This window comes from Burkholderia seminalis DSM 23518 (genome assembly GCF_902832885.1).
GTDB lineage: Bacteria > Pseudomonadota > Gammaproteobacteria > Burkholderiales > Burkholderiaceae > Burkholderia > Burkholderia seminalis.
In genome coordinates this window covers 55,785-113,455 of record NZ_CADFDK010000008.1, presented here as the reverse complement: position 1 = coordinate 113,455, position 57,671 = coordinate 55,785, and the positions used below count along the sequence as shown (strand labels likewise).

The following is a 57,671-nucleotide window of genomic DNA, read 5'->3' as shown; positions in this document are numbered from 1 at the left end:
ATACCGGTTGCGCGGCCACAAGTGGTTCTTCTCCGCGCCGATGTGCGACGCGCACCTCGTCGTCGCACGCACCGAGGCCGGCAGCCCGTCGTGCTTCTACGTGCCGCGCTGGCGGCCGGACGGCACGAAGAACGCGGTCGAGATCCAGCGGCTGAAGAACAAGGTCGGCAACCGCAGCAACGCCAGCAGCGAGATCGAGCTGAACGACGCGTGGGGCATCATGCTCGGCGACGAAGGCCGCGGCATTCCGACCATCATCGAGATGGCCACCTACACGCGGCTGAACTGCGTGCTCGGCAGCGCGGCGATGCTGCGTCAGGGCGTCGTGCAGGCGATCGCGTACACGCGCCAGCGCCACGCGTTCGGCCGCGCGCTCGCCGAGCAGCCGCTGATGCGCACCGTGCTCGCCGATCTCGCGCTCGAAAGCGAAGCCGCGCTGTCGCTCGCGATGCGTCTGGCCGACGCGTTCGAACGCGACGACTCGCCGCGCGAGCGCGCATGGAAGCGGATCGTCACGCCCGCCGCGAAATTCTGGGTCTGCAAGCGCGCGGTCGAGTTGACCGGCGAGGTGATGGAAGTGTTCGGCGGCAACGGCTACGTCGACGACGGCCCGATCGCGCGGCTGTTCCGCGAGGCGCCCGTCAACTCGATCTGGGAGGGCTCGGGCAACGTGATGTGCCTCGACGTGCTGCGCGCGGTGTCGCGCGAGCCCGACGCGGCCGCCGCGCTGTTCGACGAACTCGCCGACCTAGGCGCGGGCGAACCGCGCATCCGCGCGGCGCTCGACGCGCTGCGCGCGATGCTCGCCGCGCCGGCCGACACGCTCGAAGCATCGGCCCGCGTGTTCGCGCAGGGGCTCGCGCTTGTCGCGCAGGCGTGCCTGCTGCGCCGCGATGCGCCGGCGGCCGTCGCCGACGCGTTCGTCGCGACCCGGCTCGCCGCGCCCGACTGGGGCCGCATCGCGGGCGGCTTCGATCCGCATGCGATCGACGTCGCCGCGCTGCTGCAGCGCGCCTACCCGGCCTGACGCCGGTCCGTTCACCCTTGTTCACCCGCGTTCGCCTTCGTTCGCCCGCCCGGAGCCCCGATGAACCTCGTCGCCGCCCTCGACCGCGCCGCTCGTGCGACGCCCGACAAGCCGTTCCTCGTCAACGAATCCGCGACGATCACCTATGCCGCCGCACACGAGCGCTCGCACCGCGCGGCGGCCGTGCTGAGCGCGCTCGGCGTCGCGGCCGGCGACCGCGTCGCCGCGATGTGCTTCAACACACCGGCCTTCGTCGACTTGATGTTCGGCGCATGGCGGCTCGGCGCGGCGTTCGTGCCGATCAACCACAAGCTGCAGGCACCGGAAGTCGACTACGTGCTCGAGCACAGCCGCTGCAAGGCGCTGCTGTTCGACGTGGCGCTCGCGCCGGTGGTCGAGCGCCTCGCGCATCCCGCGCGGCGGCTCGTGACCGAGGGCGAACTCGACGGCGTGCCGAACTTCGACACGATGTGCATGACGCGTGACGCCCTCGCGGGGATCGAACCGGCCGACGGCGACATCGCGCAGATTCTCTACACGTCCGGCACGACCGGCCGCCCGAAAGGCTGCGTGCACAGCCATCGCACCGTGACGCTCGCGGCGATGCAGGCGGCGCTCGCGACCGGCATCGGCCGCAACGAGCGCACGCTGATGGCGATGCCGATCTGGCATTCGTCGCCGCTGAACAACTGGTTCGGCGGCACGCTGTTCGCGGGCGGCACCGTCGTGCTGATGCGCGAATACCATCCGCTGCGCTTCCTGCAAACCATCGAGCGCGAACGCGTGACACTGTATTTCGGCGCGCCGGTGTCGTACACGCTGCCGCTCGACACGGTCGACGGCTTCGGCGCGTTCGACCTGTCGAGCGTGCGCGCGTGGCTGTACGGCGGCGGCCCGATCGGCGCCACGCAGGCCGAACGGCTCGCGCAGGCGTATCGCAGCCATGCGTTCTTCCAGGTGTACGGGATGACCGAAACGGGCCCGGCCGGCACGACACTGTATCCGGACGAGCAGATCGCGAAGGCCGGCTCGATCGGCCGCCAGGGCGGCCCGGGCGTCGACCTGCGCGTCGTGCGGCTGGACGGCATCGACGCGCGGCCGGGCGAGACCGGCGAGATCTGGCTGAAGGCCGACTGCATGATGCTCGGCTATCTCGACGACGCGGCCGCGACGGACGCGGCGTTCGCGCCGGACGGCTGGTATCGCACCGGCGACATCGCGCGGATCGATCAGGATGGCTACCTGTTCATCGTCGACCGGCTGAAGGACATGATCGTGACCGGCGGCGAGAACGTCTATTCGAAGGAAGTGGAGGACGTGCTCGGCGCGCACCCCGACATCGCCGAGGCGGCCGTCGTCGGGGCCCCGCATCCCGACTGGGGCGAGACGGTCGTCGCGCACGTCGTGCTGCGCGCGAATGCGGCGCCCGACGCGGAGGCGCTGCGCGCGTTCTGCCGCGAGCGGCTGGCCGCGTACAAGATTCCGCGCGAATTCACGTTCGCGCAGGCGCTGCCGCGCACGCCGACCGGCAAGCTGCAGAAGTTCCTGCTGCGCGTGCGCGGGGATTAAGTACCTGAGGTTTGGTCAAGGCACTCGCAACTCGTGCACTCCTATTCCACTTGCCGACAGCTTTCATCCAGGTCGGAAGCGGCGCCATTCCCCCGTCCACGGCATCCGTTGGTTACGGTCTGCGTTTTCCGAATCCCTCCGGCATCCGGTGATCGAAGCGTGCTTCACGCGCTGCAAGAAAGCACCCAACCGCGCCATCGCATCGGCTCATTTCAGCATGCGTGGTCGATCCAAAGGATGATATGAAACGAGTAATAAAACTTTAGGATAACAAATCATACTCGTCCGATTGATCAATGGTTCTTGTCTGAAATAGCGTCTCTAAGCCGGTCATTCCATTTACCGAGACAGGGACGCACGATGAAAAACGAACACAAAGCACCGACCCATCTTTTTGCCACCGTTGGCTCACTCACCGAACGTGGCGGACGCGTCACGACTGCAACCAGCGGCCTGACCCTGGCTGGGCTGGAGGTAGCCCGCGTCGGAGACGTGGTGACCTACGACGACGGTAGCGAGGCCGTGATCATCGATGGGGCGGGAAACAACCATAGCGAGGGCAAGCCCTTCGCGTTGGTCGGCAGCCGATTGAGCAACGGCGATCGCATTACCGAAACGCTGCGCACCTCATTGGGCATTCACGTACGCGAGCGGCAAAGCGTTGCTGGACTGTTCGATCCGACCTACGTGCCGCCGCCCGCAGCGCCCGCCTACAGACTGGCCGTACGTGGTGCGACGACAGCGCACGGCGGTGCGTTGCGCGAGCCGTCCGGTACATGGGAAGTAGCACCGCACTTAGGCAACGCGGCCGTGGTGGGCGACCTGGTCCACTATCCGGACGGCTCAACCGCGTGCGTGATCAGCGGTCTGGGTTTGGCCGACAGGTCCGACTTCGCACCACTCGCCTTCGTCGGCAGTGAACTCGATAACGGCGACACGATCACTGACAGCCCAGAGCGGCGAAGCGCCGCGTCGTCCATTGTATTTAGCGTCGTTACCCAAACGCCCCTGTCCCACTGAGGCGGCTCCTGTGATCCGCTACTTTCTTGCCAAAGGCGACCACGCCGGTGATGCGGTCATTATCGAAGGTCTCGACACCGTGACCTGTTCCGATCCACCACCGCGCGTTCATATCGCCACACTCGATATGAAGACCTACTGTTCGGCCTGCAAGCGTGAAGGGCACATCGCACCGCAAGGGCCGCGCTGGCCTGGTACCGGCCCGAACGGCAAACAATGGGCATTGAGCGGAGACATCAATGTCTGCGAATGCCATCCGCCGCCGGTCTTTTACGCTGAGCGCGGCATGCGGATGATTTTCACTGCGGGCGAGATAGCGACGCTGGATAGGCCTAAACCTGGTGCAGCCGATCGGTCATTTGCTCGATCGAGCGTCATGCACGACGAGCAATTCATCTTGCTCGATGGCAGCCGTCGGCCGCTCGCAAACGTCCGCTATCGAGTGGTGACCGACACCGGGCAGATCTTCACGGGCACCACCGATTCGGACGGGCAAACACGTCGAATCGTTACCGACGCTGCGGCGTTCCTGAAAATCTATACAGCGGGCCATTGAGACAATGAAAAATTTTGCTGCACATGACGATGAGGAATGGTTCCTCGTACACTCGGGCACCGCCACCAATACCAACCCCGGATCGATGGTGGAAGTAACAATCAACACCGAGAAAATATGCCCGAACATGACCAACAAGGAATTTCGAGAAATGGTCTTGAGCATACGGGATCGAGCCGTTTCTCTCGTCGACAAAAGAATCACGGATTTGCAACGCTGGTCCAGCACCGACAAGGCACGCGTACTACAATGGTTTGGCAGAACAGACGAAGGCACGCGCAGGATACTACTAACAGGGCTGACTGCAATCACCGAAGTACTCAAATCGCTTACGGGCCACAACTTTACGCGATGGGATAGCGAGCGATTCAAGCATATCGGATGCGTTCCAAATCCAAATCAGTCAGGCGTCGCCGCATCAGTGTGCTCACCGGATACCGCAACCCATACAATCGCAATACACGTCGACTTTTGCACGATGCGTGACTTCTCATGGGAAAAGGATTCGATGATCTCCACCCTGATTCATGAGGAAAGTCATTTTGACGATACAATGGGAACCAGAGATCACAGATACTTTATGGAAGAGTGCTTGACATTCGGAGCCGAAAATCCGAATCAAGCAATCAACAATGCCGACAGTATTGCAGGATATATTATATATAATGCCTAAACTTATTCTCGGCCTATGCCTCTTCATTTCCAGCCCATCATTTGCGTGCATCGCCAGCGAAAATTTCGACATCTACTTCTCGCCAAATAGCTCACATATATCCAATTCAGAAATCATCCGCATTACAAAATGGGCAATCGATAAAAAAATCGATTACGCCAATCACTTCACCAAAGAAACAACACTGATTAGCGGCCATGCTGAAGAAGGGGAGCAAAGAGCACTGTCCCTTGCACAGTCCCGAATGCAAACCGCGTATGCGCTGCTGGAGCAGCTAGGTTTTCTACGCGGCATCATCAAGACGAGCGTCCACGTCTATTCGCACGGCGACGTGGACAATGGAAGGCGTGTGGAAATCTCCTTCCTGCCTGATTGCCCTAACAAGTGCTGCGACGGCAAGTAACCTAATACTGCCGTCAGTCACTTCGACGAGTCGTTGACCTGCACTGGTGGCACGCCTGGCGGAACCTATCGACCGCGCATGATCCTGCAACGCATCGCCACACCATCGTCGGCAGGATTCATATGCACTACCCGGCCGTGCACCGACAAAGAAAAAGCCACCGGCCCCAAACGATCCGATGGCTTTCGCATGTTCAACGGGGCGACGACGTCGCCGCCCGCGACTCACAGGCTGCTTACTTGCCGCCGATGCTCTTCAGCGGCTTCCACTCGCCCTTCTCGACCTTGTACATCGTGATGCCGCCGTTCTTCAGGTCGCCCTTCGCGTCATACGCGACGTGCGTCGACGTCACGCCGGCCATGTCGGTCTTCGCGAGCACCGGCAGGTATTTCGCCGGATCGGTCGAATCGGCCTTCTTCATCGCGTTCAGCATCGCCATCGCGCCGTCGTACGCGTACGGCGAGTACGTCTGCACTTCTTCGCCGAAACGCTTCTTGTACTTGTCCGCGTAGGTCTTGCCGCCCGGCATCTCTTCCAGCGGGAGGCCGGCCAGCGAAGCGATCGTGCCGTCGGCCGCGTTGCCCGCGATCTTCAGGAACGTCGGCGTCTTCACCATTTCGCCGCTCATCAGCGGTGCGGTGAAGCCCAGCGCCTTCATCTGCTTGACCATCGGCGCTGCCTGCGAATCCGCGCCGCCGTAGTAGACCATGTCCGGCTTCGCAGCCTTCAGCTTGGTCAGGATCGCCTTGAAGTCGACCGCCTTGTCGTTCGTGAATTCACGGTCGACGATCGTCGCGCCGCCGGCCTTCGCCGCCTTCTCGAACTGGTCGGCGAGACCCTGGCCGTAGGCCGTGCGGTCGTCGACGATCGCGATCTTCTTCATGCCGAGATCCTTCGCCGCGAACGTGCCGGCCACCGAGCCCTGCTGCGTGTCGGACGTCATCATGCGGAAGGTCGTCTTGTAGCCCTGCTGCGTGTATTCCGGCGCCGTCGCCATCGCGATTTCCGGAATGCCTGCATTCGCGTAGATGCGCGAGGCTGGAATCGTCGTGCCCGAGTTGAAGTGGCCGAGCATGCCCTTGATGCCGTCGTCGACGAGCTTCTGTGCAACCGTCGTGCCCGTGCGCGGGTCAGCCTGGTCGTCCTGCGTGCTCAGCACGAACTTCACCGGCTTGCCGCCGATCTTCGGGTTCGTCGCGTTGAAGTCTTCCAGCGCGAGCACGATCCCGTTCTGCATGTCCTTGCCGTAGTGCGCCTGCGCGCCCGTCATCGGCCCTGCGTAACCGATCTTCACGTCATCCGCATGGGCCGTCCCCGCCAGCGACATGACGGCGACGAACGTCGCGCCTGCCACCTTTTTCATCGTGTGTTGCATAGCATCTCCTTGGTACCAGGGTAAATGAAGCGGCTTCGGGATCGCCTTGCCGCTTCTTTGTTTGATCCGAACGGCAAGGATGATCAGCCGATCGTCATCAAATTCGCATTGCCGCCCGCCGCGGCCGTATTCACACTCACCGAGCGTTCCGTCAGGAGCCGCTCGAGCGCGTAGTCTTCCGCATCGCCGTTCTCGAACGCGCCCACCGACACGCCCTGCACCGATACGATCGGGCCCGGGCGCTGCGCGACGTCCTTCACGAGCGTCTGCAGTTCGTCGCTGTCGCCTTCGAACAGCACCGCATCGAACGACGCGTCGGCCTGCTTGCGCACGCTCGCATGCGCCTTCAGCGATGCCGGCAGCGCGGCGACCAGCGCCTCGCCGGCCGCGCCCGCGAACAATGCGCGGTTGCCGGTGGCCAGCACCGCCGCGAACTGCGCGCGCGCGCCGCTCGGGGTGGCCGCGACACACAGCACCGTGCCGCGCGGGCCGAGTGTATACGTGTTTCGCTCGCCCGTCGGCCCGGTCAGCACGGCGGTCGCGCCGGCCGGCACCTGTGCCAGATAGCCGTCGCAACGCGCGGCCAGTGCCGGCTCGCGTTGCTCGATCAGCCAGTCGCGCAGCGTCGTGAGCGCCGCCGCCGGGTTGCCGCGCGCATCGCCTTCGACCGCGCCGTCCGCGATCAGCGTCTGCGCGAGCGAGCGCGGCAGGCCCGACGGACGCGTCGCGAGCAGGCGCTGCAGGTACAGCGCGCCGCCGGCCTTCGGGCCCGTGCCCGACAGCCCTTCGCCGCCGAACGGCTGCACGCCGACCACCGCACCGATCACGTTGCGGTTCACGTAGATGTTGCCCACGTGCGCATTCGAGATCACGTGCGCGATCGTCTCGTCGATCCGCGTGTGGATCCCGAGCGTCAGCCCGTAACCGGTCGCGCGGATCTGCTCGAGCAGCTTGTCGAGCTGGCTGCGGCGGTAGCGCACCACGTGCAGCACGGGGCCGAACACTTCGCGCTTGAGCTCGTCGATGCTGCCGATCTCGATCAGCGTCGGCGGCACGAACGTGCCGTGCGCGCAGGCCTCGGGCGTCGGCAGTTGCGTGACCGCATGGCCCTTGTCCTTCATCGTCGCGACGTGCGCGTCGATCGTCTGCTTCGCTTCACCGTCGATCACCGGGCCGACGTCCGTCGACAGCCGGTCGGGGTTGCCGAGCGCCAGCTCGTGCATCGCGCCCTTGAGCATCGTCAGCGTGCGGTCCGCGACGTCGTCCTGCAGACACAGAACGCGCAGCGCCGAGCACCGTTGACCGGCCGAGTCGAACGACGACTGCATCACGTCCGCGACGACCTGCTCCGCGAGCGCCGACGAGTCGACGATCATCGCATTCTGGCCGCCCGTTTCCGCGATCAGCGGAATCGGCTTGCCCTCCGGGTCGAGGCGCGCGGACAGCGTCTTGTTGATCAGGCGCGCGACTTCGGTCGAGCCCGTGAACATCACCGCACGCGTACGCGGATCGGCGACCAGCGCCGCGCCGACGGTCTCGCCGGTGCCCGGCAGCAGCTGTACCGCGCCGGCCGGCACGCCGGCCTCGCGCAGCAGGCGCACGGCCTGCGCGGCGATCAGCGGCGTCTGTTCGGCCGGCTTCGCGAGCACCGTGTTGCCGGCGGCGAGCGCCGCGGCGACCTGACCCATGAAGATCGCGAGCGGGAAGTTCCACGGGCTGATGCAGACCACGGGGCCGAGCGGGCGATGCGTGTCGTTCGAGAACTCGTCGCGGATCTGCGCCGCGTAGTAGCGCAGGAAGTCGACCGCTTCGCGAATCTCGGCGATCGCGTTCGGCAGCGACTTGCCGGCTTCGCGCACGATCAGGCCCATCAGCGTGTGCATCTGCGCTTCGAGCAGGTCGGCTGCGCGCGCCAGGCAGTCGGCGCGGGCGTCGACCGGCGTCGCCTGCCAGATCGGCGCGGCGGCTACCGCGTGCGCGAGCGCCGCGCTCACGTGTTCGGCCGTCGCCTCGCTGACCGTGCCGACCAGGTCGCGCTGGTCGGCCGGGTTGCGCACGTCGCGTGCCGGTGCGTCGGCGAGCGCGTCGTCGGCGAGCATCGGCGCCGCGCGCCACGGATGATGCGCGCTCGCGAGCAGCGCGGACGACAGCGAGGCGAGCCGGTGTTCGTTCGACAAATCGAGGCCCATCGAATTGGGGCGCTCGTCGCCGTACAGGTTGCGCGGCAGCGGGATCTTCGCGTGCGGCGCGCCGAGCGGCACGACTTTCGACGCTTCGTCGACCGGATCGGCGACCAGTTCCTTCACCGACACGGTCTTGTCCGCGATACGGTTCACGAACGACGTGTTCGCGCCGTTCTCGAGCAGGCGGCGCACGAGGTACGCGAGCAGCGTCTCGTGCGTGCCGACCGGTGCGTACACGCGGCACGGACGGTTCAGCTTGTCGCGGCCCGTGACCTCCTCGTACAGCGGCTCGCCCATCCCGTGCAGGCACTGGAATTCGTACTGGCCCGGGTAGTAGTTCTGGCCCGCGAGCTGGTAGATCGCGGCCAGCGTGTACGCGTTGTGCGTCGCGAACTGCGGGTAGACGGCGTCGGGCGCCGCGAGCAGCTTCTTCGCGCACGCGAGGTACGACACGTCGGTGTAGATCTTGCGCGTATAGACCGGATAGCCTTCGAGGCCGTCGACCTGCGCACGCTTGATCTCGGTATCCCAGTACGCGCCCTTCACGAGGCGGATCATCAGGCGGTGACGGCTGCGGCGCGCGAGATCGATCAGGTAGTCGATCACGAACGGGCAGCGCTTCTGGTAGCCCTGCACCACGAAGCCGATGCCGTTCCAGCCTGCGAGATCCGGATCGAAGCACAGCGCCTCGAGCAGGTCGAGCGACAGCTCGAGGCGGTCGGCCTCTTCAGCGTCGATGTTCAGGCCGATGTCGTAGCGGCGCGCGAGCAGCGCGAGTGCGCGCACGCGCGGCAGCAGCTCGCTCATCGTGCGGTCCTGCTGCGAGCGCGAGTAGCGCGCGTGCAGCGCCGACAGCTTGATCGAGATGCCCGGGCCTTCGTAGATGCCGCGGCCGCCGGCCGCCTTGCCGATCGCGTGGATCGCCTGTTCGTACGACGCGTAGTAGCGCTGCGCGTCCTCTTCGGTCGTCGCCGCTTCGCCGAGCATGTCGTACGAGTAGCGGAAGCCGCGCGCTTCGTACTTGCGGCTGTTCGCGAGCGCTTCGGAAATCGTCTCGCCGGTGACGAACTGTTCGCCCATCAGGCGCATCGCCATGTCGACGCCCTTGCGGATCAGCGGCTCGCCGCCGCGGCCGATCAGGCGCGTGAGCGCCGACGACAGGCCCGCTTCGCTGTTGGTCGTCACGAGCTTGCCGGTGATCATCAGCCCCCAGGTCGCCGCGTTCACGAACAGCGACGGCGCGTGGCCGACGTGCGAGCGCCAGTCGCCCTTGCTGATCTTGTCGCGAATCAGCGCATCGCGCGTCGCGCGATCGGGAATGCGCAACAGCGCCTCGGCGAGGCACATCAGCGCGACGCCTTCCTGGCTCGACAGCGAGAACTCGTGGATCAGCCCTTCGACGCCACCGCCCGAGCTTTTCTCGCGCAGCGCCTCGACGAGCTTCGTCGCGAGCGCCTGCACGTCCGCCTGCAGGTTCGCCGGCAGGCGCGCCTGACCGAGCAGGAACGGCACGCATTCCGGCTCCGGGCGGCGGTACGCGGCCGTGATCGCCGCGCGCAGCACCGATTGCGGCTGAACGTTCTGCGCGAACTCGAGGAACGGATGCGGCGAGTTGTCGTCGTCGCCGTCCGCCGCCTGACCGTCGGCGAGCTCCGTCACGCCGCTGTGGCCCGACAGTTCGGGCGGCAACTGGCCGTGCTCGATCCGCTCGAGATACGCGAAGATCGCCTGCTTGATCAGCCAGTGGGGAGTGCGCTCGAGGCGCGCGGCGGCGTCCTTGAGGCGCGAGCGGAGAAGGTCGTCGACTTTGACGCCGAGAGTCGTGCTTGCCATGGTGGGTTCGTGCGCCGGTGCGAGCCCGGCGATGTGGTGTAAGAGGATGCGCGAAATCCTACGGCACGCAATAAAAAGGTGCAACCAAATTACCGAACAGGTTGCACCCACAAGTTAGTCAATATAATCAGCCACTTATGTGGTTGCAACCTAGGGGTTGCCCGTGGTCGGCGGATCGGTGTTTTCCCTGATCGGGCCGGCTGATCGCGCGTGTGCAACCGTCGACGCGCGTGGAAGCGGCCGAAAACGGGTTGCACTGGGTGGGAGAAACGATGCGACGCCCGGTTCGGACGCGCGACGAGAGGCAGGCGGGTGACGCCCGGCGGGCCGGGCTTCTTCATACGGCAGCGCGCCGCTCAGATATCCAGCGGGTCGACTTCGACGCTCCACCGCAGCACGCCCTTCAGCGCCCGCAGTGCCGGCTGCCATGCACGCAGCGCATGCTGCAGCGCCGCCCGCGATGCGCTTTCGAGCAGCAACTGCGCGCGATGGACGTTCGCGACCTTGACGATCGTCATCGGCACCGCGTCGTACACGGTCACGCGATCGGCGCCCGGCAGCCCCGGCAATGCGGCCGCGGCCTGAAGCAGGAACGCGAGCGCCGCGTCGAGCGTGCGCCCTTCGGCGCGCAGCAGCGCCTGGTAGACGAACGGCGGCAGGTGCGCGTCGCGGCGCTCGCCGAGCGTCGAATTCGCGAAGCCGACGTAATCCTGCCGCCCGAGCGCGTGATACAGCGCATGACGCGGGTAACGCGTCTGCACCATCACCTCGCCCGGCAGCCCGGCCCGCCCCGCGCGGCCGCTCACCTGCATCAACTGCGCGAACAGCCGTTCGCTCGCCCGGAAATCGTGCGAAAACAGCGCGGTGTCGGCATTGAGCACGCCGACGAGCGACACGCGCTGAAAGTCGTGCCCCTTCGCAATCATCTGCGTGCCGACCAGGATGTCGACCTCGCCCGCATGCACGTCGGAGAACAGCGCCTGCGCGCTGCCCTTGCGGCGCGTGCTGTCCGCGTCGATCCGCAGCACCCGCGCGCCCGGCACGGCCTCGGCGAGCGCCTCCTCGATACGCTGCGTGCCGCGCCCGAGCGGCGCGATGTCGACGTTCCCGCACTCGGGACACGACCGCGGAATGCGCGCCTCCCAGCCGCAGTGATGGCAGCGCAGCGCATGCTCGGGCTTGTGCAGGACGACGTACGCGCTGCAGCGCGGACAACCGGCGACCCAGCCGCATGCGTCGCACGCGAGCTGCGGCGCGTAACCGCGCCGGTTCAGGAACACGAGGCTCTGCTCGCCGCGTTCGAGCCGCGCCTTCAGCGCCGCGACGAGCGGCCCCGACAGCCCGCCCATCGACGCGCGGCCGCGCCGCCGCTCCTCTTCGAGATCGATCAGCCGCACGGTCGGCAGCGTCGCGTCGGCCACCGCGCGGCGCGACAGCGTGAGCTTCGTATAGCGCCCCTGCTCGGCCTGCCACCAGCTTTCGAGCGACGGCGTGGCCGAGCCGAGCACGACCGTGATGCCGAGCTGCTTGGCGCGCCACACGGCGAGATCGCGCGCCGAATAGCGCAGCCCTTCCTGCTGCTTGTACGCCGGCTCGTGCTCCTCGTCGACGACGATCAGCGCGAGCGTCGGCATCGACGCCAGCACCGCCAGGCGCGTGCCGAGCACGATCCGCGCGCGGCCCGTGTGGGCGGCCAGCCAGTTGCGCGCCCGCTCGCCCTCGGCGAGCCCGCTGTGCAGCGTGACGATCGCGTCGTCGGCGAGCGCCCCCGCGAAGCGCGCGCGAAATGCGGCCTCGAACTGCGGCGTCAGGTTGATTTCGGGCACGAGCACGAGCGCCTGCGCGTCCGGCCGTGCATCGAGCAGCGACGCGAGCGCATGCAGATAGACCTCGGTCTTGCCGCTGCCCGTCACGCCGTGCAGCAGGAACGGCGCGAAGCCCGCTGCCGCGCGGATCGCGTCGAGCGCCTCGGCCTGCTGGTCGGTCAGTGCCGGCGGCACGGTTCGTCCACCGGTTGTCGACAGGTTATCCACAGCTTTGGGCACAGGCGCATCGGCCCAGCCGATCTCCTCCACGTCGACCCAGCCGCGCGCGGCCCAGTCGTCGAGCGTCGCGGCCGCCTTCGGATGCAGCGCCCGCGCGTCGGGCAGCGTCAACGAACCGGTATCGACGAGCGCCTGTGCAAGCCGCCGCAGCGCGGCGCCGCGCGCGGGCAATGCATCGGGCAACGCCGCGCGGCCGGCTTCGGTCGGCTGGTAGCGCACTTCGGGCGCGAGCAGCCGCCCCCAGCGCCCGGCGTCGCGCAGCGCCTGCGGCAGCGCCGGCAGCGCAACCTCGCCGCGCCCGCGCTGATAGTAGTCGGCGGCGAACGACACCAGGGCGAGCCAGTCCGCCGACAGCGGGGGCAGGTCGGCGCAGATCGCGTCGACCGCGCGCAGCCGTGACGGCGGCACATCGGTGTGAGTCGTCACTTCGCAAACGAGCCCGACGGCCTGCCGCTTGCCGAACGGCACCTGCACGAGCGTGCCGGGCACGGGTGCCGGCTGCGCGTCGCAGCGGTAGTCGAACAGGGTCGCGAGCGGATGGTCGAGCGCGACGCGCAGGTAGGTGCCGCTCATTGCGGCGCCCCACCGGCAGCGGCACGCGAAGGACAGGCGGCTTGCATCCGCGTCCGCATCGCGGCAGCGAACTTAAAGTAAAACTTCAGATTCCGCGCTAAGTTTTGGATTCGCATTAGGAATCGCCGTATACCCTGCCCAGTCCTGTGGATAACTTTGTTGAGAACTCGCCCCCGAATGGCCGCAACGCGCGCGGGGCCGTGCTTTCCGCTGTTTTTCGCCGCGCGGGGCGCCGCCCCGCGGAGCCTTATTCCATAAGGCTGCTATTCAAATTACCGAACAATAGCGAGACAAATTGACCGATACAGGGCTCTACCGCGCTGCAACGTGGAAAATGTGTATAAGTCAAGTCTTGACAAGCACCGGATCGGCAGCGGGAGCGGGGTTGCGCCCTGTTTAGTCCCGACAGCGAAACGCTGTCATCCCGCAGTGCAGCATGACAACGCTTGCGTTCAGCCAGCGGCTCGGCTACGGATCGCGCGGCTGTGGTTGTGTACTTCGTCGACGAGTTCGGCGACGTGATCGGGCGACGTGAATTGCGAGATGCCGTGGCCGAGGTTGAACACATGGCCCGGATGGTTGCCGTAGCTGTCGAGCACCGCGCGCGCCTGTTCGCGCACCGCGGCCGGCGGCGCAAACAGGATCGTCGGATCGAGGTTGCCCTGCAGCGCGACACGCCCCGCGACGCGCTCGCGCGCGGCGCCGAGGTTGACCGTCCAGTCGAGCCCGACCGCATCGACGCCGGTCGCCGCGATCTCCTCGAGCCACAGCCCGCCGCCCTTCGTGAACGTGATCACCGGCACGCGCTCGCCGTCGTGCTCGCGCTTGAGCTGGCTCACCACGCGGCGGATGTAGTCGAGCGAGAAGCGCTGGTATGCGCCGTCGGCCAGCGCGCCGCCCCACGTATCGAAGATCATCACGGCCTGCGCGCCCGCTTCGATCTGCGCGTTCAGGTACGCGGCCACCGCCTGCGCATTCACGTCGAGGATCCGGTGCATCAGGTCGGGGCGCGAATACGCCATCGACTTCACCGTGCGGAAATCGTCCGACCCGCCGCCTTCGACCATGTAGCACGCGAGCGTCCACGGGCTGCCCGAGAAGCCGATCAGCGGCACGCGCTGGCGGCCCTGGCCGTCGGTGAGCGCGCGGCGGATCTCGCGCACGGCGCCCGTCACATAACCGAGCGTCTCCTCGATGTCCGGCACCGCGAGCTTCGCGACGTCGGCCTCGGTGCGCACCGGATGCGCGAACTTCGGCCCTTCGCCGACCTGGAAGTCGAGACCGAGCCCCATCGCGTCGGGAATCGTCAGGATGTCCGAGAACAGGATCGCGGCGTCGAGCGGGAAACGCTCGAGCGGCTGCAGCGTCACCTCGGTCGCGTAGTCGGGATTCTTCGCGAGGCCGAGGAAGCTGCCGGCGCGCGCACGCGTCGCATTGTATTCGGGCAGGTAGCGGCCGGCCTGGCGCATCAGCCAGATCGGCGTGTAGTCGGTCGGCTCGCGCAGAAGCGCACGCAGGAAGGTGTCGTTGAGCAGGTTATGGGCCACGGTAGGAGCGACGATGCGAAGGCAAAGCGGCATTTTACCGGACAGCCGCCCTCACGCTGCGCATGCCGACGCGATGGCGGCCATATGACGCGCGCGATGGCTCCGTTATGATCGGACGCTCATATCGAATGAAGGAGGAGACCGATGAAGACATTCGCCACGCTCGCCGCGGCCGCGCTGCTCTGCTGCGCCGCCGCGCACGCGCAGACCACCACCGGCACCACCGCCGCGCCCGGTGCCGGTGCGCGGCTCGACGACGTGCTCGCGCGCGGCACGCTGCGTGTGTGCACGACGGGCGACTACAAGCCGTATTCGTACTACCGCGCGGACGGCCGTTTCGAGGGCATCGACATCGACATGGCCGAATCGCTCGCGAAATCGCTCGGCGTGAAGACCGACTTCGTGAAGACGAGCTGGCCGAACCTGACCGCCGATTTCGTCGCGAAATGCGACATCGCGGTGGGCGGTGTGTCGACGACGCTCGAGCGCCAGAAGCGCGTGTTCTTCACGCAGCCGTACGTCGTCGACGGCAAGACGCCGATCGTGCGCTGCGCGGACGCCGACAAGTACCAGACCGTCGCGCAGATCGACCGGCCCGAGACGCGTGTGATCGTGAATCCGGGCGGTACCAACGAGCGGTTCGCGAAACAGTTCTTCACACATGCGAACCTGACCGTCTATCCGGACAACGTGACGATCTTCAAGCAGATCCTCGCGGGCAAGGCCGACGTGATGGTGACGGATGCGTCCGAGACGCAGTTGCAGCAAAAGCTGAATCCGGGGCTGTGCTCGGTGCATCCGGACAAGCCGTTCCAGTTCGGCGAGAAGGCGTACATGGTGCCGCGCGGCGACGTCGTGTTCCAGCAATACGTCGACCAGTGGCTGCATCTCGCGCTGTCGACCGGCGAATACCAGGCGATTTCGGACAAGTGGCTGAAGTAAGAAGCCCGTCCGCGGCGGCCGATAACGGGCATCGACCCCGTGGCCGCCGCCGGCCGAATGCGCGGCATGGCGGCGGCGAACCTGCCGCCGTTACACATTGCCCTCGCGTCGCCCGACCCGACAATCGGCGCGAAACCACCCGAATCGGCCGATCGGCCGACTTCCGCGCATTCCGATCACGTTTCAAAATCTTTCTGACGAATGAATCGTCATCCGCGGTATCGATCATGCCGCGCACTTTCTGACGTGAAAATCGGCCATTCATCGCGCCCGATACGCATGAAAAACGCATCGTGCGCATCGGCTGAAAACGCAGCGGAAAATATGGGTAAAAATGACCTTTTTCAGGACCCCGAAAACAGCAAAAAATCCCGGGAAGCCTTATCTGGCGGGCGTTACAACCTGAAACACTTTGTTACCGCGACGGGTCATTAATTCGCCCACAATGGCCTCAACGGTTTCAACACGGATGCGGTCTCGTGTGCCAAGTGTGAGCGGACGCGAAGCGCTGCGAGCCAGTCGGTCACGTACCGAAGCCCTTCCGAGGGGCATCCCTGTTGGAGTCGTTTCCGGCCCCCCGCCGGATTCGGTTTCATCTTTGGTCTCCTCGCGCTAACCCCGTAGCGTGTGGTTTTTAGCGGGCTAATAAGCCCGCTTTTTTTCGTCCATCGCAAACGTAACGGCCCGCAGGCCGCCACGTCTTTTCCCGCATTTTTCCCGCGCCGTCCCGCATCAAGCGGTCTTCTGCACGTCGAGCTTCAGCTCCTCGATCATCCGGTCGCGCATCACGAACTTCTGCACCTTGCCCGTCACCGTCATCGGCAGCTCGTCGACGAAGCGGATGTAGCGCGGAATCTTGTAGTGCGCGATCTGCCCGCTGCAGAACGCACGCACGTCGTCCTCCGTCATCTGCTCGTCCGCGCGCAGCACGATCCACGCGCACAGCTCCTCGCCGTACTTCGCATCCGGCACGCCGAACACCTGCGCGCTCTGGATCTTCGGATGCCGAAACAGGAACTCCTCGATCTCGCGCGGATAGACGTTCTCGCCGCCGCGAATCACCATGTCCTTCAGGCGGCCGACGATATTGCAGTAGCCGTCCGCATCGAGCGTCGCGAGGTCGCCCGTGTGCATCCAGCCGTCGACCAGCACCTCGCGCGTCTTCGCGTCGTCGTCCCAGTAGCCGAGCATCACCGAATAGCCCTTCGTGCAGAGCTCGCCCGTCGCGCCGACCGGCACGATGTCGCCGCTCGCATCGACGATCTTCACTTCCAGGTGCGGCTGGATGCGGCCGACCGTCGTCGTGCGCTTCTCGAGCGGATCGTCGGTCGAACTCTGGAACGATACGGGGCTCGTCTCCGTCATCCCGTACGCGATCGTGATCTCCGACAGGTGCATCTGCGACACGACGCGCTTCATCGTCTCGATCGGGCACGGCGAGCCGGCCATGATCCCGGTGCGCAGCGTCGAAAGATCGAAGGTCGAGAACGCCGGATGATCGAGCTCGGCGATGAACATCGTCGGCACGCCGTGCAGCGCGGTGCAGCGCTCGCCGGCCACGGCCGCGAGCGTCGCAACCGGATCGAACGCCTCGCCGGGGAACACCATCGCCGCGCCCTTCGACACGCACGCAAGCACTGCCAGCACCATCCCGAAGCAGTGATAGAGCGGCACCGGGATGCATAGCGTGTCGTGCTCGGTGAAGCGCATCGCGGTCGCGATCGAGCGCCCGTTGTTGACGACGTTGCGGTGCGTGAGCGTCGCGCCCTTCGGGCTGCCGGTCGTGCCGCTCGTGAACTGGATGTTGATCGGTTCGTTGGCCGTGAGCGTCGCGCCGATTGCATCGAGCAATCCCGGATCGACGGCCTGGCGGCCGCGTGTCATCACGTCCGCGAAGCGGAACATGCCGGCCGGCGCGACGTCGCCCATCGACACGACCGTGCGCAGGCTCGGCACGCGTGCCGCGTGCAGGTCGCCCGGCGTCGTGGTCGCGAGCTCCGGCGCGATGGCCTGCAGCATCTCGACGTAGGCCGACGACTTGAAGCGCTCGGCCGTGATCACGGCCTTGCAGCCGACCTTGTTCAGCGCGTATTCGAGCTCGGCGAGCCGGTAGGCCGGATTCAGGTTGACGAGCACCGCACCGATGCGCGCGGTCGCGAACTGCGTGAGCAGCCATTCGCTGCGGTTCGGCGACCAGATGCCGACGCGGTCGCCCTTCACGATACCGAGCGCGGCCAGCCCCGCCGCGAGCACGTCGACCTCGTTCGCGAACTCGCGCCAGGTCCAGCGCACCTGCTGCTCGCGGAACACGACGGCCGGACGGTCGGGAAAGCGGCCGGCGGTGTCGCGCAGGAACCGGCCGATCGTCGCTTCGGACAGCGGCACGTCGGTCGCGCCACGCACGTACGACAAGCCGTTCTCGGGCGCGATCAGCGCGCCCACGCCAAGGTCTGCTGCCATGAATGTCTCCGTCTTTTTGGTCTGATCGGCCCGCGCGCGCCTGCCGCGCCCGCCTCCATCGCCTCCATCGCCTCGATCGCCTCGATCGCGACGGACAGCCTCACTGCGGATGATGCCGCGCTCCGCTGACGACACTCTGACATCAATTCGCGGCGGACGGATGAAATAGCACGACCGGACGGAATGATCTGGCCCGCAATCCGCAGACGAAAAAAAGCAGCCCGAAGGCTGCTTTCTTTCGCGGGATACGCGGCGCGGCTTAGTGCCGGCTGCGGATCTTCGCCAGACGCTGGATCGCTTCGAGCTGCGCCATCGCGGTCGCGAGCTCGGATTGCGCCTTCGCGAGGTCGAGATCCGACTTCGCGTTCTGCAGCGTTTCCTCGGCACGCTTGCGCGCTTCCTCGGCTTTCGCCGCGTCGAGGTCCTTGCCGCGGATCGCGGTATCGGCGAGCACCGTCACGGCGCCCGGCTGCACTTCGAGAATGCCGCCCGCGACGAACACGAATTCGTCGTTGCCGCCCTCGACTTCGATGCGCACCGCACCCGGACGAATCCGCGTGATCAGCGGCGTGTGACCCGGCAGAATGCCCAGCTCACCCGTTTCGCCCGGCAGCGCGACGAATTTCGCCTCGCCCGAGAAGATCTGCTCTTCCGCGCTGACGACGTCTACTTTGATGGTTGCCATATCGACTCCTGGTTGAGCGTATTACGTGGGCACCGTGTCTCCTGTCCCCGGGGGTACAGGAGAATCAACGACCTCAACGGCGCCCGCTGCGTTACACCCGACCCTTACTGGATCTTCTTGGCCTTTTCGAAGGCTTCGTCGATCGTGCCGACCATGTAGAACGCCTGTTCCGGCAGGTGGTCGCACTCGCCGTCGACGATCATCTTGAAGCCGCGGATCGTTTCCTTCAGCGGCACGTACTTGCCCGGCGAGCCCGTGAACACTTCAGCAACGTGGAACGGCTGCGACAGGAAACGCTGGATCTTACGTGCACGTGCGACCGACAGCTTGTCTTCCGGCGACAGTTCGTCCATGCCCAGAATCGCGATGATGTCGCGCAGTTCCTTGTAGCGCTGCAGCGTCTGCTGAACGCGACGGGTGATCGAGTAGTGCTCTTCACCGATCACGTTCGGGTCGATCTGGCGCGACGTCGAGTCGAGCGGGTCGACCGCCGGGTAGATACCCAGCGAAGCGATGTCACGCGACAGAACGACGGTTGCGTCCAGGTGGCCGAAGGTCGTCGCCGGCGACGGGTCGGTCAAGTCGTCCGCAGGGACGTACACGGCCTGGACCGACGTAATCGAGCCCTTCTTGGTCGACGTGATGCGCTCTTGCAGCTTGCCCATTTCTTCAGCCAGCGTCGGCTGATAGCCCACTGCCGACGGCATACGGCCGAGCAGTGCCGACACTTCGGTACCGGCCAGCGTGAAACGGTAGATGTTGTCGACGAAGAACAGCACGTCGAGGCCTTCGTCACGGAAGTGCTCGGCCATCGTCAGGCCGGTCAGCGCGACGCGCAGACGGTTGCCCGGCGGCTCGTTCATCTGGCCGTACACCAGCGCGACCTTGTCGAGAACGTTCGAGTCCTTCATTTCGTGGTAGAAGTCGTTCCCTTCACGGGTACGCTCGCCCACGCCCGCGAACACGGAGTAACCGCCGTGTTCCTTCGCGATGTTGTTGATGAGCTCCATCATGTTGACGGTCTTGCCCACGCCGGCACCGCCGAACAGGCCGACCTTGCCGCCCTTGGCGAACGGGCAGATCAGGTCGATGACCTTGATACCCGTTTCGAGCAGTTCGGTCGACGGCGACAGTTCGTCGAACGCCGGAGCCTTCTGGTGGATCGAACGCGTATGTTCGCTTTCGATCGGGCCGGCTTCGTCGATCGGACGGCCGAGCACGTCCATGATCCGGCCGAGGGTCGGCTTGCCGACCGGCACCGAGATCGGCTTTGCCGTGTTCTTCACGGTCAGGCCGCGGCGCAGGCCGTCGGATGCACCCAGACAAATGGTACGGACCACGCCGTCGCCCAGCTGCTGCTGGACTTCGAGCGTCAGTTCCGAGCCATCGAGAATAAGCGCGTCGTAGATCTTCGGCATGCTGTCGCGCGGGAATTCCACGTCGATAACGGCGCCGATGCACTGTACGATCTTGCCTTCTACCAAAGCAGCAGTACTCATCGCTTTTCCTTTAAATACCTGATTCTTTACTCGCGCAAAGGCGCAGTTGTCGTCCCGGGCGCGCGCTTAAACAGCGGCTGCGCCGCCGACGATCTCCGACAGTTCTTTCGTGATCGCGGCCTGACGGCTCTTGTTGTATACGAGCTGCAGTTCGCTGATCACCGTCTTCGCGTTGTCGGACGCGGCCTTCATCGCGACCATGCGCGCCGATTGCTCGGACGCCATGTTTTCCGCGACGGCCTGGTACACCAGCGCCTCGACGTAACGCACGAGCAGTTCGTCGACGACTGCCTGCGCGTCCGGCTCGTAGATGTAGTCCCACGACGTGGCCGGCGTACCGTCATCGGCTTCGAAGTGTTCCGACGACAGCGGCAGCAGCTGCTCGATCACGGCTTCCTGCTTCATCGTGTTGACGAAGCGCGTGTAAGCGATATAAACCGCCGACAGCTTGCCTTCCGAATACAGATCGAGCTGCGTCTTCACGGCGCCGATCAGCTTGTCCAGATGCGGGGTGTCGCCGAGGTGCACGACCTGCGACATCACCTTCGCGCCGAAGCGGTTCAGGAACCCGAGGCCCTTGCCGCCGATCGCGGTGGCTTCGACCTTCTGGCCCTTCTCTTCCAGCTCCTTGAACTTCTGCACCGTCGCACGCAGCACGTTGGTGTTCAAACCGCCGCACAACCCCTTGTCCGTCGTGACGAGGATGATGCCGGCCGTCTTCGCGCCGTCGTTTGCCACCATGAACGGGTGGCGGTACTCCGGGTTCGCACGGCTCATGTGCGCGGCGATGGCACGGACCTTGTCCGCATACGGACGAGCGGCGCGCATGCGTTCCTGCGCGCGGCGCATCTTCGATGCGGCCACCATCTCCATCGCCTTCGTGATCTTGCGCGTGTTCTGCACGCTCTTGATCTTGCCGCGAATTTCCTTCATTCCAGCCATAGCTTGCTCCTTTGCGCCCCGGGTTAGCGCTTTAGCGCTTTACTCGGGGCTCATGCATCGCTCACCGAAGCGGCGCGGGCGCATCAGCACCCGCGCGGCCTCAATGTGTCACTCGCGGATCAATAGGCACCGGACTTCTTGAAGGATTCGATCGCCGAGCGCAGTGCGCCTTCGTCGTCCTTCGAGAGATCCTTGGTGTCTTCGATGCGCTTGATGAGGTCAGCGTGGCTGGTCTTCAGGTTTTCGCGCAGGCCCTTCTCGAACGACAGCACTTGCTTGACGTCGAGATCGTCGAGGTAGCCGTTGTTCGCGGCGTACAGCGACACGGCCAGTTCCCAGACCTGCAGCGGCTGGTACTGCGGCTGCTTCAGCAGTTCCGTCACGCGGCGGCCGCGCTCGAGCTGCTTGCGGGTCGCTTCGTCGAGGTCCGATGCGAACTGCGCGAATGCAGCCAGTTCACGGTACTGCGCGAGGTCGGTACGGATACCGCCCGACAGCTTCTTCACGACCTTCGTCTGAGCGGCGCCACCGACTCGCGACACCGACACGCCGGCGTTGATTGCCGGGCGGATGCCTGCGTTGAACAGGTCGGTTTCCAGGAAGATCTGGCCGTCGGTGATCGAGATCACGTTCGTCGGAACGAACGCGGTCACGTCGCCCGCCTGCGTTTCGATGACCGGCAGTGCCGTCAGCGAACCGCTCTTGCCCTTCACTTCGCCGTTCGTGAACTTCTCGACGTACTCTTCCGACACGCGAGCGGCACGCTCCAGCAGGCGCGAGTGCAGATAGAACACGTCGCCCGGGTACGCTTCACGGCCCGGCGGGCGGCGCAGCAGCAGCGAGATCTGACGGTATGCCCAGGCTTGCTTGGTCAAGTCGTCATAGATGATCAGCGCGTCCTGGCCACGGTCGCGGAAGTATTCGCCCATCGTGCAGCCGGCGTACGGTGCGAGGTACTGCATCGCGGCCGAATCCGACGCCGAAGCGGCGACGACGATCGTGTATTCCATCGCGCCCGTTTCTTCGAGCTTGCGAACCACGTTCATGATCGACGAAGCCTTCTGGCCGATCGCGACGTAGATACAGATCAGGTCCTTGCCCTTCTGGTTGATGATCGCGTCGAGCGCCACCGCGGTCTTGCCGCACTGACGGTCGCCGATGATCAGCTCACGCTGGCCACGGCCGATCGGCACCATCGCGTCGATCGACTTGATGCCCGTCTGCACCGGCTGCGACACCGACTTGCGCCAGATCACGCCCGGGGCGATCTTTTCGATCGCGTCGGTCAGCTTCGCGTTGACCGGGCCCTTGCCGTCGATCGGGTTGCCGAGCGCATCGACCACGCGGCCGACGAGTTCCGGACCCACCGGCACTTCGAGAATGCGGCCCGTCGTCTTGACGACGTCGCCTTCCGAGATGTGTTCGTATTCGCCGAGAATCACCGCGCCGACCGAGTCGCGCTCGAGGTTCAGCGCGAGACCGAACGTGTTGCCCGGAAACTCGAGCATTTCGCCCTGCATCACGTCCGACAGGCCGTGGATACGCACGATACCGTCGGTCACGGAGATCACGGTGCCCTGGTTGCGAACGTCTGCGCTCGCTTCAAGGCCCTGGATCCGGCTCTTGATCAGCTCGCTGATCTCAGAGGGATTGAGTTGCATTATTCGCTCCTGATAGTCAATTCTGTTGCGTGCCGGCGTGGCGCTCAGGCGGTCAAGGCAGCCTGCATCGATGCGAGGCGCGCGCGAACCGAGGTGTCGAGCACTTCGTCGCCGACCGTCACGCGCACGCCGCCGATCAGCGACGAATCGACTTCGACCGTCGGTTTCAGCTTGCGCTTGAACTTGCGTTCGAGGCCCGAGACGAGACTGTCGAGATCCGCGCCGTTCAGCGGGAACGCGCTCACGATCTCGGCGTCGGCTGCGCCTTCACGTTCGTTCTTGAGCGCCTCGAACTGCTCGGCAATTTCCGGCAGCAGCGCGATGCGATGATTGTCGACCAGCATCTGCACGAAGTTCTTCGCTTCGGCGCCGGCCGCGAGCGGCGACTTCACCGCAGCAAGCAGCAACTCGGCTACTTGCGTGCGCGTCACCTTCGGGCTCGACGCGACCGACAGTACTTCCGGCAGACGCGCAACCTGGGCCAGCTCTTGCACGAGCGTGGACCAGGCGGCGATGTCACCGCCCTCGGCCACGCGGAACAGCGCTTCTGCGTAAGGGCGGGCGATGGTTGCAAGTTCGGCCATGATCAGAGCTCGGCTTTCAGTTGATTCAGCAGTTGGGCGTGGGCCGTTTGATCGACTTCGCGCTTCAGGATCTGCTCGGCGCCCTTCACGGCCAGCGCGGCGACTTCGCCACGCAGCGCTTCGCGCGCCTTCACGATTTGCTGTTCTGCTTCCGCCTTCGCCTGAGCGACGATGCGGGCGGCTTCAGCCTGGGCGTTGGCCTTGATTTCCTCGGCGACCGCCTGGGCACGCTTTTCGGCGTCGGCGATGCGCTGCTGGCCGTCGTTGCGGGCCTGCGCGAGTTCCTGGTCCACGCGCTTGTGCGCTGCGTCGAGTTCCGCCTTGCCCTTCTCCGCGGCGGCGAGGCCGTCGGCGATCTTCTTCGAACGTTCGTCGAGGGCGTTGATCAACGGCGGCCACACGAATTTCATCGTGAACCACGCGAGGACCAGGAACACGACCATTTGCGCAAACAGAGTTGCGTTGAGATTCACGGTGTTTCCTTATCTGCTATTCCGGAAAAATGAAACGGTAAGGCGCTCATCGAGTTGCATTCGATCAGCGCCCCAAGTCTCCGTTCCGCCCTGCGCCGGCTCACGCCGGACGCATATTTCCGAGGAACCTTAGCCTGCGAGCTTCGACAGGAGCGGGTTCGCGAACGCGAACAGCATTGCGACACCAACGCCGATCAGGAATGCAGCGTCGATCAGGCCAGCCAGCAGGAACATCTTCGTTTGCAGCGGGTTGATGAGTTCCGGCTGACGCGCGCAGGCTTCGATGTACTTGCCACCCATCAGCGCGATACCGATACAGGCGCCGATTGCACCCAGGCCGATGATGATGCCGATACCGATGGCGGTCAGACCCTGGATGTTGGCGATGTAAGCTTGCATGATCACTCCTTTGTGAAAAGACTTGGAACTGAGATTTAAAAAACTAAAACGAAGACTCTTTCTTGCACGCCGCGCTTAGTGCTTGTCGTGCGCCTGGCCGAGATACACCAGCGTCAGCATCATGAAAATGAATGCCTGCAACAGAACAATCAGGATGTGGAAGATTGCCCAGACGCTACCCGCGATCACATGACCAACGAAGCCGAGGAACGTTGCGTCGCCACCGAAGCTCCACATGCTGCCGAGCAGGGCGATCAACAGGAACAACAGCTCACCCGCGTACATGTTGCCGAACAGCCGCATACCGAGAGAAACGGTCTTCGCGAGATATTCGACAATGTTGAGCGCGAGGTTCGGGATCCACAGCAGCGGGTGTGCGCCGAACGGTGCCGACAGCAGCTCGTGCACGAAGCCGCCCGCGCCCTTGATCTTGATGCTGTAGTAGATCATCAGGACGAACACGCCGAGCGCGATGCCGAGCGTGCCGTTCAGGTCGGCCGTCGGGACGATGCGATGGTGGGAAATCACGTCCGACAGACCGAGCAGGCCGATCACGCGGCCCGGCAGGTCGACCGGGAGGAAGTCGAGGGAGTTCATCAGCGCGACCCACACGAACACCGTGAGGGCGAGCGGAGCGATGAAGGTACGATTGCCGTGGACGATGGCCTTCGACTGGTCTTCGACCATTTCGACGAGCATCTCGATCGCGCACTGGAAGCGGCCCGGCACGCCCGACGTCGCCTTGCGGGCGGCCAGACGCAGCAGGACGATCGTCACGATGCCGCACACGATCGACCAGAACAGCGTGTCGAGATTCCAGACGTGGATGTCGAAAATCGACGTCTGATGCGAGGTGGAGAAATTCTGCAAGTGGTGCGCAATGTACTCGGACGGATCCGGACCGCGCGTGCCTTCGCTAGCTGCCATATCGTTAATGCCACCCAAATTGTCGAAAATCGTTTTGCCTGTTCCGCAACACGCTATTGCGGGAACGGGCCGGTGCGGTTCGCTGTCGAAACCGCACGCTGCTTGTTCCTTACCGCCAGGCCAGCGCGATCCAGTAGGTCTTCAGCACGACGAGGTACGTGACGAGGAACGGCACCCAGTGCACGCCGGCCCAGCCGAACGCCACTGCGGTGAACATCCCGATCGTCAGAGCGAGCTTCAGGGCTTCGCCCATCACCCAGCTCATCACGGTGGCCGAGCCACCTGCCTTCAGTCGTGCCACGAATACCGCACTTGGCACCCAGCCAATCGCTCCGCCCAGAAACGCGGATTGCGCAGCGGCGCCCGGCGACTTCGAAAACAGCCACCACGCCAGCGTTGCAACCAGGGACAGGACCACTTGCGCGAACACCACCTTGTAGGGGGTCACGCGCGAGGGCTTGCTCACGTTCGGACCGAACAGCCTCTCGGCTTCCGTCCGTGTAAGCGGAACGATGTTGTTATCTTGCTGCTCGACATCCCAGTCGTCGGATTCGCGCCACTCACCGGCCGCCGAAGCGGGGCGTTGCGTGCGCTGATCATCGTGCCTGTCGTCCGGCGCCTGACCCGCCATCGCAATCTTCCGCAAAGTCCTTGAACCCGACCCCAAGCTTTCTGAAAGCTTTCAGGGGTGCCTAGCTAACAAATCCGGGCGATTGTAAGCGATAGTTGCAAGTGATTCAAGGCTTTAGACGCGACAAAAACCTGCATAAAACGACGCCTCATCATGTGAAAAAACACCCGATTCGACGACGTACGATGACAGTTGTAAGGTCGGTTTCTTGCACCGGTATTTCTTGCGCGTAAAACGCCGGCGGCAGGGGGAATGACGGGGAAACGATGCCCGGTACGGGTCCGGGCGGAGCGGCACGATCGCCGCGGGAAATGCGCGGTGAAACACTCGCCCGGAATGACTTGGCACGACGGCCCGGAACACGCGAAGCGCCCTGGCCGATCGGTCGTGCGCGACGGGTGAAATTCGACCGGACGCTCGCGCATCGATACGTCCAATCAGTTGTCGCGCCACCACAGGTGTTCGACTGTGGGTTGCGGCACTTATCAACAGCCTATAACCACCGCGAACACTGCACCCTTCCCCGCCCCTCGAATCGCACACCTGTGCCGCGCACCCGCCTTGCTCAACCGTGAACGAGCAACCACGCGCCAAGTGCCGCGCTCACGAGCGCGAACGGAATCGACACCAGATGAAACGGCAGCCACATGCGCGGCTCCTTCGCGAGACGCACCGCGATCAGGTTCGCGAGCGAACCGATGGCAAAACCGAAACCGCCGACCGATACGCCGAACGCCAGCGCACGCCAGTCGTGCGTGAATTCCGACAGCAGGATCGCCGCCGGCACATTGCTGATCACCTGTGACAGCACGGCGCCCGCGGCATAGACGCGCAGCGGCGAATCGAGCCGCGCATTCGCGATCGTGTCGTGCACGACGGGCAGCGCGGCCGCGCTGCGCAGCACGACGAACATCAGCACGAAGATCAGCAGCAGCAGCCAGTCGATCTTCAGGACCGCGTTGCGTTTGACGGCGAGCAGGACGATGGCGACGCCGACGAGGCCCGGCAGCGGATGGTGGGCATCGGCGAGCAGTACGAATGCAGCGAACAGCACTGCCGCGATCAGCGCGTGCATGCGCTGTACCGGTAACGCGATGGCGTCGCCGGACAGATCGAGCGGCTTCGCGCGAAACATGAACGCGGTCAGCACGAGCAGCAACGCCATCAACGCAAGCGCCAGCGGCCCGAGCGTAACCACGAAGCGGCCGAACGACACGCCGCTCAATTGCCACAGGAAAAGATTCTGGGGATTGCCGAGCGGTGTCGCGACGGACCCCGCGTTGACGGCCAGCGCGACGACGATCACGAGCCGCCGGAACGGTAGCGGCGTCAGTGCACGCAGCGACACCATCAACGGCACGACGACGAACAGCGCGACGTCGTTGGTGAGCCACATCGACAGTACCGCGGCGAATCCGACCAGCAGCATCGCGAGCCCGCGTTCGGAATGCACGTGATGCACGATGCGGTGCGCGAGCCACATCAGGCAACCGGACAGCTCGAGTGCCTTGGTCAGCATCAGCAGGCCCGCGAGCGTCGCGACCGTCTGCCAGTCGACGCGACCTGCAAGCACCGAAAATGGTTGCGGACGCACCCATTGCAGCACGATCAGGCCGAGTGCAAGCACCGACAGTACCGGTTCCTGCGCAAGCCATCCGAGCCACCGGCGCGGCGCCGGTGCGCCCGTCTTCTCCATTGGCTGTCCTTACTCTTCGGTTGCGACGTTGCCGCGCAGCCGCGCGAGAATGCCCTCGAGCGCATCGAGGTTGCCGAAGTCGATCGTCACCTGCCCGCGCCCGCGGCGGCCGAGCTTGATCTTCACCGTCGACGCGAGCAGGTCGGACAACTCCTCTTCGAGACGGCGCGTATCGCGGCCGCCGTCGTCCTTCGCGCGCGCCTTCACGGCCGGCGCTTCCTTCGTCGTATGTGCGACGAGCTTCTCGGTTTCGCGCACCGACATGCGCTTGTTGACGACCTGATGCGCGAGCGTGATCTGCGTGGCCGCATCGACGGCGAGCAGCGCGCGCGCGTGCCCCATGTCGAGATCGCCGGCCAGCAGCATCGTCTGCACCGGCGACGCGAGGTTCAGCAGGCGCAGCAGGTTCGACACCGCGCTGCGCGAACGGCCGACCGATTCGGCCGCCTGCTCGTGCGTGAAACCGAACTCGTCGAGCAGGCGCTGGATACCGTGCGCTTCTTCAAGCGGGTTCAGGTCCTCGCGCTGGATGTTCTCGATCAGCGCCATCGCGGCGGCAGCCTGATCGGACACGTCCTTTACGAGCACCGGCACTTCATCGAGACCGGCCAGGCGCGCCGCGCGGAACCGCCGCTCGCCTGCAATGATCTCGTATTTGTCTGATGAAATGGGCCGTACCAGGATCGGCTGCATCACGCCCTGAGCGCGAATGCTGGCCGCGAGCTCCTGCAGGCTGCCCTCGTCCATCCGCGTCCGCGGCTGGTACTTGCCGGCCTGCAGCTTGCCGAGCGCGAGCGTGTTCGGCGCCCCTTCGATCTTCACCGCTTCGGTGATATCGGCGCTGCCGCCGAGCAGCGCTTCGAGGCCACGTCCCAAGCCCTTCTTCTTTGGTACCGCGTTCATGTCTTTCTTCCTCGCTTCGCTCATGTCCGGATCACGACACCTCGAACGCGCGGACGCGTTCGATCATCTCGGCACCGAACTGGAGATACGCCTGCGCACCGCGCGAGCTGCGGTCGAACACGACGCCCGGCAACCCGTAACTCGGCGCTTCCGCCAGGCGCACGTTGCGCGGAATCACCGCGTCGAACACCTTGTCGCCAAAGTGCGCTTTCAGTTGATCGGAGACTTGCTGCTGCAGCGTGATGCGCGGATCGAACATCACACGCAGCAAGCCGATGATCTTCAGGTCGCGGTTCATGTTCGCGTGAACCTGCTTGATCGTGTTGACGAGGTCCGACAACCCTTCCAGCGCGAAGTACTCGCACTGCATCGGGATCACGACGCCATGTGCCGCGCACAACCCGTTCAGCGTCAGCAGCGACAGCGTCGGCGGGCAATCGATCAGCACGAAATCGTAGTCGTCGGCCACGCGCTTGAGCGCTGTCTTCAGCCGGCGCTCGCGGTTGTCGATGCTGATCAGTTCGATCTCGGCACCGGACAGCTCGCGGTTCGCGGGCAGCACGTCGTAGGTGACGCCGTCCGGGCGGATGCGCGCATCGGCGACCGACACGCCATCGACCAGCACTTCGTACACGGTCGCCTCACAGGCGGCCTTGTCGATCCCGCTGCCCATCGTCGCGTTGCCCTGCGGGTCGAGATCGATCAGCAGGACTCGTTGCTCCTGCGCTGCAAGGCTTGCGGCGAGATTGACCGATGTCGTCGTCTTGCCGACGCCCCCCTTCTGGTTCGCAACGCAGAAGATCTTTGCCATCGTTGGTGTGTTCCCTTTACCTTCAAACAAACGGCGCGCTACCGCGCGCCTTCAATTCGCGTCGTCGACGGCCACTTCGAACAGATGCCGCTCGGCATCGAGCATCGGCACCGCCAGCCGGATCGTCTGCTTCACGCGGCTGCCTTCCGGCAAACGCGCAATTTCGTCATCCGGGTGAACGCCCTTCATTGCCCAGATCGATCCACCCGGCGCAACCAGATGTCGAGCAAGTTTAACGAAGTCGGACAGATCCGCGAAAGCGCGGGATACGATCATGTCGAATTTTTCCGGCACTTCGACGCCCGGCTGCAGCGATTCGACCCGCCCGGTGACGACCGACAGGTTCGCGAGCTTCAGTTCCGCGCGCATCTGCGTCTGGAATGCAGACTTCTTCTGCACGATATCGTTCAGCGTGACCTGCCAGTCCGGCTCGACGATCGCGAGCACGATGCCGGGCAACCCGCCGCCCGAACCGACGTCGAGCACACGCGCCGACGCACGGCCGCGCAGATGCGGGACGATCGAAAGCGAATCGAGGATGTGCTGGATCAGCATCTGCTTCGGGTCGCGGATCGCGGTCAGGTTGTAGACCGCGTTCCACTTGCCGAGCAGCGCGACATAGTCGAGCAACTGGTTGCGCTGAGCATCCGTCAGCGTGAGGTCGAGCGCCGCCATGCCTTCGACGAGCATCTGTTCCAGTACGTCCCGATTAACCGCCGGCGCGCGACGCGTCGTCATTGTTGCGTCGGGACGGCGCCGTCCCCCTGCTCCGTTGCCTCGGCGGCCGTGCCATTCCGGCGGCCCAGCCCGCGACGCTTCAGGTGCACCATCAGCAGCGAGATTGCCGCCGGCGTGACGCCCGAGATGCGCGATGCCTGCCCGATCGTTTCCGGCCGGAACTCGTTGAGCTTCTGGCTCACTTCGAACGACAGCCCGCGCACTTCACGGTAATCGATACCATCGGGCAAGCGCGTGTTCTCGTTCGCGTCGTTGCGTTCGATCTCGGATGCCTGGCGCTCGATATAGCCCTGATACTTGATACCAATCTCGACCTGCTCCTTGATCTGCTCGAGCAGCACCGGATCGTCGGTCAGCAGCTCCGCGGGACCGCATTCACCGCCCTTCAGCCCGCATACGCCGTCGTAGCTGATGCCCGGACGACGCAGCAGTTCGGCGAGGCTGTATTCGTGATCGATCGCCTTGCCGAGCAGCGCGGTCGCCTCTTCCGGCGGCAGCGTCTTCGGCGTGACCCACGTCGACTTCAGGCGTTCGGTTTCACGTGAAACAGCGTCGCGCTTCCGGCTGAATGCGTCCCAGCGCGCGTCGTCGACGAGCCCCAGCTCGCGGCCGATCTCGGTCAGGCGCATGTCGGCATTGTCTTCACGCAGGCTCAGGCGATACTCGGCACGGCTCGTGAACATCCGGTACGGCTCGGCCACGCCACGCGTCACGAGATCGTCGACCAGCACGCCCAGATAGGCCTGGTCACGACGCGGGCACCACGCGTCCTTCTCCTGCACATAGCGCCCCGCATTGAGGCCGGCCAGCAAGCCCTGCGCGGCCGCCTCTTCATAGCCGGTCGTGCCGTTGATCTGGCCCGCAAAGAACAACCCGTTGATCGCCTTGGTCTCGAGCGACGCCTTCAGCGCGCGCGGGTCGAAATAGTCGTACTCGATCGCATAACCCGGGCGCAGGATGTGCGCGTTCTCGAGGCCGCGCATCGAATGCACGAGCTCGAGCTGGACATCGAACGGCAGGCTCGTCGAGATCCCGTTCGGGTAGAACTCGTTGGTCGTCAGCCCTTCCGGCTCGAGAAAGATCTGGTGCGATTCCTTCGACGCGAACCGGTGGATCTTGTCCTCGATCGACGGGCAATAACGCGGCCCGACGCCTTCGATCACGCCTGTATACATAGGCGAACGGTCGAGGCCGCCGCGAATGATGTCGTGCGTGCGTTCGTTCGTATGCGTGACCCAGCACGGCAGCTGCTGCGGATGCTGCTCCGCGCGGCCCAGGAACGAAAACACGGGAATCGGATCGAGGTCGCCCGGCTGCTCGTCGAGCTTCGAGAAGTCGATCGTCCGGCCGTCGATACGCGGGGGCGTACCGGTCTTCAACCGGCCCTGCGGCAGCTTCAGCTCCTTCAGGCGCGACGACAGCGACACGGCTGCCGGATCGCCGGCGCGGCCGCCCGTGTAGTTGTTCAGGCCGACGTGGATCTTGCCGTCGAGGAACGTGCCGGCCGTCAGCACGACCGCACGCGAGCGGAAGCGGATACCGATCTGCGTGACGGCGCCCACCACGCGATCGCCTTCGACCATCAGGTCGTCGACGGCCTGCTGGAACAGCCACAGGTTCGGCTGGTTCTCGAGCCGGTGGCGGATCGCGGCCTTGTACAGGATGCGGTCGGCCTGCGCACGCGTCGCGCGCACGGCCGGGCCCTTCGACGAATTGAGGATCCGGAACTGAATACCGCTCTCGTCCGTCGCGGCGGCCATTGCGCCACCCAGCGCGTCGACTTCCTTGACCAGATGGCCCTTGCCGATGCCGCCGATCGACGGATTGCAGCTCATCTGCCCGAGCGTTTCGATATTGTGGGTCAGCAGCAGCGTCTTCGCGCCCATACGGGCGGACGCCAGCGCGGCTTCCGTGCCGGCATGACCGCCACCAACGACGATGACGTCAAATTCTGTGGGAAAAAGCATGGTGGATTCCGCACGCCGAGCTGCGCACGAACCTATCAGAGAAATGTATGGGCCGAATTATAGCGGGTTCGCTTTTCACCCGAATGCCGTCCGAATGGTAGGGTCTGTGCATTTCGTCGATTTTTGGGCCGTGGACGGGAGAATCCAGGGTGTCGAGCCTGTTCAGGCAAAGCCCGAGCACGGTTTGCCGTACATCGCTGCACCTGTGCAAAAAACCTGGCTGGCGAGAACGCCGCAAGCGGAATATGACCCGATCGATATCTGTGGCCCGCGAGGCCGCGCGAACACGACATGCTGTGCCCCCTTCTCTTCACAGCATTTCTGCCGGTTGCTCTCACCCTTGTCCACCGAGGTTCCACACATCATTGGCCTGTGGAACGAGCCACCGCCGCACAGGACTCAAGACGATTCCTCCGGCGCTTATCCCCAGACCTCGAGCCAACCAGGCCTCACCGGCAAATAAAAACGGCGTGTTTCACGTGAAACACGCCGTTCGTTTCCCGCCAACCGCTCGGACCATCAAGCCGTCTTCTTCGTCAGCCCCAGGTACGTTTCGATCACGCGCGGATTCTGCGCAAGCTCGGCGGCCGGCCCTTCCAGCGCAACCTCACCGGTCTCCAGCACATAGCCGTAATCCGAGATCTGCAACGCGGCCCGCGCGTTCTGTTCGATCAGCAACGTCGCCACCCCCGTACCGCGCAACGCGCTGATGATATGAAAGATCTCCTTCACGATCAGCGGCGCGAGCCCGAGGCTCGGCTCGTCGAGCATCAACAGGTCGGGCTTGCCCATCAGCGCGCGGCCGACCGCAAGCATCTGCCGCTCGCCGCCCGACAGCGTGCCGGCCGCCTGCTTGCGGCGCTCCTTCAGCCGCGGGAACAGCGCGAACACGTGGTCGAGCTGGTCGAGGAAGTTCGATTCGCCAGCCTGCTTGCGGCGATATGCACCCAGCACAAGGTTGTCCTCGACCGTCATCGTGCTGAACAGCTCGCGCTTTTCCGGTACGAGGCACATCCCGCGCGCGACACGCTGCTCGACCGGCAACGCACCGACGTCGCTGCCGCGGTACACGACCGCGCCCGACGCATGCCCCGTAACCGGTAACGCGCCCATGATCGCGTTCAGCAGCGTCGACTTGCCGGCACCGTTCGGGCCGATCACGCTGACGATCTGCCCCGCACCGACCTTGATCGCCGCACCGTGCAGTGCCTCCACCTTCCCGTACCGGACTGCCAGCCCGCGCACTTCGAGAATCGGCATCGTCGTGTCCGTCATCACTCCACCCCGCCCAGATACGCTTCAAGCACGGCCGGGTCCTGCTGCACATCCTGCGGCAACCCTTCCGCGATCCGCGTGCCGAACTCCATCACCACCAGCCGGTCGGTGAGATTCATCACGAAATCCATGTCATGTTCCACGAGCAACACGCTCATGCCTTCCGCCTTCAGCCGTCGCAGCAGGTCGGCGAGCTGTTGCTTCTCCTGGTAACGCAGCCCCGCAGCCGGCTCGTCGAGCAGCAGCAGCGTCGGATCGCAGCACAGCGCGCGGGCGATTTCGAGAATCCGCTGCTGGCCGAGCGCGAGGCTGCCCGCTTCGTCGTACATGTGCTTCTCGAGCCCCACGCGGCGGATCTGGCGTGCGGCTTCGGCCAGCAGTTGCGCCTCCTCGTGTGCATTGAGCCGCGCGATGCTGCGCCAGACGCCCGTATGGCCGCGCAGATGCGCACCGATCGCGACGTTCTCGAGCACCGTCATCGCGGGCAGCAGCTTCACGTGCTGGAAGGTACGGCCGATGCCGCGGCGGACGATCTGGCGCGACGTGAGCCCGTCGATCCGCTCGCCACGGAACGTGATCGTGCCGCCCGTCGGCTTCAGCACGCCCGTCACGAGGTTGAACGTGGTCGACTTGCCGGCGCCGTTCGGACCGATCAGCCCGATGATCTGCCCCGCTTTCACGTCGAAGCTGACGTCGTTGACGGCCACGAGCCCGCCGAACTGCTTGCGTGCATTGTCGACGACGAGCAGCGGCTCACCGGCCGCCGGCTTCGCACGCTGCGGCAGCGGATCGGCCTGCTCGGGCACGTGCGCGCTCGGCCCGCGCGGGAACAGCCGGGCAACGAACGGCCACACGCCCTGGCGGGCGTACTGCAGCAGCAGCACCATCAGCACGCCAAACACGATGATCTCGAAGTTGCCTTCCGAGCCGAGCAGCTTCGGCAGCAGCGTCTGCAGGTAGTCCTGCAGCACCGTGAGGATCGCTGCACCGAGCACCGCGCCCCACACGTGCGACACGCCGCCGACCACGGCCATGAACAGGAACTCGATCCCGTGATTCAGCCCGAACGGGGTCGGGTTCACCGCACGCTGCAGATGCGCGTACAGGAAGCCCGACACGGCCGCCAGCACGGCTGCGTAGACGAAGATCACCACGCGCATCCATGCCGTGTTCACGCCCATCGCCTCGGCCATCACGCCGCCGCCGCGCAGTGCGCGGATCGCGCGGCCCGGGCGGCTGTTCAGCAGGTTCTGCACCGACACGATCGCGGCCAGCACGACGGCCCAGATCAGGAAGTACAGGCTGCGGCCGCTTTCGAGCGCGAGGCCGAACAGGTTCAGCGCCGGAATGCCGTTGATCCCGTCGTACTTGCCGAGCAGCTCGAGGTTGCCGAACAGGTAGAACAGCGCGAGGCCCCACGCGATCGTGCCGAGCGGCAGGAAGTGCCCGGACAGCCGCATCGTGACCGCACCCAGCACGAGCGCGACGAGCGCCGTCAGCACGACGCCGACGATCAGCGCGAGCCACGGCGATACGCCGTAGCGCGTCGTCAGGAACGCGGTCGCATACGCGCCGATGCCGACGAACGCGGCCTGTCCGAAGCTCGTCATCCCGCCAACGCCCGTCAGCAGCACGAGCCCGATCGCGACGATCGCATAGAGGCCGATGTAGTTCAGCAGCGTGATCCAGTACTCGGGCACGTGCAGCGCGCCGGGCAGCACCGGCAGCGCGAACAACACCACGAGAAACACCCAGAAGGTCTTGTTGCGTACCATCGTCTTCATCGCGTCACTCCTCTTCCTCTTCCGCATGCGGCGTCACGAAGCTCCGCCACAGCAGCACCGGAATGATCAGCGTGAACACGATCACCTCCTTGTACGCGCTCGCCCAGAACGACGAATACGATTCGAGCACGCCAACCAGCAGCGAGCCGGCGGCCGCGAGCGGATAGCTGACGAGCCCGCCGATGATCGCGCCGACGAAACCCTTCAGACCGATCAGGAAGCCCGAGTCGTAGTAGATCGTCGTCAGCGGGCCGACGAGGATCCCGGACAGCACGCCGAGCCCCGCCGCAAACGTAAACGCGAGCCGCCCCGCTTCCGTCGTGCCGATGCCGACGAGCCGAGCGCCGAGCCGGTTCACCGACGTCGCACGCAGCGCCTTGCCGGCGATCGTGCGGCCGAAGTACACGTAGAGCGCACCGATCAGCACGAGCGCCGTGGCGACGACCAGGATGCTCTGCACCGAGATCGTCATGCTGCCGATCGCCAGCGACGCGTCCGAGAATCCGTTGGTACGCGAGCCTTCCGCGCCGAACATCACGAGCCCGAGGCCGACCATCGCGAAGTGGACGGCGACCGACACGATCAACAGCAGCAGCGTCGTGCCTTCGGCGATCGGCTGGTACACGAGCCGGTAGACGAACGGCCCCATCGGCACGACGATCGCAAGCGTCAGCGCGATCTGCGCGAGCATCGGCATCGGCTGCGCGGCAAAGCTGCGCGTGATCGCGAACACCGCGAGCGGCAGCAGGATGTAGCGGCTGCCGAGCGTCGCGAGCGTGCGGCCGAGCTGATGGCGGCGCTCGCGATGCCGGATCAGGCCGCCGACTTCGAGCAGGAAGCACGCGATGCCCATCACGAACAGCAGCCAGCAGGTGGCGGGAAATTTCTGCGCCTGCAACGCGGCAAGCGTCAGCGCACCGTAGGCGACGAATTCGCCCTGGGGAATGAAGATCACCCGCGTGACGGAAAACACCAGCACGAGCGCCAGGGACAGCAATGCATAAATGGCGCCCGTCGTGATGCCGTCTTGCGCGAGGATCGCCGCAATCGAGAGATCCATACGTTTCGTGTATCGAGAATGCTGCGGAGAAACGAAAGGCGGAAACGCCGCGGGGCATGGGCGACACGGCAGGCGCGTCACCCGCCATGTGTCGGCCCCCGGACGTTCCAGGCAGCCCGGGGCGCGGCCCGTCAGGCCCGGCGCCCTGCCGACGGCATGCGCGGCGCCGTTCGCGCCGCGCATGCCGGTTTCACGTGATGCTTACTCGGCCTGCAGCTTCCACTTGCCGTCGACGATCTGCACCATCACGCGCGCACGCGTGTCGAAGCCGTTGTGATCGGTTGCCGTCATGTTGATCACGCCGTGCGACACGGGAAGGTCCTTCACGCTTTCGAGCGACGCACGCAGCGCCTCGCGGAACGCCTCGGTGCCCGGCTGGCCCTTCTTCAGCGCCTCCGGAATCGCACGCTGCAGCAACAGCCCCGCATCCCACGCATGGCCGCCGAACGTCGACAGCGAGCCCGCGCCGTAGGCCTTCTCGTACGCGGCCTTGTAACCGAGCGCCGGCTTCTTCACCGGGTTCGAATCAGGCAGCTGGTCGGTCACGAGCACCGGGCCGGCCGGCAGGATCTCGCCTTCGCAATCCTTGCCGCACACGCGCAGGAAGTCGTTGTTCGCGACGCCGTGCGTCTGGTACACCTTGCCCTTGTAGCCACGCTCCTTCAGCGTCTTGGCCGGCAGCGCCGCCGGCGTGCCGGAGCCCGCGATCAGCACCGCATCCGGGTTCGAGCCCAGCAGCTTCAGCACCTGCCCCATCACCGACGCGTCGGTGCGGTTGTAGCGCTCGTTCGATACGACCTTCAGGCCGTTCTTCGCGGCCGCCGCGTTGAACGTGTTGTACCAGCTGTCGCCGTACGCATCGGCAAAGCCGACGAAGCCGACCGTCTTCACGCCGTGCTTCGCCATGTAGCCGGCGATCGCATCGGCCATCAGCTGGTCATTCTGCGGCACCTTGAACATCCACGCGCGCTTCGCGTCCATCGGCGAGATGATCTGCGCGCTCGCGGCGAGCGAGATCGTCGGCGTCTTGCCCTGCGATACCGGGTCGAGCATCGCGAGCGAGTTCGGCGTGACGGACGAGCCGATGATCGCGTCGACGTGGTCCTCGTCGATCAGCTTGCGCACGTTCTGCACCGCACGGCTCGTGTCGGAGGCGTCATCCAGCACGATGTACTGCACGCTCTTGCCCGCGATTTCCTTGGGCAGCAGCGCGATCGTGTTCTTTTCCGGGATCCCGAGCGACGCGGCCGGCCCGGTGGCCGACAGCGTCACGCCGATCTTCACCTGCGCCGACGCCGTTGCCGCCGCGCACACGAGGCCCGCGGCAAGCACGGCCTCCATCCATCGATTCATCTTCATTTACGTTGTCTCCAAACGCTGCTCGAAAAAGCCACGGGTCGCTCGGGCGGCTCCCGGTCCCCCAAAACAAGTTAATAATTTAACTATCTCGCCTGGCCGCGCCTACGCTCGTTTTCCCGTGAAACCCCGCACATCCGCCGCCTGCCGCCTGACACGGCCGTTCGCCCACCACGATGCGCAGCAGCAGTGTCGTCAGGATGAAGGTGGCGAAGAAATACGGGATCGTGCGAACGATCGATGCATGCGCAACGATGGCGGGAACGCACGCCGCGCCGGCCGGATACGGCCAGGTATGCGCGCGGTGAAACGTCGAAAAAACGGCGGCTCATGAGAATGCGGATACGGATGCGAACGCAACGACCCGCGATGGCGTCGCAGCGCGCGTACAGGCCGCAGAACGGCCCGGGAAGGCCGCGCTGACCGTTGCCACACCCCGCGACGAACGGGCGGCGCCAGCCGCCTTTCCTGCCCCGAACCATCGTCCCGCGCTGCTCATCCAACCGTACTCCCTCTTCTGCATTCTGCTTGTAGGAGAACTGCCGACCGTTTTCCCGACCGCTCGGTCGGCGAAAGCTGAGTGTAACGGACGCGATTCGCGCACGCCAACCGGGTAAGCCCGGACAGCATGTACGCAACGGCGCGCTGTCTGCAAACGAATGACGGGAACGGGAAAAACGGAGAACGCGGCGAAGCGCGGAAGCGATGCGCATGCAGGCGCGGGGCACGACTATCGCGCAGGCCGATGCACCATCGGGGGAAATCCGTGCACGCAAATGAAAAAGCGCTGTTGGATTCCGTCCAACAGCGCTTTGGGGTCCGGGCACTTTGTGCCTCGATTGTCTCCTCGTTCTCCACCTGCAAATTCGTTTCGCGGTGCATCAGAACTAGAGTGAATCTTAAAGAGGCTTAAGCACCACGACAACTTAGCATTTACCCCTATGGTGCATTGCCGCACGAAAATGGGGCACCAGCCTGTCGCGCGGCGCCGGCCCGAGCCGGCCGCAATACCCTTTTCGGCGCATGCGGGATGGTGCTGCGCATCAGCGGGCGGCGATGCGTACGGCCTGCGCTCAGGGCGATGCCCGGAGCGGCTTGATCCGCGCAACCATCTCGCCGACGATGCCGCGCCGGAATGCCAGCACGCATGCGATGAAGATCAGCCCGGTGACGATCGTCGCCGACTCGCCGAGCGAATGAAACCACGCGACGCCCGTGGCCGACGCGAGCCATTCTCCGATGTCGCCGAGCCGGTCTTCCAGCGCGACGATCAGCGCGGCGCCGAGCAGCGGCCCGAACAGGGTGCCCATCCCGCCGACGAGCGTCATCAGCACGACCAGGCCCGACATCGTCCAGTGCGCGTCGGACAGCGTCTCGAAGCCGAGCACGAGCACCTTCAGCGAGCCGGCCAGCCCCGCGAGCCCGGCCGATAGGATGAACGCGAGCAGCTTGAAGCGGTCGGTGTCGTAGCCGAGCGAGATGGCGCGCGCTTCGTTTTCCTTGATGGCGACGAGCACCTGGCCGAACGGCGAATGGACGACCCGCACGATGAACGCGCATGCGGCGACGACCACCGCCAGCACGACGTAGTACAGCGCGACGTCGTTCGACAGGTCGAGCAGCCCGAACAGGCGGCCGCGCGGCACGCCCTGCAGGCCGTCCTCGCCGTGCGTGAACGGCGCCTGCAGGTAGATGAAATAGACCATCTGCGCGAACGCGAGCGTGATCATCGCGAAGTAGATGCCCTGCCGGCGGATCGCAAACAGCCCGACGACGAGCCCGAGCAGCGTCGCTGCGACGGTGCCGACCAGCACGCCGAGCTCCGGCGTGAAGCCGAGCGTCTGCATCGAATAGCCGGTCGCGTAGCCGGCCGTCGCGAGGAACATCGCATGGCCGAACGACAGCAGCCCCGTATAGCCGATCAGCAGGTTGAACGCGGCCGCGAACAGCGCGAACGTCAGCACCTTCATCACGAACACCGGATACGCGCCGATGAACGGCGCGGCGAGCAGTGCGGCGAGCAGCACGCCGTAGAGCACTTTTCTCTGCATCATTTTTCCTTGCCGAAGAGGCCCGCCGGGCGGAACAGCAGCACGATCGCCATGATCACGAACACGACGGTGGCCGACGCTTCCGGATAGAACACGCGCGTGAAGCCTTCGATCACGCCGAGCAGCAGGCCCGTGACGATCGAGCCGAGGATCGAGCCCATCCCGCCGATCACGACCACCGCGAACACGGTGATGATCATCGGCTGGCCCATCAGCGGCGACACCTGGATCACCGGCGCGGCCAGCACGCCGGCGAACGCGGCGAGCGCGACGCCGAAGCCGTAGGTGAGCGTGATCATCATCGGCACGTTCACGCCGAACGCCTCGACGAGCTTCGGGTTCTCGGTGCCCGCGCGCAGGTAGGCACCCAGACGCGTCTTCTCGATCACGAACCACGTCGCGAGACACACCGCGAGCGACGCGACGACGACCCACGCGCGATAGTTCGGCAGGAACATGAAGCCGAGGTTGGTCGCGCCCGACAGCTGCGACGGCACGTCGTACGGCTGGCCCGACGATCCGTAGATCGACCGGAACACGCCTTCGACGACCAGCGTGAGGCCGAACGTGAGCAGCAGCCCGTACAGGTGATCGAGCTTGTACAGCCAGCGCAGCATCGAGCGTTCGATCGCGATCCCGAACGCGCCGACCACCAGCGGCGCCAGCACGAGCATCGCCCAGTACGGCAGCCCGAAGTACGACAGGCCCATCCACGCGAGCATCGCGCCCAGCATGAACAGCGCGCCGTGCGCGAAGTTGATCACGTTGAGCAGCCCGAAGATCACCGCGAGCCCGAGGCTCAGGATCGCGTAGAACGAGCCGTTGACGAGCCCGAGCAGCAACTGGCTCAGCATCGCCGGCAACGGAATGCCAAAGATTTCCATCGACTTAGCCGTCAGAATGAGTTTCGTTGCGTGCGCAACCTTCAGGCGCCACGCACGCGGGCGGCGCAGCGGGCACATCGCGGCAGCCGCCACCGAGCGGCGCGCCCGTGCGCGCCGCTACGCCCTGCTTACTTCCACAACGCGCAGCGCGTCTCCTGCTTGGTCCCGAACGCCTGTTCGCCCGGAATCGTCGCGAGCACCTTGTAGTAATCCCACGGCTCCTTCGATTCCGACGGCTTCTTCACTTCCATCAGGTACATGTCGTGGATCATGCTGCCGTCCGTGCGGATGTAGCCCTTCGCGTAGAAATCGTTGATCTTGATCTTCTTCAGCTCGGCCATCACCTTGTCGGAGTCGGTCGTTCCGGCGGCCTGCACGGCCTTCAGGTAGGTCGTCACCGACGAGTAGTCGGCCGCCTGCAGGCTCGACGGCATCTTCTTCATCTTGCCGAAGTAGCGCTGCGCCCACTGGCGCGACGCGGCGTCGCGGTTCCAGTACCAGCTGTCGGTCAGCACGAGGCCCTGCGTCGTCTCGAGGCCGAGGCTGTGCACGTCGTCGATGAACATCAGCAGCGCGGCGAGCTTCATCGTCTTCATGATGCCGAATTCCTTCGCGGCCTTGATCGAGTTGATCGTGTCGCCGCCGGCGTTCGCGAGGCCGAGAATCTGCGCCTTCGACGCCTGCGCCTGCAGCAGGAACGACGAGAAATCCGATGCCGACAGCGGGTGGCGCACCGCGCCGAGCACCTGCCCGCCGTTCGCCTTCACGACGTCCGACGTGTTCTTCTCGAGCGCCTTGCCGAACGCGTAGTCGGCCGTCAGGAAGAACCACGACTTGCCGCCCTGCTTCACCACCGCCGAACCGGTGCCTTTCGCGAGCGCCATCGTGTCGTATGCATAGTGGACCGTGTACGGCGTGCACTGCTCGTTGGTCAGCGTGTCGGCGCCCGCGCCGATGTTGATGTAGACCTTCTTCTTCTCGGCCGCGACCTGGTTCATCGACAGCGCGGTGGCCGAGTTCGTGCCGCCGACCAGCAGGTCGAGCCCGCCGCGGTCCATCCATTCGCGCGCCTTCGATGCGGCAATGTCGGCCTTGTTCTGGTGATCGGCATAGACGACCTCGATCGGCTTGCCGAGCACCTTGCCGCCGAAATCGGCGACCGCCATGCGGATCGCCTCGAGGCCGCCCTGCCCGTCGATATCCGCGTAAAGCCCCGACATGTCGGTGATGAAGCCGATCTTCACGGTATCCGCCGCGTGTGCGGCGCCGGCGGTGAACGCGGCGGCCGCGAGTGCGAGACAGGCCTGTGCGAGGGTCTTCATTTTCATTGACGTCTCCTGTTGTTCTGATGCGTTGTGGTTGTTCGAGGGCCGCCACGGCTAGCGGCAAGGGCAACGGGGCGGCGTCACACCCCAAGCAGGTCGTGCAGGGTCGGCATCTTGCTTTCCAGTTCGGCCGCCTGGAAATGCTCGACGATGGTACCGTGCTCCATCACGTAGAAGCGGTCGGCGAGCGGCGCGGCAAAACGGAAATTCTGTTCGACCATCACGATCGTGTAGCCGCGCGCCTTCAGCGCGACGATCATCCGCGCGAGCGCCTGCACGATCACCGGTGCGAGGCCTTCGGAAATCTCGTCGAGCAGCAGCAGGTTCGCGCCGGTGCGCAGGATCCGCGCGACCGCGAGCATCTGCTGCTCGCCGCCGGACAGCCGCGTGCCCTGGCTCTGCCGGCGCGACGCGAGGTTCGGGAACATCGCGTAGATCTCGTCGAGCGACATCGCGTGCTCGCGCGGCCCGATCAGCGGCGGCAGCATCAGGTTCTCCTCGCACGACAGGCTCGAGAAGATCCCGCGCTCCTCCGGGCAGTAGCCGATGCCGAAATGCGCGATGCGGTGCGTCGCGAGGCCGATCGTCTCGTAGCCCGCGACCTTGATCGACCCGCTGCGGCGGCCCGTGAGGCCCATGATCGCGCGCAGCGTCGTCGTGCGGCCCGCGCCGTTGCGGCCGAGCAGCGTGACGACCTCGCCGCGATGCACGGTCAGGTCGACACCGTGCAATATGTGGGATTCCCCGTACCAGGCCTCCAGGCCCGTGATCTCCAGCGCGGGCGTACCGCTCTCGACGCCGCTCAATTCGCGTTCCTCCCGTTCGCTGTGCTTCATGCGTGCGCCCCCGCGAGCGCCGCGTCGGCGCTGCCCATGTAGGCTTCGATGACGAGCGGATTCTTCGAGACCTCCGCATACGAGCCTTCGGCCAGCACCTCACCGCGTTGCAGGACGGTGATCGTGTCGGAGATGCCCGCGATCACGTTCATGTTGTGCTCCACCATCAGGATCGTGCGGCCGCTCGCGACCTTCTTGATCAGCGCGGTCACGCGATCGACGTCCTCGTGGCCCATCCCCTGCGTGGGCTCGTCGAGCAGCATCAGTTCGGGTTCCATCGCGAGCGTCGTCGCGATCTCGAGCGCGCGCTTGCGGCCGTACGCGAGTTCGACGGTCGGCACGTGCGCGAAATCGGTGAGGCCGACCTGCGTGAGGAGATCCATCGCACGGTCGTCGAGCCGCTTCAGCGTGCGTTCGCTGCGCCAGAAATGGAATTCGGTGCCGAGCGCGCGCTGCAGGCCGATGCGCACGTTCTGCAGCGCGGTCAGGTGCGGGAACACGGCCGAGATCTGGAACGAACGGATGATGCCGCGCCGCGCGACCTGCGCGGGCCGCTCGTCGGTGATGTCGATGCCGTTGAAGACGATCTGGCCGGCCGTCGGTGTCAGGAACTTGGTGAGAAGGTTGAAGCAGGTGGTCTTGCCCGCGCCGTTGGGCCCGATCAATGCGTGGATCGCACCGCGGCGCACACGCAGGTTGACGCCGTTCACGGCGGTGAAGCCCCTGAATTCCTTCGTCAGTCCGCGTGTTTCCAGAATCGTGTCGCCGAGAATCATGTTCCCTTCCGTACGAAGTCAGGCGAAGCACCGGGATGCCTGGCGCAAGCGGCCGCGAACAGGTCAGCGGATCAGCGGGCTGCCCCCGGGCGCCGTGGTACGCCTCGAGGGTTGGTCTCCCGCGCCGACGCGTATGCACATTGCGCAACATTGTCGCGCCGTTGGTGCAGTGCAATCATCGGGATTTGCACTTATAGGGCTGACCGCCCTGTCGCACGCGGCCGAACGCGATTTTTCGCCATGCTTTTTTGACACGTGCATCATCGCGCGTTGACCTTCCGCCACACCCGGCACGCGCGATGAAACAAGCCGCGCGACTGCGCGGCCTGCATCGAGCATGGATCGTGCCGCTCGCGCGGCCGCGGCGACGGCTTGTTTCGCATAGCGAATCAGCGGGCCGTCACGCAACCGACGCCGCAGCGTCGGTTCGCACCGGCGTCGCCTCGCGCGCCGCGCGGCGATCGGCGCGGATCATGTCGCTCGCCCGCTCGGCGATCATCAGCGTCGGCGAATTGGTGTTGCCCGACGTGATGAACGGCATCACCGACGCGTCGACGATCCGCAGCCCGGCGATGCCGCGTACGCGCAACCGGCTGTCGACCACCGCGCGTTCGTCGTCGGCCCGTCCCATCCGGCAGGTGCCGACCGGATGGAAGATCGTCGTGCCGACGGCGCCGGCCGCCTCGATCAGCTCGGCTTCGCTCCGGTATTGCGTGCCCGGCAGGATTTCCGCGGGACGATAGCGCGCGAGCGCCGGCGCGGACGCGATCCGGCGCGTCAGGCGCAGCGCGTTCGCGGCGACATGGCGATCGTGATCGGTCGACAGATAGTTCGGCGCGATCGCCGGCGCGATGCCCGGATCGGCGCTCGTGACGTGCACGCTGCCACGCGAGGTCGGCCGCAGATGACACACCGACGCCGTGAATGCGTTGAAGCTGTGCAGCGGTTCGCCGAAGCGTTCGAGCGACAACGGCTGCACGTGGTATTCGAGATCGGGGCGCGTGAGCGCGGGATCGTCCGGATCCGATTTCGCGAATGCGCCGAGCTGCGACGGCGCCATCGACATCGGCCCGCGCTGCAGCAACGCATATTCGGCGCCGATCATCAGCTTGCCCCACCAGTGCGCGGACAGCGTGTTGAGCGTGCGCACGCCTTCGACGCGAAACGCCATCCGCAACTGCAGATGATCCTGCAGGTTTTCGCCGACGCCCGGCAGATCCTGCACGACGTCGATGCCGAGCGCCTGCAATCGCCGGCCGTCGCCGATTCCCGACAGCTCGAGCAGCTGCGGCGAATTCACCGCGCCGGACGTCAGCAGCACTTCCGCGCGGGCCCGCGCGACGTAGTCGGTGCCGCCGCCGCGATACTCGACGCCGACGGCGCGCCGCCCGTCGAAGATCACGCGCTGCGCCTGCGCGCCGGTGATCACGGTCAGGTTCGGCCGCGCCATCGCGGGCCGCAGGAATGCCTTCGACGTATTCCAGCGCACGCCGCGCTTCTGGTTCACCTCGAAATAGCCGACCCCGGTATTGTCGCCGCGGTTGAAATCGTCGGTCGCGGGGATGCCGGACTGCTGTGCGGCCTGCGCGAACGATTCGAGGATCTCCCAGCGCAGACGCTGCTTCTCGACGCGCCAGTAGCCGCCCGCGCCGTGCGCGTCGCTCGCGCCCGCATGGTGATCCTCGCTGCGCTTGAAGATCGGCAGCACGCTGTCCCACGACCAGCCGGCGTCGCCGGTGGCCTCGGCCCAGCTGTCGTAATCCTCGCGCTGGCCGCGCATGTAGATCATCCCGTTGATCGACGAGCAGCCGCCGAGCACGCGGCCGCGCGGATACGACAGCGCCCGCCCGTTGAGTGCCGCCTCGGGTTGCGTCTTGTACAGCCAGTCGGTGCGCGGGTTGCCGATGCAGTACAGATAGCCGACCGGAATATGGATCCAGTGATAGTCGTCCTTGCCGCCGGCTTCCAGCAGCAGGACGCGGATGTCGGGATCCTCGGTCAGGCGGTTCGCGAGCACGCAGCCCGCGGTGCCCGCGCCGACGATCACGTAATCGAATTCGCCTTCGAGCGTACGTGGAGTACTCACGGCGTGTCCCCTTCTTCCTTGTTGTGCGCCGCGCGGCGCGATGCCGCGCGCATTTTCAGCATAGTGCGTCGCGGGCCATGCAGGCGGCCGCGCACACCATGACCCGAGCAAGCGTACTCCCGCGGCCGGCAGCCGATCCAATGAGTTATGCTGAACCGCGTTATAAGCCACGCTCATATCACGACGATGGATCTCTCCCTGCTCCGCGCGTTCGCGACGGTCGCGCGCGAAGGCAACCTGACGCGCGCCGCCGCGCAGCTGCACGTGACGCAGCCGGCCGTCAGCCTGCAGATCAAGCATCTGCAGGAGACGCTCGGCGTCACGCTGTTCACGCGCACGTCGCGCGGGCTCGCGCTCACGCGCGACGGCCAGACACTGCTGCCGCATGCGGAACGCGCGCTCGCCGCGGCCGCCGACGTGCAGCGCGCCGCTGCCGCGCTGCGGCACGAAGTGCGCGGCCGGCTGCGGATCGGCACGATCCTCGATCCGGGTTTCCTGCGGCTCGGCGGCTTCCTGCGCGCGCTGGTCGAGACCCATCCGCAGATCGAGACGGCGCTACGGCACGGGATGTCGGGCTGGGTAATCGAACAGGTGCGCACGCGGGCGCTCGATGTCGGCTACTACATCGGCCGGCCGGGCGAGGACGATTCGCTCGACGGCGCACTGTTCCACACCGACACGCTCACGCATTTCCAGTACCGCGTGCTCGCGCCAGCCGGCTGGAAGGAACGCGTGCAGCGCGCGCACGACTGGCGCGCGCTCGCCGCGCTGCCGTGGATCTGGACGCCGCCGGCGTCCGCGCACCACCGGCTGCTGTCGCGGCGCTTCGCCAACGCCGGCGCGCAGCCGGTGAAGGTCGCCGAGGTCGACCAGGAGCAGTCGATGCTCGACCTCGTCAAATCGGGGATCGGACTGACGCTCGCGCGCGACTCGACCGCGCTGGCCGAAGCGCACGCCCACGCGCTGACGATCGTCGAACGCGTGACGGTGCCGACCGAGCTGACGTTCGTGACGCTCGCCGAGCGGCGCGACGAACCGGCGATCGCGGCCGCGCTGCGGCTGATCGAGGCCCAGTGGGCGATATGAGCCGTGCTGATGAAGGTGGCGTGACGGCCCGCACGCGTCATCCCGCCACATCGGCGGTCACGCCATCGTCTTCGCGTTTTTGCTAGATTGTGCGTTCGCACACCGCGAGACCCCGATTGAAGGAGACCCGCATGGCCCGCAACATCGAGATCAAAGCCCGCGCCCGCGAATTCGACCGACTGCGCGAACAGGCTGCCAAGCTCGCGACCGAAGCGCCGCTGTTCTACCGCCAGCAGGATTTCTTCTACGACGTGCCGCGCGGCCGGCTCAAGCTGCGCCGTTTCGAGGACGGCACGCCGGCCGAACTGATCTTCTACCAGCGCGACGACCGCGACGGCCCGAAGGCGTCGTACTACACGCGCAGCCCGGTGACGAACCCCGACGCGATGCACGCGCTGCTCGCGACCGCGCTGACCACCCGCGGGATCGTGACGAAGGAACGGCACGTGTACCTTGCGGGTCGCACGCGCATCCATCTCGACCGCGTCGACGGCCTCGGCGATTTCATCGAACTGGAAGTCGTGCTCGGCCCGGACGACGACGAGGCCGGCGGCGAAGCCGAAGCGCACGACGTGTTCGCGAAGCTCGGCGTGGCGCAGGACGATCTCGTCGCGGTCGCGTACGTCGACCTGCTGAACGCCGATACGCAGCACGAAACGGCCTGATCCGGCCCTTCGGCGGCCGCGCAGCGCGGCCCGCCTTCAGCCCCGCCGCCGCCCCGTCATTGCGTCATGCGGCGCCGGGCGCCAGGTGCGCGAGCGGCAGCGCGCCGTTGCGCTTGAAGGTCGTCAGCACGATGTTCGAGCGCACGCTGTCGACGCCCGGCACGCGCATCAGCTTCTTCATCACGAACTGCGACAGCGCGTTCAGGTCGGGCGCGACGATCCGCAGCAGGTAGTCGGCATCGCCCACCACCGCGTGGCATTCGAGCACTTCGGGCAGCACGTCGATCTGCTGCTGGAACTGCTCGATGATCGAATCGCCGTGGTGCTTGAGCTTCAGGCTCGTGAACGCGGTGACGCCGAGCCCGAGCCTTTCCGGGCGGAGCATCACGCGATAGCCTTCGATCACGCCGGCCGCCTCGAGCCGCTGCAGCCGCCGGCCGATCTGCGACGGCGACAGCGGCACCTCCTCGCCGAGCTGCTGATGCGTCGCGCGACCGAAGCGCTGCAGCACGTCCAGCAGCGCGAGATCGAAGTGATCGAGTTCCAGCATGAGCATTCTCCGCATTGATTCATGATTTGATGCACGATTATCGCATCAACCATCAAATCAGCGCCAACGATGCGCCCTTTCCGCGCGCGGCCCGCTCTACACTTGCATGGTTACCCACCCCAGCCTGCAGAGCCTGATCATGTCCACCGTCGTCACCGCGAAACTGCAGGAGCAGTTCGACGCGGGCCTCGAAACCCGCGCCGATTTCACCATCGACCAGCCGCTGCGGCGCTACGGCCAGGTCGACCACGCGGTGTGGAAGCAGCTCTATGCGCGCCAGTCGGCGCTGCTGCGCGGGCGCGCGTGCGACGCGTTCGTCGCCGGCCTCGGCAAGATCGACCTGCCGGCCGACCGCGTGCCGTCGTTCGCCGACGTGAACCGCCAGCTGAAGCCCGCGACCGGCTGGGAGATCGTCGCGGTGCCGGGCCTCGTGCCCGACCGCGTGTTCTTCGAGCATCTCGCGAACCGCCGTTTCCCGGTCACCTGGTGGATGCGCCGACCCGACCAGCTCGACTACCTGCAGGAACCCGACTGCTTCCACGACCTGTTCGGCCACGTGCCGCTGCTGATCGACCCGGTGTTCGCCGACTACATGCAGGCGTACGGCCGCACCGCGCTCGCGGTCGCCGACGACGAGGCGGCGCTGGCGCGGCTCGCACGGCTCTACTGGTATACGGTGGAATTCGGGCTGATCCGCGATCCGCGCGGCCCGAACGGGCTGTCGATCTACGGCGCCGGGATCGTGTCGAGCAAGGGCGAAAGCCTGTACAGCCTCGAAAGCGCGGCGCCGAACCGGCTCGGTTTCGACCTCGAGCGCGTGATGCGCACGAAGTACCGGATCGACACGTTCCAGAAGACCTACTTCGTGATCGACGATTTCGCGCAGCTGTTCGCGCTCGCCGGCGTCGACGGCCGTGCGCTGGCCGACCGGCTCGCGGCGCTGCCCGAATTCGCGGCCGGCGCGGTGCTCGATAGCGATCGCGTGCTGCACCGCGGCACGGGCGAAGGCTGGCCCGACGACGCCGACGCGTGACACGCCGGGGCGCCGAGGCCGGTGCCCGTCACCCTTCCCGCAACTATGAAACAATGAACGGCGCCGGCCGTGCCGCGCGGCGCAGCCGCGCGCGGGCGCCGTTACCGAACGAGAGGTGCAAGATGATCCACAAGCTCACATCAGAAGAACGCAAGACCCGGCTCGCAGGCCTGCCGCTCTGGACGGCCGTGCCGGGCCGCGACGCCATCCAGCGCAGCCTGCGCTTCGCCGATTTCAACGAAGCGTTCGGCTTCATGACGCGCGTCGCGATCAAGGCGCAGGAAATGAACCACCATCCGGAATGGTTCAACGTGTACAACCGCGTCGACGTCACGCTGTCGACCCACGACGCCGACGGCCTGACCGAACGCGACATCGAACTCGCGCTGTTCATCGACCGCGCCGGCGCGCACGCGCAACCGTCCGCCTGACGCTTTCCTCTACCGCCGCGCGTCTTTTGGTGCGCGGCGCGTCAACTTTTCATTTCGATGAACGTTTTCTAGGATGTACTCAGCGAAAGCCTTCAGCTTTCCAAGCCATCCTTAAGGCGCACGTAAGTCTCATACGCTTTCCGTGCCTTGGGGTCCAAACCTTCCAGTTGCAACGCGCTTTCGCGCTGTACAATCAGCAGCGCATACGGCTTGGAGAGCGCGCTGGCCTCTTCGCAGAGTTTGAGTTCGTCGCCGCTCGACGGCGAGCGGGCGCGCCAGAAATTGATCGCGGCTTCTAGGTCGTGGATCGAAATATCGGACATGATTGGATTTAATCGTTCGCTGGCCGCCATGCTTGATTGTCAGGTAAGGCGGCGCCCCTGTGGAAACGGCGTCGTGCTGTCCGCGTGCCTGAACCGCCAACCCATTGTACTTGAGCGAACTTCATGCGACTCCTTCTGATCGAAGACGACCGCCCCATCGCACGCGGCATCCAGAGCAGCCTCGAGCAGGCTGGCTTCACCGTCGACATGGTGCATGACGGCATCTTTGCCGAACAGGCGCTGGCACAGAACCGCCACGAACTCGTGATCCTCGACCTCGGCCTGCCGGGCATCGACGGGATGACGCTGCTCACGCGTTTCCGCCAGACCAACCGCCACACGCCCGTGATCGTGCTGACCGCACGCGACGAGCTGAACGACCGGATCCAGGGCCTGAACTCGGGCGCCGACGACTACATGCTCAAGCCGTTCGAGCCGGCCGAGCTCGAGGCGCGCATCCGCGCGGTGATGCGCCGCAGCGGCCCGCACAGCGACATGCCGCGGCCGGAAGTGTCGCTCGGCGGCGTCCGCCTGTCGGGCGTCGACCGCCGCATCTTCAACGACGACAAGCCGCTCGAGCTGTCGCCGCGCGAATTCGCGGTGCTCGAGATGCTGTTGCTGCGCCACGGCCGCGTCGTCAGCAAGGCCCAGCTGCAAGATCACCTCACGCACTTCGGCGGCGATCTCGGCGACACCGCGATCGAAGTCTACGTGCACCGGGTGCGCAAGAAACTCGAGCAGTGCCGTGTCGAAATCGTCACGGTGCGCGGCTTCGGCTACCTGCTGCAGGAAATCCGCCAGACGGCGAGCGTCTGAGCGGCGCCGCATGCCGGCCGGCCAGGTGCCGCCGGCGTGTGCGCCGCCCGCTCCGTTGCGCCGCCCGGCGTACGACCGCGCCGCTCCCCGTGAGCGGCGCTTATCCATTTGCCCGTCGAAATGTCTCCTGATCCGGCTGTGACCACCAGCCTGCGCCGTTCGCTGCTCCGGCGCCTCGCCGCCCCGCTGTCGATGCTCGCGCTGATGAGCGGCCTGATCGCCTACTGGCTCGCGTGGCAGTACACGCAGCATGTGATCGACCGCTCGCTCGCCGATCTCGCCACCGCCATCTCCAAACAGATCCAGATCGCCGGCCCCGACGCGCCGTTCACGGTGCCGCCGCTCGCGCAGGCGATGTTCTCCGATCCCGCCGAAGCGCTGATCTACCGGATCAGCGACGGCGAGCAGGAACTCGCCGGCGATCCGAAACTGCCGCTGCAGGGCATCAACGTGCGCCGCATGCACCACGCGTACGTGTTCGAGGCGGAGTACGACAACCGCGCGGTGCGCGTCGCACAGGTGCGTGTCGACAACGTCGAGGGCGGCAAGCCGATGGTCGTCGAAGTCGCGCAGCCGGTGCGGCACCGCTACCGGATCGCGGCCGAATTCCTCGTCGCGATCATGATGCCCCTGTTGCTGCTGCTGCTCGCGGGCTGGGGCATCGTGTGGCGCGTCGTGAACCAGCAGCTGGGCCCGCTCACGCATCTCGCCGATTCGCTGAACCGGCAGACCCACACGTCGCTGGAACCGGTCGACGAAACCGAGGTGCCGCTGGAGATCCGGCCGCTGACGAGCGCGATGAACGCGCTGCTCGGCCGCCTGAAGACCGCGCTGGACGCGCAGCGCAAGTTCATCGCCGACGCCGCGCACCAGTTGCGCACGCCGCTCACGGCCGTGAAGCTGCATGCGGAACAGGCCGCCGTCGCGCGCGATCCGCACCAGACCTATGCGGCGGTACGCGAACTGCGTGCGGCCGCCGACCGTGCGGTGCGACTGTCCAACCAGTTGCTGTCGCTTGCCCGCGCGGAACCGGGTGAGCAGGCCGCACGCTTCGTCGATGTCGACCTCGCGGCGATGGCGTTCGAGACGGGTGCCGAATGGGTGCCGCGTGCCCTCGCGTCGCACGTCGATCTCGGTTTCCAGCGCGCCGACGGCGCGGACGACGACGAGAAGCTGACCGTGCGCGGCAACCCCGTGCTGCTGCGCGAGGTGATCGCGAACCTGCTCGACAATGCGCTGAAATACGTGCCGCTTGCCCGGCCGGACGGTGCGCGGATCACGGTGAACGTCGCGCGCAGCGCGCTCGAGGACGGCCAGCCGGCCGCCGAGATCGTCGTGGAAGACAACGGCCCCGGCGTGCCCGCGAACCAGCAGGCCGACCTGTTCAAGCGCTTCTTCCGCGGCGACGCGCAAAGCGGCAACGGCGTCGAGACAGGTGCCGGGCTTGGGCTCGCGATCGTGCACGACATCATCGCGATGCATGGCGGCACCGTGTCGTACGAGGATGCGCCCGACGGCGGTTCGCGCTTCGTGGTGAGGGTGCCGCTCGCCGCGCATCCGGAGAAGCCGGCCAGCGAAACGCCGGCGGCGGCCTCGACGCACTGAGCGATTCGCGGCGAGCGACCCGCCGCCCCGGGGCCCGAACGACAGCGGCGGCGCAAGGTACGCCGCCGCCTGTCTTACTTCTTGCTCTTCTTGTCCTTCGGCTTCGATTCGGACTTGCCGTCCTTCCTGTCCTTCTTCTTTTTCTTCTTCCCGCCTTCGTCCGACGTCGCGAGCAGCGTGCCGCGACATGACACCGCGCCGCAGTGGCACGCGTATTCGCGCTTGAGCTTCTTCGTCAGCTTCGCATCGATCACGAGGCCGTAGTCGTAGAACAGCTCCTCTTCCGGCCCGATGTCGCGCAGCGCGTGAATGAACACGCGCCCTTTGACTTCCTCGGCCTCGCAGTTCGGCGCGCACGAATGGTTGATCCAGCGCGCGCTGTTGCCGTCGATCTTGCCGTCGATCACGCCGCCTTCGTCGAGTGCGAAGTAGAACGTATGGTTCGGCTCGCTCGGGTCGTGCGGGTGGCGGCGCAGCGCTTCCTTCCACGAGATTCGCTCGCCCTTGTATTCCACTACGCGCTCGCCGGCCTTGATCGGCGCCACGGCGAACACGCCCTTGCCGTGTACTCCCGAGCGGCGCACCGCGATCCTGCGTGAACTCATCGAACGAATCCTTGTGAAGACGACTTGAATGGAAGCGGCCGCGATCGCGGCCCGGCGTCGCGCCAAACGAAAACGCGGCACCGGGTGGTGCCGCGTCGGGGCATGCGGCGGATCACCCGCATCCTACACGTTCACGATTGCTTCGTTCAACATCGCACGCAATATTGCATGCGGGATGCTCAACGCTGGCCGAATGCGATGTCGCCGAACAACGCCTTGTGCTCGCGCGGCTGCGAACGCCAGTATTGCGGCGGCGCCGTCACCTGCGCGCCGAGCTCGGCCGCCGCATGCCACGGCCAGCGCGGGTCGTACAGCATCGCGCGCGCCATCGCGACGAGGTCGGCATCGCCGGCCTCGATCAACCGGTTCGCATGCTCGGGCTCGTTGATCAGGCCCACCGCTATCGTCGGCATGCCGACCGCGCGCTTCACCGCCTGCGCGAACGGCACCTGGTAACCGGGCGACAGCGGGATCTTCTGCAGCGGCGACACGCCGCCGGACGACACGTCGATCCAGTCGCAGCCGCGCTGTTTCAGCGCGTGGGCGAACGCGATCGTATCGTCGAGCTCCCAGCCGCCTTCGACCCAGTCGGTCGCGGACACGCGTACGCCGACCGGCCGGTCCTCCGGAAACGCGGCACGCACGATCTCGAAGATCTCGAGCGGAAAACGCATCCGGTTTTCGAGCGAGCCGCCGTATTCGTCGGTACGCCGGTTCGCGAGCGGCGACAGAAACTGGTGCAGCAGGTAGCCATGCGCCGCATGCACTTCGATCGCGTCGATGCCGAGCCGCGCCGCACGCTTCGCCGACGCGGCGAAGGCCTCGCGGATGCGGTTCAGGCCCGCGGCATCGAGCGCGAGCGGCGGCGTCTCGCCGTCCTTGTGCGGCACGGCCGACGGGCCGTGCGGCAACCAGCCGCCGTCGGCGACCGATACCAGTTGCCCGCCCTCCCACGGCACCGCGCTCGACGCCTTGCGTCCCGCATGCGACAACTGCATCGCGATGCGCACCGGCGAATGCTTGCGGATCGCGGCCAGTACCGGTTTCAGCGCGGCTTCGGTCACGTCGTCCCAGAGGCCGAGGTCAGCGTGCGTGATGCGCCCGTCGGGTTCGACCGCGGTCGCCTCGATGCAGAGCAGCCCGGCGCCCGACAGCGCGAGATGGCCGAGGTGAATCATGTGCCAGTCGGTCGCTTCGCCGCGTTCGGCCGAGTACTGGCACATCGGGGAGATCACGATCCGGTTCGGAAGGGTCACGCCGCGCAGCGTGAACGGAGAAAACAGCGCAGTCATGGAAGCCGCTCGCCAGGAAAGGGAAAGAGCGGACGAGCGTAGCACGCAGGCTGGAAGCGTGCAGACGGCGCAACCGGCAGTAAGCGGATGGTCAGGTACGGCCGGCAGCAGCGTGCCGGCGATGCGGAAAATGCGGGGCGTACGGCACTGCGCCGGCCTGCGACGGATGCGGGCCGGGCCAGACCTTCGCGGCGGGCGGAGCCGCCCGCGGCGCTATAGCCCGACGCTGTCGAGCCACTCCGCGAACATGCGCCGCGCGGCCGTTTCGAGCACGGGGCCGTGCTGCACCGTATCGGCACGCAACCGGCGCGCGTCGATGCCGGGCGTCGCCGCGATTTCACCGGCGTTCGCAATCAGCCAGGGTTCGAAGCGGTCGGTGCGGATTTCCGGGTGGCATTGCAGCGCCAGCACGTGCTGCCCCCACGCGAATGCCTGGTGGCGGCACGCCGGTGTCGACGCGAGATGGATTGCCCCGCCCGGCAGGTCGAACGTATCGCCGTGCCAATGGAGCATCGACGTCGCCGCGCCATCGAGGTGACGCAGCGGCGACGCGCGGCCGGCATCGGTGAGCGCCAGCGGCGCCCAGCCGAGTTCGTGCTGCGCGGCCGGATAGACACGTGCGCCGAGCGCCCGCGCGATGAACTGCGCGCCGAGGCAGATGCCGAGGATCGGCAGCCCCGCGTCGATGCGCTGCCGGACGAGCGCCAGGAGCGGCGCGATCGACGGATACTGCGCATCGTCGTACACGCTGATCGGCCCGCCGAGCACGACCAACAGCGACGGCTCCAGCACGTTGAGCACCTCGACCCGCGACGATCCGACGTCGACATAACGCACCCGCCGCCCCCGTTCGCCGAGCACCTGCTCGAAGCTCCCGAGATCCTCGAAATGCACATGGCGGATCGCCACGACTTCAGCGTTCATCATCGGCCTCCCGGTCGATCGACGGACGTCAGCCTGCGAAAATCTTCCAGGTCTTCTTCTGCGTCGCCGCGTCGGCTTCTTCCTGCACCGAGCAGTCGAGACGCAGATCGCTGTCCGACATCGAGATGTCGAGCGCCGCGCAGTGATGCACGGTCTTCTTCGACAGCTTGCCCGGCTGGAAATGCGCGCACGTCAGGCACATGCGCTGCGGCGGCGTCGCACCGGCCACCTGCAGCTCGCGCAGCGTCTTCAGCAGCGCGCGGTACAGCGTGCCCTGCTCGTCCGCGCCGAGCTTGCCGACCGCTTTCGTCAGAAATTCAGGCCATTGCAGCGCCTTCTTCGCGGCCGTACGGCCACGCGCCGACAGGCGCACGGCCGGTGCACGGCCGTCGTCCAGCGCACGGCGCTTCTCGACGAGCCCCTTCGTCTCGAGCGTGCTGACCGCATCGCTCGTGGTCGCCGCGGTGAGCTGCGTCTCGCGCGCGATCTCGCCGAGCCGCATCGGGCCCTTGCGCTGCAGCAGCAGCACGAGAATCTCGCCCTGCGTCGGCGTGAGGCCAGCGCCTTCCGCCCAATCCCATGCCTGGCTCCGCATGGCCGTGCTCAACCGCAGCAGGCTGTGGGTCACACGTCCCGAAGCCTGGTTCCCGTAAACGCCTTCGCTCATAGTCTTTTCGCTTTGCCGCCGCCCGGATTGCCGAGCGGCCGTAGTGTGGAGATCGAATGTCTATCTCAAAACAAACGCGCTCTCTCGAGTGCGTCATCACGGCCGTCACGAGGCACACGCGGCGGTCGCGTTCGCGGCGACCGGAATGACACACGCCGTTCCGGTGTCCGCAAAGCCGACATTCTAAGCGAGAGCGGAAAATCGCACAGCTAAGTTATCCCCTGCATTCTGTGGAAAATCACTGGATAACTGAAATTTTTCGTTGTGCCCGCAATGCCGCGCGCCCGCGCAACGGGGCGCGCCAGCATTTTCCTGTTCGGATCGGCCATCGGTCGAATGGCATTGATCCACCGGGTTATCCCGCGCACAGATCATTGACTTTGCAGCGGAATATTAGGTTATCCACAGATTTTCAGGACGACCGGCACCGATTTCGGCCGGACATGGCGCCAACCGTCATTCAGCGAATCGCGACGCGGTCGAGCCTGCAATCTGCAAAACATTTTTTCACTCACGCCAACGTAAGCACTGCTGCCGGACCGTCTCGTTCAGCGATTTTTCCTGTTTGAAAACGGTTCTCAACCAGGATGCGTCGTTCACGCGGGCTTTCGCGAGCGCGCCGATCTCGTCGAGCGCCGCGCGCGAGCCGAGCGCGGCCGCATGCGGCGCGATCCGGTCGAGCGTGTCGAGGATGTCTTCCGCGATCGTGCGGCGTTCACCCGTCTGAGGATTCACGCACGTGCCCTCGAGCCCGAAGCGGCACGCTTCGAAACGGTTGAACGTGTAGACGAGATAGTCGTCCTCCGACAGCTTCAGCGGCCGGTCGGTCAGCAGGTAGCGCGCGAGCGTCTGGATGTAGCAGGCGATCGCCGCGGCGCGGTCGACCGACAGCGGCGTGTCCATCACGCGCACCTCGATCGTGCCGAAGCCGGGCTTCGGGCGGATGTCCCAGTAGAAATCCTTCATCGAGTTGACGACGCCCGTGTTCACCATCTTCGTGAAGTACTCCTCGAAGCTGTCCCAGGTCAGCACGAACGGCGCGCGGCCCGACAGCGGGAACGCGAACACCGAATTCAGGCGTGCCGAATGGAAGCCCGTGTCGACGTTCTGCACGAACGGCGACGACGCGGACAGTGCGATGAAGTGCGGAATGAAGCGCGACATCGAGTGCAGCAGGAACAGCGCGCTGTCCGCATCGGGACAGCCGATGTGCACGTGCTGGCCGAACACCGTGAACTGCTTCGCCAGATAGCCGTACAGCTCGGAGATGTACTGGAAGCGCGGCGCGTCGTAGATCTGCCGGTCGCTCCATTGCTGGAACGCATGCGTGCCGCCGCCGGCCAGCCCGACGTTGAGCTGGTCGGCCGCCTTCACGAGCACGTCGCGGATCGCATGCAGCTCGCTGACGGCCTGCTCGTGCGAATGGCAGATGCCGGTCGACAGCTCGATCATGCTCTCGGTGATTTCCGGCGTGATGTTGCCCGGAAAGGTCTCGCCCTGGATCAGGCGCATCAGGTCGGATGCCGCCTTGGTCAGGTCGTAGTTGTGCGTGTTGACGACCTGGATCTCCAGTTCGACGCCGAACGTGAACGGTTCGGAATTGACGAAGGTTTCGAGTGCCATGGCAGGTTCCGGAATCAGTTGCTGTCGCTGCGTTCGCCGACCGCCGACAGGCAGCGGTAGACAACGAACGGGCTCACGAGCTGCAGGATCACGATCGAGCACATCACGATCGCGCGCAGGTGCGGGTCGAAATTCGGGTAGAGCTGGTACGTGTCGTCGACGAGCAGGTACGACAGCGCGGACATCGGCGTCAGCGCGATGCCGAGCGCAATGCCCTGCTTCATCCCGAGGCCGCTCGGCTTCGCGAACGCAACGACGCCGGCCAGCTTCGCGACGAGCCGCGTGACGATCAGCACGATCGCGAGCAGCCCGCCGAGCGCGATGTCGCCCCACGTGAACGACGTGAGCGTCAGCACGAACAGGACCACCGTCAGCAGCCAGCCGGCCGTGCCGAAATGCTCGGGCCACAGCTGCGGCCGCGCCTCGAGGTTCTTCACGATGATGCCGGCGAGCAGCAGTGTGAGCAGCGTCGACAGCTTCAACGCCTGTGCGACCG

General features: G+C 65.7%; 51 protein-coding genes (2 of these 51 cut by a window edge). 14 read left to right on the top strand and 37 right to left on the bottom strand.

Annotated elements, in window-relative coordinates; translation table 11 throughout:
* From HWX00_RS23795 to HWX00_RS23770, 6 genes are all read left to right on the top strand, one after another.
* Positions 1-1,027, top strand: the 3' portion of a protein-coding gene (locus HWX00_RS23795) for an acyl-CoA dehydrogenase family protein (protein WP_175027851.1). It extends 626 nt beyond the left edge of the window; only the last 1,027 of its 1,653 coding nucleotides appear in the window; its start codon lies off the left edge, out of view; it ends in the stop codon at positions 1,025-1,027.
* Positions 1,028-1,087: 60 nt separating this feature from the next.
* Positions 1,088-2,596, top strand: coding sequence for a class I adenylate-forming enzyme family protein (locus HWX00_RS23790; protein ID WP_175027852.1), 1,509 nt, complete (start codon positions 1,088-1,090; stop codon positions 2,594-2,596).
* Between the two features lie 360 nt (positions 2,597-2,956).
* The gene (locus tag HWX00_RS23785) at positions 2,957-3,616 is read left to right on the top strand and encodes a PAAR domain-containing protein (protein WP_175027853.1); all 660 of its coding nucleotides are present in this window, start codon (positions 2,957-2,959) and stop codon (positions 3,614-3,616) included.
* 10 nt (positions 3,617-3,626) lie between these two features.
* Complete coding sequence (locus HWX00_RS23780) at positions 3,627-4,172, top strand: PAAR domain-containing protein (protein WP_034188162.1); 546 nt, start codon at positions 3,627-3,629, stop codon at positions 4,170-4,172.
* 4 nt (positions 4,173-4,176) lie between these two features.
* Complete coding sequence (locus HWX00_RS23775) at positions 4,177-4,845, top strand: M35 family metalloendopeptidase (protein WP_226194225.1); 669 nt, start codon at positions 4,177-4,179, stop codon at positions 4,843-4,845.
* Positions 4,838-5,248, top strand: a complete 411-nt coding sequence (locus HWX00_RS23770) for an OmpA family protein (protein ID WP_034188248.1) — start codon at positions 4,838-4,840, stop codon at positions 5,246-5,248. The genes HWX00_RS23775 and HWX00_RS23770 overlap by 8 nt, the downstream gene beginning before the upstream one ends.
* A 235-nt stretch (positions 5,249-5,483) precedes the next feature.
* Here the strand turns inward: HWX00_RS23770 and HWX00_RS23765 are convergent, their stop codons facing one another.
* The 4 genes from HWX00_RS23765 to hemE all read right to left on the bottom strand — a co-directional run bounded on the left by HWX00_RS23765 (position 5,484) and on the right by hemE (position 14,804).
* Positions 5,484-6,623 carry a branched-chain amino acid ABC transporter substrate-binding protein gene (locus HWX00_RS23765; protein ID WP_034188163.1) on the bottom strand — a complete coding sequence of 380 codons (1,140 nt, stop codon included), beginning with the start codon at positions 6,621-6,623 and terminating at the stop codon, positions 5,484-5,486.
* Positions 6,624-6,706: 83 nt separating this feature from the next.
* Complete coding sequence (gene putA, locus HWX00_RS23760; protein WP_175027854.1) at positions 6,707-10,639, bottom strand: trifunctional transcriptional regulator/proline dehydrogenase/L-glutamate gamma-semialdehyde dehydrogenase; 3,933 nt, start codon at positions 10,637-10,639, stop codon at positions 6,707-6,709.
* Positions 10,640-10,995: 356 nt separating this feature from the next.
* A complete protein-coding gene (locus HWX00_RS23755) occupies positions 10,996-13,257 on the bottom strand; it encodes a primosomal protein N' (protein WP_124608620.1) in 2,262 nt (753 codons plus the stop codon).
* A gap of 452 nt (positions 13,258-13,709) precedes the next feature.
* The gene (hemE, locus tag HWX00_RS23750; protein ID WP_034188166.1) at positions 13,710-14,804 is read right to left on the bottom strand and encodes a uroporphyrinogen decarboxylase; all 1,095 of its coding nucleotides are present in this window, start codon (positions 14,802-14,804) and stop codon (positions 13,710-13,712) included.
* 144 nt (positions 14,805-14,948) lie between these two features.
* Between hemE and HWX00_RS23745 the strand changes: the two genes are divergently transcribed.
* Both HWX00_RS23745 and HWX00_RS23740 read left to right on the top strand, forming a co-directional pair.
* Complete coding sequence (locus tag HWX00_RS23745) at positions 14,949-15,746, top strand: transporter substrate-binding domain-containing protein (RefSeq protein WP_175027855.1); 798 nt, start codon at positions 14,949-14,951, stop codon at positions 15,744-15,746.
* A 279-nt stretch (positions 15,747-16,025) separates the two neighbouring features.
* Positions 16,026-16,181 (top strand): hypothetical protein, encoded by a 156-nt coding sequence (locus tag HWX00_RS23740; RefSeq protein ID WP_167361860.1) that lies wholly within the window; start codon positions 16,026-16,028, stop codon positions 16,179-16,181.
* A 297-nt stretch (positions 16,182-16,478) separates the two neighbouring features.
* Here HWX00_RS23740 and HWX00_RS23735 read toward each other — a convergent pair whose 3' ends face one another.
* From HWX00_RS23735 to HWX00_RS23615, 25 genes are all read right to left on the bottom strand, one after another.
* The gene (locus HWX00_RS23735; protein ID WP_175027856.1) at positions 16,479-18,206 is read right to left on the bottom strand and encodes an AMP-binding protein; all 1,728 of its coding nucleotides are present in this window, start codon (positions 18,204-18,206) and stop codon (positions 16,479-16,481) included.
* Positions 18,207-18,465: 259 nt separating this feature from the next.
* A complete protein-coding gene (locus HWX00_RS23730) occupies positions 18,466-18,891 on the bottom strand; it encodes a F0F1 ATP synthase subunit epsilon (RefSeq protein ID WP_006477288.1) in 426 nt (141 codons plus the stop codon).
* Positions 18,892-18,995: 104 nt separating this feature from the next.
* Positions 18,996-20,390: a F0F1 ATP synthase subunit beta gene (gene atpD / locus HWX00_RS23725; protein WP_034188169.1), complete on the bottom strand. Its 1,395-nt coding sequence runs from the start codon at positions 20,388-20,390 to the stop codon at positions 18,996-18,998.
* 66 nt (positions 20,391-20,456) lie between these two features.
* Positions 20,457-21,332 carry a F0F1 ATP synthase subunit gamma gene (atpG, locus tag HWX00_RS23720; protein ID WP_034188170.1) on the bottom strand — a complete coding sequence of 292 codons (876 nt, stop codon included), beginning with the start codon at positions 21,330-21,332 and terminating at the stop codon, positions 20,457-20,459.
* A gap of 119 nt (positions 21,333-21,451) precedes the next feature.
* On the bottom strand, positions 21,452-22,993 hold the full coding sequence (gene atpA, locus HWX00_RS23715; RefSeq protein WP_034188171.1) for a F0F1 ATP synthase subunit alpha: 1,542 nt from the start codon (positions 22,991-22,993) through the stop codon (positions 21,452-21,454).
* A 44-nt stretch (positions 22,994-23,037) separates the two neighbouring features.
* On the bottom strand, positions 23,038-23,577 hold the full coding sequence (locus tag HWX00_RS23710; RefSeq protein ID WP_034188172.1) for a F0F1 ATP synthase subunit delta: 540 nt from the start codon (positions 23,575-23,577) through the stop codon (positions 23,038-23,040).
* Positions 23,578-23,579: 2 nt separating this feature from the next.
* Positions 23,580-24,050, bottom strand: coding sequence for a F0F1 ATP synthase subunit B (locus HWX00_RS23705; protein WP_006477283.1), 471 nt, complete (start codon positions 24,048-24,050; stop codon positions 23,580-23,582).
* Between the two features lie 129 nt (positions 24,051-24,179).
* Positions 24,180-24,449: a F0F1 ATP synthase subunit C gene (atpE, locus tag HWX00_RS23700; RefSeq protein ID WP_006482730.1), complete on the bottom strand. Its 270-nt coding sequence runs from the start codon at positions 24,447-24,449 to the stop codon at positions 24,180-24,182.
* A gap of 75 nt (positions 24,450-24,524) precedes the next feature.
* Positions 24,525-25,376, bottom strand: coding sequence for a F0F1 ATP synthase subunit A (atpB, locus tag HWX00_RS23695; RefSeq protein ID WP_012492242.1), 852 nt, complete (start codon positions 25,374-25,376; stop codon positions 24,525-24,527).
* A 109-nt stretch (positions 25,377-25,485) separates the two neighbouring features.
* Complete coding sequence (locus HWX00_RS23690; protein ID WP_034188173.1) at positions 25,486-26,007, bottom strand: ATP synthase subunit I; 522 nt, start codon at positions 26,005-26,007, stop codon at positions 25,486-25,488.
* A 565-nt stretch (positions 26,008-26,572) separates the two neighbouring features.
* The gene (locus HWX00_RS23685; protein ID WP_049030887.1) at positions 26,573-27,703 is read right to left on the bottom strand and encodes an SLC13 family permease; all 1,131 of its coding nucleotides are present in this window, start codon (positions 27,701-27,703) and stop codon (positions 26,573-26,575) included.
* 9 nt (positions 27,704-27,712) lie between these two features.
* A complete protein-coding gene (locus HWX00_RS23680; RefSeq protein WP_034188249.1) occupies positions 27,713-28,606 on the bottom strand; it encodes a ParB/RepB/Spo0J family partition protein in 894 nt (297 codons plus the stop codon).
* 31 nt (positions 28,607-28,637) lie between these two features.
* Positions 28,638-29,417, bottom strand: a complete 780-nt coding sequence (locus HWX00_RS23675) for a ParA family protein (protein WP_175027857.1) — start codon at positions 29,415-29,417, stop codon at positions 28,638-28,640.
* 51 nt (positions 29,418-29,468) lie between these two features.
* Positions 29,469-30,155: a 16S rRNA (guanine(527)-N(7))-methyltransferase RsmG gene (gene rsmG / locus HWX00_RS23670; RefSeq protein WP_175027858.1), complete on the bottom strand. Its 687-nt coding sequence runs from the start codon at positions 30,153-30,155 to the stop codon at positions 29,469-29,471.
* The gene (gene mnmG / locus HWX00_RS23665) at positions 30,152-32,122 is read right to left on the bottom strand and encodes a tRNA uridine-5-carboxymethylaminomethyl(34) synthesis enzyme MnmG (RefSeq protein ID WP_175027859.1); all 1,971 of its coding nucleotides are present in this window, start codon (positions 32,120-32,122) and stop codon (positions 30,152-30,154) included. The genes rsmG and mnmG overlap by 4 nt, the downstream gene beginning before the upstream one ends.
* A gap of 519 nt (positions 32,123-32,641) precedes the next feature.
* The gene (locus HWX00_RS23660) at positions 32,642-33,397 is read right to left on the bottom strand and encodes an ABC transporter ATP-binding protein (RefSeq protein WP_175027860.1); all 756 of its coding nucleotides are present in this window, start codon (positions 33,395-33,397) and stop codon (positions 32,642-32,644) included.
* Positions 33,397-35,181 carry a branched-chain amino acid ABC transporter ATP-binding protein/permease gene (locus tag HWX00_RS23655; RefSeq protein WP_049032698.1) on the bottom strand — a complete coding sequence of 595 codons (1,785 nt, stop codon included), beginning with the start codon at positions 35,179-35,181 and terminating at the stop codon, positions 33,397-33,399. The genes HWX00_RS23660 and HWX00_RS23655 overlap by 1 nt, the downstream gene beginning before the upstream one ends.
* A gap of 4 nt (positions 35,182-35,185) precedes the next feature.
* Entirely contained in the window at positions 35,186-36,241 is a 1,056-nt protein-coding gene (locus HWX00_RS23650) for a branched-chain amino acid ABC transporter permease (RefSeq protein ID WP_034188179.1), read from the bottom strand.
* 201 nt (positions 36,242-36,442) lie between these two features.
* Positions 36,443-37,600, bottom strand: a complete 1,158-nt coding sequence (locus tag HWX00_RS23645; protein ID WP_175027861.1) for an ABC transporter substrate-binding protein — start codon at positions 37,598-37,600, stop codon at positions 36,443-36,445.
* A gap of 1,070 nt (positions 37,601-38,670) precedes the next feature.
* Positions 38,671-39,648, bottom strand: a complete 978-nt coding sequence (locus HWX00_RS23640) for a branched-chain amino acid ABC transporter permease (protein WP_034188181.1) — start codon at positions 39,646-39,648, stop codon at positions 38,671-38,673.
* The gene (locus tag HWX00_RS23635; RefSeq protein ID WP_034188182.1) at positions 39,648-40,532 is read right to left on the bottom strand and encodes a branched-chain amino acid ABC transporter permease; all 885 of its coding nucleotides are present in this window, start codon (positions 40,530-40,532) and stop codon (positions 39,648-39,650) included. Before HWX00_RS23635 ends, HWX00_RS23640 begins: the two co-directional genes overlap by 1 nt.
* 128 nt (positions 40,533-40,660) lie before the next feature.
* Positions 40,661-41,860: an ABC transporter substrate-binding protein gene (locus HWX00_RS23630; protein WP_034188183.1), complete on the bottom strand. Its 1,200-nt coding sequence runs from the start codon at positions 41,858-41,860 to the stop codon at positions 40,661-40,663.
* Positions 41,861-41,937: 77 nt separating this feature from the next.
* Positions 41,938-42,693: an ABC transporter ATP-binding protein gene (locus HWX00_RS23625; RefSeq protein ID WP_175027862.1), complete on the bottom strand. Its 756-nt coding sequence runs from the start codon at positions 42,691-42,693 to the stop codon at positions 41,938-41,940.
* The gene (locus tag HWX00_RS23620; protein ID WP_006477266.1) at positions 42,690-43,469 is read right to left on the bottom strand and encodes an ABC transporter ATP-binding protein; all 780 of its coding nucleotides are present in this window, start codon (positions 43,467-43,469) and stop codon (positions 42,690-42,692) included. The genes HWX00_RS23625 and HWX00_RS23620 overlap by 4 nt, the downstream gene beginning before the upstream one ends.
* 400 nt (positions 43,470-43,869) lie before the next feature.
* The gene (locus tag HWX00_RS23615) at positions 43,870-45,555 is read right to left on the bottom strand and encodes a GMC family oxidoreductase (protein WP_069705841.1); all 1,686 of its coding nucleotides are present in this window, start codon (positions 45,553-45,555) and stop codon (positions 43,870-43,872) included.
* A 186-nt stretch (positions 45,556-45,741) separates the two neighbouring features.
* Here HWX00_RS23615 and HWX00_RS23610 point away from each other — a divergent pair, with 186 nt between their 5' ends.
* Together HWX00_RS23610 and HWX00_RS23605 are read left to right on the top strand one after the other, a co-directional pair.
* Complete coding sequence (locus HWX00_RS23610; protein WP_175027863.1) at positions 45,742-46,641, top strand: LysR family transcriptional regulator; 900 nt, start codon at positions 45,742-45,744, stop codon at positions 46,639-46,641.
* 131 nt (positions 46,642-46,772) lie between these two features.
* A complete protein-coding gene (locus HWX00_RS23605) occupies positions 46,773-47,306 on the top strand; it encodes a class IV adenylate cyclase (RefSeq protein WP_034188187.1) in 534 nt (177 codons plus the stop codon).
* Between the two features lie 64 nt (positions 47,307-47,370).
* Here the strand turns inward: HWX00_RS23605 and HWX00_RS23600 are convergent, their stop codons facing one another.
* Positions 47,371-47,856, bottom strand: coding sequence for an Lrp/AsnC family transcriptional regulator (locus tag HWX00_RS23600; protein WP_034188251.1), 486 nt, complete (start codon positions 47,854-47,856; stop codon positions 47,371-47,373).
* Between the two features lie 106 nt (positions 47,857-47,962).
* Between HWX00_RS23600 and phhA the strand changes: the two genes are divergently transcribed.
* On the top strand, positions 47,963-48,889 hold the full coding sequence (phhA, locus tag HWX00_RS23595) for a phenylalanine 4-monooxygenase (RefSeq protein WP_175027864.1): 927 nt from the start codon (positions 47,963-47,965) through the stop codon (positions 48,887-48,889).
* 53 nt (positions 48,890-48,942) lie between these two features.
* Positions 48,943-49,320, top strand: coding sequence for a 4a-hydroxytetrahydrobiopterin dehydratase (locus HWX00_RS23590; protein ID WP_260435789.1), 378 nt, complete (start codon positions 48,943-48,945; stop codon positions 49,318-49,320).
* A 92-nt stretch (positions 49,321-49,412) separates the two neighbouring features.
* Here HWX00_RS23590 and HWX00_RS23585 read toward each other — a convergent pair whose 3' ends face one another.
* Entirely contained in the window at positions 49,413-49,643 is a 231-nt protein-coding gene (locus HWX00_RS23585; RefSeq protein WP_006401493.1) for a DUF3717 domain-containing protein, read from the bottom strand.
* Positions 49,644-49,766: 123 nt separating this feature from the next.
* On the opposite strand from HWX00_RS23585, the gene HWX00_RS23580 reads away from it, so the two are divergent.
* Both HWX00_RS23580 and HWX00_RS23575 read left to right on the top strand, forming a co-directional pair.
* On the top strand, positions 49,767-50,459 hold the full coding sequence (locus tag HWX00_RS23580; protein ID WP_006401494.1) for a response regulator: 693 nt from the start codon (positions 49,767-49,769) through the stop codon (positions 50,457-50,459).
* 120 nt (positions 50,460-50,579) lie between these two features.
* The gene (locus HWX00_RS23575) at positions 50,580-52,064 is read left to right on the top strand and encodes a sensor histidine kinase (protein WP_034188188.1); all 1,485 of its coding nucleotides are present in this window, start codon (positions 50,580-50,582) and stop codon (positions 52,062-52,064) included.
* Positions 52,065-52,138: 74 nt separating this feature from the next.
* Here HWX00_RS23575 and HWX00_RS23570 read toward each other — a convergent pair whose 3' ends face one another.
* From HWX00_RS23570 to HWX00_RS23545, 6 genes are all read right to left on the bottom strand, one after another.
* A complete protein-coding gene (locus HWX00_RS23570; protein ID WP_034188189.1) occupies positions 52,139-52,669 on the bottom strand; it encodes an SET domain-containing protein in 531 nt (176 codons plus the stop codon).
* 179 nt (positions 52,670-52,848) lie between these two features.
* On the bottom strand, positions 52,849-53,961 hold the full coding sequence (locus HWX00_RS23565) for an NADH:flavin oxidoreductase/NADH oxidase (RefSeq protein WP_034188190.1): 1,113 nt from the start codon (positions 53,959-53,961) through the stop codon (positions 52,849-52,851).
* 213 nt (positions 53,962-54,174) lie between these two features.
* Positions 54,175-54,885: a glutamine amidotransferase gene (locus HWX00_RS23560; RefSeq protein WP_059559551.1), complete on the bottom strand. Its 711-nt coding sequence runs from the start codon at positions 54,883-54,885 to the stop codon at positions 54,175-54,177.
* A gap of 28 nt (positions 54,886-54,913) precedes the next feature.
* A complete protein-coding gene (locus HWX00_RS23555; RefSeq protein ID WP_175027865.1) occupies positions 54,914-55,552 on the bottom strand; it encodes a MarR family winged helix-turn-helix transcriptional regulator in 639 nt (212 codons plus the stop codon).
* 507 nt (positions 55,553-56,059) lie between these two features.
* A complete protein-coding gene (locus HWX00_RS23550) occupies positions 56,060-57,175 on the bottom strand; it encodes a YbdK family carboxylate-amine ligase (protein WP_034188192.1) in 1,116 nt (371 codons plus the stop codon).
* A gap of 14 nt (positions 57,176-57,189) precedes the next feature.
* On the bottom strand, positions 57,190-57,671 hold the 3' end of the coding sequence (locus HWX00_RS23545; protein ID WP_034188193.1) for a cation:proton antiporter. It continues 733 nt past the right edge of the window; 482 of the gene's 1,215 nt are visible here — the last part of the coding sequence; its start codon lies off the right edge, out of view; it ends in the stop codon at positions 57,190-57,192.

Coding starts and splice junctions, on each gene's coding strand:
- HWX00_RS23790 (WP_175027852.1), top strand. CDS start 1,088: ATGAACCTCGTCGCCGCCCTCGACCGCGCCGCTCGTGCGACGCCCGAC.
- HWX00_RS23785 (WP_175027853.1), top strand. CDS start 2,957: ATGAAAAACGAACACAAAGCACCGACCCATCTTTTTGCCACCGTTGGC.
- HWX00_RS23775 (WP_226194225.1), top strand. CDS start 4,177: ATGAAAAATTTTGCTGCACATGACGATGAGGAATGGTTCCTCGTACAC.
- HWX00_RS23770 (WP_034188248.1), top strand. CDS start 4,838: ATGCCTAAACTTATTCTCGGCCTATGCCTCTTCATTTCCAGCCCATCA.
- HWX00_RS23765 (WP_034188163.1), bottom strand. CDS start 6,623: ATGCAACACACGATGAAAAAGGTGGCAGGCGCGACGTTCGTCGCCGTC.
- putA (WP_175027854.1), bottom strand. CDS start 10,639: ATGGCAAGCACGACTCTCGGCGTCAAAGTCGACGACCTTCTCCGCTCG.
- HWX00_RS23755 (WP_124608620.1), bottom strand. CDS start 13,257: ATGAGCGGCACCTACCTGCGCGTCGCGCTCGACCATCCGCTCGCGACC.
- HWX00_RS23745 (WP_175027855.1), top strand. CDS start 14,949: ATGAAGACATTCGCCACGCTCGCCGCGGCCGCGCTGCTCTGCTGCGCC.
- HWX00_RS23740 (WP_167361860.1), top strand. CDS start 16,026: ATGAAAAACGCATCGTGCGCATCGGCTGAAAACGCAGCGGAAAATATG.
- HWX00_RS23735 (WP_175027856.1), bottom strand. CDS start 18,206: ATGGCAGCAGACCTTGGCGTGGGCGCGCTGATCGCGCCCGAGAACGGC.
- HWX00_RS23730 (WP_006477288.1), bottom strand. CDS start 18,891: ATGGCAACCATCAAAGTAGACGTCGTCAGCGCGGAAGAGCAGATCTTC.
- atpD (WP_034188169.1), bottom strand. CDS start 20,390: ATGAGTACTGCTGCTTTGGTAGAAGGCAAGATCGTACAGTGCATCGGC.
- atpG (WP_034188170.1), bottom strand. CDS start 21,332: ATGGCTGGAATGAAGGAAATTCGCGGCAAGATCAAGAGCGTGCAGAAC.
- atpA (WP_034188171.1), bottom strand. CDS start 22,993: ATGCAACTCAATCCCTCTGAGATCAGCGAGCTGATCAAGAGCCGGATC.
- HWX00_RS23710 (WP_034188172.1), bottom strand. CDS start 23,577: ATGGCCGAACTTGCAACCATCGCCCGCCCTTACGCAGAAGCGCTGTTC.
- atpE (WP_006482730.1), bottom strand. CDS start 24,449: ATGCAAGCTTACATCGCCAACATCCAGGGTCTGACCGCCATCGGTATC.
- atpB (WP_012492242.1), bottom strand. CDS start 25,376: ATGGCAGCTAGCGAAGGCACGCGCGGTCCGGATCCGTCCGAGTACATT.
- HWX00_RS23690 (WP_034188173.1), bottom strand. CDS start 26,007: ATGGCGGGTCAGGCGCCGGACGACAGGCACGATGATCAGCGCACGCAA.
- HWX00_RS23685 (WP_049030887.1), bottom strand. CDS start 27,703: ATGGAGAAGACGGGCGCACCGGCGCCGCGCCGGTGGCTCGGATGGCTT.
- HWX00_RS23680 (WP_034188249.1), bottom strand. CDS start 28,606: ATGAACGCGGTACCAAAGAAGAAGGGCTTGGGACGTGGCCTCGAAGCG.
- HWX00_RS23675 (WP_175027857.1), bottom strand. CDS start 29,417: ATGGCAAAGATCTTCTGCGTTGCGAACCAGAAGGGGGGCGTCGGCAAG.
- rsmG (WP_175027858.1), bottom strand. CDS start 30,155: ATGACGACGCGTCGCGCGCCGGCGGTTAATCGGGACGTACTGGAACAG.
- mnmG (WP_175027859.1), bottom strand. CDS start 32,122: ATGCTTTTTCCCACAGAATTTGACGTCATCGTCGTTGGTGGCGGTCAT.
- HWX00_RS23660 (WP_175027860.1), bottom strand. CDS start 33,397: ATGACGGACACGACGATGCCGATTCTCGAAGTGCGCGGGCTGGCAGTC.
- HWX00_RS23655 (WP_049032698.1), bottom strand. CDS start 35,181: ATGAAGACGATGGTACGCAACAAGACCTTCTGGGTGTTTCTCGTGGTG.
- HWX00_RS23650 (WP_034188179.1), bottom strand. CDS start 36,241: ATGGATCTCTCGATTGCGGCGATCCTCGCGCAAGACGGCATCACGACG.
- HWX00_RS23645 (WP_175027861.1), bottom strand. CDS start 37,600: ATGAAGATGAATCGATGGATGGAGGCCGTGCTTGCCGCGGGCCTCGTG.
- HWX00_RS23640 (WP_034188181.1), bottom strand. CDS start 39,648: ATGCAGAGAAAAGTGCTCTACGGCGTGCTGCTCGCCGCACTGCTCGCC.
- HWX00_RS23635 (WP_034188182.1), bottom strand. CDS start 40,532: ATGGAAATCTTTGGCATTCCGTTGCCGGCGATGCTGAGCCAGTTGCTG.
- HWX00_RS23630 (WP_034188183.1), bottom strand. CDS start 41,860: ATGAAAATGAAGACCCTCGCACAGGCCTGTCTCGCACTCGCGGCCGCC.
- HWX00_RS23625 (WP_175027862.1), bottom strand. CDS start 42,693: ATGAAGCACAGCGAACGGGAGGAACGCGAATTGAGCGGCGTCGAGAGC.
- HWX00_RS23620 (WP_006477266.1), bottom strand. CDS start 43,469: ATGATTCTCGGCGACACGATTCTGGAAACACGCGGACTGACGAAGGAA.
- HWX00_RS23610 (WP_175027863.1), top strand. CDS start 45,742: ATGGATCTCTCCCTGCTCCGCGCGTTCGCGACGGTCGCGCGCGAAGGC.
- HWX00_RS23605 (WP_034188187.1), top strand. CDS start 46,773: ATGGCCCGCAACATCGAGATCAAAGCCCGCGCCCGCGAATTCGACCGA.
- HWX00_RS23600 (WP_034188251.1), bottom strand. CDS start 47,856: ATGCTGGAACTCGATCACTTCGATCTCGCGCTGCTGGACGTGCTGCAG.
- phhA (WP_175027864.1), top strand. CDS start 47,963: ATGGTTACCCACCCCAGCCTGCAGAGCCTGATCATGTCCACCGTCGTC.
- HWX00_RS23590 (WP_260435789.1), top strand. CDS start 48,943: ATGAACGGCGCCGGCCGTGCCGCGCGGCGCAGCCGCGCGCGGGCGCCG.
- HWX00_RS23585 (WP_006401493.1), bottom strand. CDS start 49,643: ATGTCCGATATTTCGATCCACGACCTAGAAGCCGCGATCAATTTCTGG.
- HWX00_RS23580 (WP_006401494.1), top strand. CDS start 49,767: ATGCGACTCCTTCTGATCGAAGACGACCGCCCCATCGCACGCGGCATC.
- HWX00_RS23575 (WP_034188188.1), top strand. CDS start 50,580: ATGTCTCCTGATCCGGCTGTGACCACCAGCCTGCGCCGTTCGCTGCTC.
- HWX00_RS23570 (WP_034188189.1), bottom strand. CDS start 52,669: ATGAGTTCACGCAGGATCGCGGTGCGCCGCTCGGGAGTACACGGCAAG.
- HWX00_RS23565 (WP_034188190.1), bottom strand. CDS start 53,961: ATGACTGCGCTGTTTTCTCCGTTCACGCTGCGCGGCGTGACCCTTCCG.
- HWX00_RS23560 (WP_059559551.1), bottom strand. CDS start 54,885: ATGAACGCTGAAGTCGTGGCGATCCGCCATGTGCATTTCGAGGATCTC.
- HWX00_RS23555 (WP_175027865.1), bottom strand. CDS start 55,552: ATGAGCGAAGGCGTTTACGGGAACCAGGCTTCGGGACGTGTGACCCAC.
- HWX00_RS23550 (WP_034188192.1), bottom strand. CDS start 57,175: ATGGCACTCGAAACCTTCGTCAATTCCGAACCGTTCACGTTCGGCGTC.